Source organism: Shewanella schlegeliana, assembly GCF_016765635.1.
Lineage (GTDB): Bacteria > Pseudomonadota > Gammaproteobacteria > Enterobacterales > Shewanellaceae > Shewanella > Shewanella schlegeliana.
Genome location: NZ_JAESVD010000007.1, coordinates 168,134 through 225,804 on the forward strand (window position 1 = coordinate 168,134; position 57,671 = coordinate 225,804).

Below are 57,671 nucleotides of genomic sequence, written 5' to 3' on the forward strand. Positions count from 1 at the left end.
GGTCAATCCGTTCAACAACTACAGGTTCTTGGAGAGTCGATGCAATTACGCAAATCTAAACTCTGTTAGCGCAAAACCTAAAACTCAGAAATAAAAAAGCCAGTTAAAAACTGGCTTCTACTATTTTTAAATAAGTCTTAAGTGATCCATTCAGAGCAAAATCAGCGTCATCGAGTGGCTCAGATGTCTTGTCAGACTGAATGTGCGGTCAATCCGTTCAACAACTACAGGTTCTTGGAGAGTCGATGCAATTACGCAAATCTAAACTCTGTTAGCGCAAAACCTAAAACTCAGAAATAAAAAAGCCAGTTAAAAACTGGCTTCTACTATTTTAAAATAAGTCTTAAGTGATCCATTCAGAGCAAAATCAGCGTCATCGAGTGGCTCAGATGACTTGTCAGACTGAATGTGCGGTCAATCCGTTCAACAACTACAGGTTCTTGGAGAGTCGATGCAATTACGCAAATCTAAACTCTGTTAGCGCAAAACCTAAAACCCAGAAATAAAAAAGCCAGTTAAAAACTGGCTTCTACTATTTTTAAATAAGTCTTAAGTGATCCATTCAGAGCAAAATCAGCGTCATCGAGTGGTTCAGACGACTTGTCAGACTGAATGTGCGGTCAATCCGTTCAACAACTACAGATTCTTGGAGAGTCGATGCAATTACGCAAATCTAAACTCTGTTAACGCAAAACCTAAAACCCAGAAATAAAAAAGCCAGTTAAAAACTGGCTTCTACTATTTTAAAATAAGTCTTAAGTGATCCATTCAGAGCAAAATCAGCGTCATCGAGTGGCTCAGACGGCTTGTCAGACTGAATGTGCGGTTAATCCGTTCAACAACTACAGATTCTTGGAGAGTCGATGCAATTACGCAAATCTAAACTCTGTTAACGCAAAACCTAAAACCCAGAAATAAAAAAGCCAGTTAAAAACTGGCTTCTACTATTTTAAAATAAGTCTTAAGTGATCCATTCAGAGCAAAATCAGCGTCATCGAGTGGCTCAGACGACTTGTCAGACTGAATGTGCGGTTAATCCGTTCAACAACTACAGGTTCTTGGAAAGTCGATGCAATTACGCAAATCTAAACTCTGTTAGCGCAAAACCTAAAACTCAGAAATAAAAAAGCCAGTTAAAAACTGGCTTCTAGAATTCTTAAGTGATCCATTCAGATCAAAAGTTTCCGCCTTCAGACGGCGTACCTGATTTTTCAGACTGAATGCGCTGGTAAATCTCTTCACGATGTACAGAGACTTCTTTAGGTGCATTTACACCAATTCTTACTTGGTTACCTTTAACGCCTAATACAGTGACAGTTACTTCGTCACCAATCATCAGTGTTTCACCAACACGACGAGTCAATATCAGCATTACTTGCTCCTTTAGTTCCTAGTTCTGCTTTATACGGCATAATTCCGTTATATTTGTATTATAAGGTCAGCTTAGTACAAATTAACAGTATTCTATTAGAAAAGCGTCAAATAATTACGTCTTTTTTAGTAAAAATCACAGTTATGCGCCTGAAACCTTTTTAACCATATTAAGAATAATCTTTACTCGATAATTGCAGTATCAAGCATTGACATTAAACTAACATGAAAGCATATATTACCCAAACCCAAGGCCACATTGTCGATACTTTAATCAAACAAATAGTCATTTTCTTGGTTCGAGCTTTGCCCATTTGATTACATCTCTAACTAACCAATGAGGTTCGGCTGTGAAGGAAAACGGCTACGAATGACACTGGCCCCTCCTCTTCTTCAAACTTACCATTTTGTTTACTCCATAAAAAAACGCCCATTAAGGGCGTTTTTAAATCTCTTTATCGCTAACGATTAAGCAAGCTTAGCTGTGATCCATGGGATCACTTGTTCTAATGCGCCATCAAGGTTCTCTGGCTGACTGCCGCCAGCTTGAGCCATATCAGGACGTCCGCCACCTTTACCGCCAACTTGTGCAGCGATAGAAGCAACCAACTCACCCGCTTTAACCTTAGCAGTTAGATCCTTCGTCACACCTGCTATCAGGTTCACCTTATCGTCGCCTGCAATAGCGAGCACAACGATGCCTGACTGCAGCTTCTGCTTAAGCTCATCTTGCAAGCCACGTAGTGCGCCCGCATCCACGCCTTCAAGCTTCTTAACTAGAACTTTAACGCCATTGACGTCAACAGCTTCACCAGCAAGATCGGCACTGGTCGCCGCTGCTAGCTTATCTTTTAGTTGAGACAACTCTTTTTCAAGTAGCTTAGTCTTATCAAGCTGTGCTTTTAACTTAGCAACAACCGAAGCGCTATCACCTTTTAATAGTGCAGCCGCTTCTTCAAGTTCAGCTTGCTGCTTAGCGACATAGGCCATTGCTGCAGCACCTGTTACCGCTTCAATACGACGTACGCCTGCAGCAATACCGCCCTCAGAGGTGATCTTAAATAAACCGATATCACCAGTACGACCAACGTGAGTACCACCACAAAGCTCAATAGAGAAGTCGCCCATAGTGACTACACGCACTTCTGAATCATATTTCTCACCAAACAGTGCCATAGCACCTTTTTCTTTGGCAGTTTCAATATCCATCACTTCCGCAGTCAATTCGTGGTTACGACGAATTTGAGTATTCACGAGTTCTTCAACTTCTTTAAGCTCGTGTGCTTTAACCCCTTCAAAGTGAGAGAAGTCAAAACGTAGACGTTCAGGGTCAACCAAAGAACCTTTTTGAGTGACGTGTGTACCCAATACCTGACGAAGTGCCGCGTGCAAAAGATGAGTCACAGAGTGGTTAAGCTCTGTTCTATGACGAAGCTTCTTGTCAACATTCGCAGTCAGTGTTTGACCCGCTTTGATTTCACCAGACACAACACGGCCGATGTGACCAATCGCTTGACCATACTTCTGTGTATCAGTGACAGTAAACTCGATACCATCGGCAATCAGTACACCTTTATCACCACACTGACCGCCTGACTCACCATAAAATGGCGTGTTATCCAGTACGATAACCGCTTCTTCGCCAGCAGTGATAGACTCAGCAGTCTCGCCCGCTTTATAGATTGCAGTCACTACCGCTTGGTTGTTCAGCTCGGTATAACCAGTAAAGCTGCTTTGCTCTTCAATCTTAAGACCTTCGTTATAGTCGGTATCGAATTGACCAGCTGCTTGTGCACGCTTACGTTGCTCAGCCATAGCGGCTTCAAAACCAGCTTCATCAACTGTGATATCACGCTCACGACAAACGTCAGCAGTTAAGTCAACAGGGAAGCCATAAGTGTCATATAACTTAAATGCTGTCTCGCCGTCTAAGACCTTACTCGTTAGCTCATTTAGCGCCGCATCTAAAATGCCTAAGCCACGCTCCAATGTACGAGCAAACTGCTCCTCTTCAGCTTTTAGAGACTTCTCAACAATTGCTTGAGTCTCTTGTAAGCCTTTCGCTGCATCAGCACCCATCACTTCGATTAGAGTCGGTACTAATTTGTAGAAGAAGCTCTCTGTTGCGCCTAGCTTGTTACCGTGACGCACTGCGCGGCGGATAATACGGCGTAGCACATAGCCACGACCTTCATTTGAAGGCATAACGCCATCAGCTATTAGAAACGCACATGAACGAATGTGATCGGCGATAACGCGCAAAGATTTGTTTTCAAGGTCTGTCACACCAAGAATCTCAGCGGTCTTCTTGATCAAGGCTTGGAAAATATCGATTTCGTAGTTTGAATGCACGCCCTGCATAATCGCAGCGATACGCTCAATACCCATACCCGTATCAACCGATGGTTTTGGTAGTGGCTTCATCTCACCGTCAGCTTGACGGTTATACTGCATAAATACGATGTTCCAGATCTCAATAAAACGATCGCCATCTTCTTCAGGCGTGCCAGGACGGCCACCCCAGATATGATCGCCGTGATCGTAGAAAATCTCAGAACAAGGACCACATGGGCCAGTATCACCCATCTGCCAGAAGTTATCTGACGCGTATGCCGCACCTTTATTGTCGCCAATGCGAATAATATTTTCCGCCGCTACGCCAATTTTCTTATTCCAAATTTCAAACGCCTCATCATCTGTTTCATAGATGGTGACGCATAGGCGCTCTGTAGGAAGCTTTAATTCTTCAGTTAAGAAAGTCCATGCAAATTTAATTGCATCTTCTTTAAAGTAATCACCAAAGCTGAAGTTACCCAACATTTCAAAAAATGTATGGTGACGTGCCGTGTAGCCAACGTTATCTAAATCGTTATGCTTACCACCCGCGCGCACACAACGCTGTGAAGAAGTTGCACGAGTATAGCTACGCTTATCTGCACCCAAAAACACATCTTTAAACTGGTTCATACCCGCATTCGTAAATAGCAGTGTTGGGTCATTCGCTGGAACGAGGGAACTACTATCAACTACCTGGTGACCATTTGTGCGGAAATATTCCAAAAAAGCACTTCGCAGTGCTGCAGTGGTTTGATACATGAAACCGTCCTGAATTAGGTTGTGCAAATAGCCCTTAACGAGCTGAGATAAATTTTTATGGATAGCATTATAAGCAGAGTCATGCACAACAACCAGCCCTGTTGATGCAAAACTGTGTGAGGAACATAAATTAAGGAGTTAAAACGCAGTTGAAGCAGCTTAAGCTTTGATGAATCCTGTTTTTGGCTGAACTTTTAACTTAAAACGAGGCTTGTAATGATCTTTAACAATATAGCTAACACCGAAAGCACGTATTAAAAAGTTACTGCAGGAGTACCGCTCAAATAACAGTGTTATTACTGCTATTCAATGATTGTTTCATCTATTGTGATTGAAGCGTTGATGTTTGGAGTTTGGAGTTTGGAGTTTAAGCGGAGAAAATTTAACGCAGTCTCTTTATGAGAGTAGTCGCGAAGCTCAACTGGTTTTTAGTCAGCGCTTCGCGACATGTATAGCAGACGACTTCGTCTGCTATCTAACAGGCAAGCTTAAAATACTTCGCCAGTCTCTAAATCGATGTTATCGCCAGCGGTATCGGCTGAATCAGCGCTCACCTTCTCACCGTTGCCTAAAAGCATAGCGCGTAACGTCGTTTCAATTTCATCTGAAATTGCTGGGTTTTCGATTAGGTACTTACCTGCGTTTGCACGACCTTGACCAATCTTATCCCCCTTGTAGCTATACCAAGCGCCAGACTTCTCAATTAGCTTGTGCTGTACACCTAAGTCAACTAACTCACCCGTGCTATTGATACCTTGACCGTAAAGGATTTGGAACTCAGCTTGCTTAAATGGTGCTGCAATCTTGTTCTTAACCACTTTAACGCGGGTCTCGTTACCAATTACTTCTTCTCTATCTTTAATCGCACCAGTACGACGGATATCTAGTCGAACAGAGGCGTAAAACTTAAGTGCGTTACCACCTGTGGTGGTCTCAGGGTTACCGAACATCACACCAATCTTCATACGGATTTGGTTGATGAAGATAAGCAGTGTATTTGACTGCTTAAGGTTACCTGCAAGCTTACGCATTGCCTGGCTCATCATACGCGCCGCAAGACCCATATGAGAGTCACCAATCTCACCTTCGATTTCTGCTTTTGGTGTCAATGCAGCAACCGAGTCGACGATGATAACGTCAACAGCACCGCTTCGAGTTAGTGCATCACAGATCTCAAGCGCCTGCTCACCAGTATCAGGCTGTGAACATAATAGGTTATCGATATCTACACCTAGCTTTTTAGCATAGATAGGGTCAAGCGCGTGCTCGGCATCGATAAAGGCACAGGTCTTACCCTGTTTTTGCGCCGCAGCGATAACTTCTAGAGTTAATGTTGTTTTACCTGAAGATTCTGGACCATAGATCTCAACGATACGCCCCATAGGTAAACCGCCTGCACCTAAAGCCACGTCCAAAGCTAATGAGCCAGTAGAAATCGTTTCTACGTCCATTGAACGGTCTTCGCCTAGCTTCATGATTGAGCCTTTACCAAACTGCTTCTCAATCTGTCCTAAAACGGCGTTCAATGCTTTCTCTTTATTTGGATCTATCTTCATTCCTAATATCCTCTGGATCACAGTGCAAACACCTTTGCACCACTGATTTATCATTTGGGTGACGACTCAATTTGCCTTGGCTAGAGCCTCAATATGAAACTAGTATACTGTACAATCATACAGTATCAAGTGCTGTGTAAAAATATTTTATAAATACTTATAAATCATACACTTCTTTAATATAGTGTTCTATTCACAGTAATTTATTCAGTAAACACTGTAAGAATTCCGCCTCAACGCGACAAAATATTGTTAATATTAGCGTCAATATTGTTTAAGGCACTTTAAGCTGCCACAGTAAATGACAGGCAAAACAAATCGATGACCGCTATTGATCCCCAAAGCTTAGAAAAACACACACCTATGATGCGTCAATATCTGACGCTAAAAGCCCAGCATCCTGATATGTTGCTCTTTTATCGTATGGGCGATTTTTATGAGCTCTTTTATGAAGATGCTAAGAGGGCATCTGAACTACTTGGGATCTCGTTAACTGCCCGAGGCAAGAGCGGCGGCGACCCAATCCCTATGGCTGGCCTGCCTTACCATGCAGTAGAAGGCTACTTGGCGAAACTGGTTCAGTTACGGGTTTCTGTGGCTATTTGTGAACAGGTTGGCGACCCTGCAACCTCTAAAGGCCCGGTTGAGCGTAAGGTCGTACGTATTGTTACACCTGGTACATTAACCGATGAGGCTCTGCTACAAGAGCGACAAGACAATCTGCTTGCTGCGCTCTATCAAGGTAAAACCGGCTACGGCTATGCGACCTTGGATGTGGCATCTGGTCGTTTTGTTATTACTGAGCTTGCTAATACAGAAGCGCTAGAAGCCGAGCTACAGCGCACCAATCCTGCCGAGTTACTCTATAGTGAAGACTTCTCGCAGATGAGTCTTATTGCAGGCATGAACGGTACTCGCCGTCGTCCAGAGTGGGAGTTTGATTACGATACCTGTCATCGCCTCTTGCTTAATCAGTTTGGCACCAAAGATCTAAATGGCTTTGGCATTGAAGACGCAAGGCTATCCTTACAGGCAGCAGGCTGCTTGATGCAGTACGTGAAAGACACCCAACGTACGGCTCTGCCCCATATCAACTCTATTGTGCGCTTCAATCAGTCAGACAGCATAGTACTAGATGCCGCCACTCGTCGTAACTTAGAGCTAACGGTAAACCTGCAGGGCGGTCGTGAAAATACCCTCGCTTCAGTGCTCGACAATACTGTTACCCCTATGGGTAGCCGTATGCTACAGCGCTGGATCCACCAGCCTCTTCGCAATCATGACACTATTCGAGCCAGACAAACATCGATTGAAGAGCTGATGTCCACAGGCTACTTTGAGACACTCTCTGAAGATCTTAAAGCACTGGGTGATGTGGAGCGCATCACCGCGCGTATCGCACTGCGTAACGCCCGTCCAAGAGACTTTGCACGCCTTCGTCAAGCTTTGGCGCTATTGCCTCAGTTGCAACAAACGCTTACTCAGGCCAATGCGCCACATCTTAAATACCTGTCACAGGTAATCGGTGAGTTTCCAGCAGAACTTGAGCTACTGTCTCGCGCCGTTGTCGATAATCCGCCTATGCTTATTCGCGATGGTGGCGTGATCCGTGAGGGTTACTGTGAAGAGTTGGACCAATGGCGCAAACTGAGTGAAGGTGCCACCGATTACCTACAAGAACTCGAAGCCCGTGAGAAAGAGCAGACTGGGATCTCAACCCTTAAAGTCGGCTATAACCGCGTTCACGGTTATTATATCGAGGTGAGCCGCCGAGAGTCCGATCTAGTACCACTCAGTTACCAGCGTAGGCAGACACTGAAAAATACTGAGCGCTACATCATTCCAGAATTAAAAGAGCATGAAGAGAAGGTGCTCTCAAGCCAAGGCAAGGCATTAGCACTTGAAAAACAGCTATGGGAGCAGCTATTCGATCTTATCTTGCCAAAGTTATATGAACTGCAAGATTTCGCTAAAGCTTCGGCTGAACTCGATGTGCTATGTAATTTTGCCGAACGCGCCGAAAGCTTGAATTACCATTGCCCAGAACTCTCGAATATATCGGGGATCCAGATTGAAGCGGGTCGCCACCCGGTTGTGGAGCAAGTGAGTCAGAGCCCGTTTATCGCCAACCCGGTAACCTTAAACGCTCAGCGTAAGATGCTGATCGTCACAGGTCCAAATATGGGGGGTAAGTCGACCTATATGCGCCAAGTCGCCTTGATCACCCTCATGGCACATATCGGTTGCTATGTCCCTGCTGAGCACGCAGTCATCGGCCCAGTCGACAGAATATTTACCCGTATTGGTGCATCGGATGACTTAGCCTCTGGTCGCTCAACCTTTATGGTTGAGATGACAGAAACCGCTAACATCTTGCATAACGCTACGCCAAACAGCTTAGTATTGATGGATGAAATTGGCCGCGGCACTTCGACCTATGATGGTCTATCGCTTGCTTGGTCTGCAGCTGAGTACTTGGCAAAACAGTTGCAAGCGATGACGTTATTTGCGACCCACTATTTCGAGCTCACTCAACTACCTGAACAGTTATCTAATGTCGAGAATGTGCACTTAGATGCAGTAGAGCATGGTGACAGCATCGTATTTATGCATGCAGTGCAAGAGGGCGCAGCCAGTCGCAGCTATGGTTTGCAGGTCGCGGCACTTGCAGGTGTGCCAAATTGTGTCATCAGCGCTGCAAAACATAAGCTACATCAGCTTGAAAGCCGAGATCATGAGCTTCATCAAAGTGATACTCAACAGCCTCTGCAGCAAACCATCACCTTCTCATCGCCAGCTCCCTCTCCAGTGCTTGAAGCCTTAGAGAAGATGAATCCTGATGAATTGACACCTAGGCAGGCTCTTGATTATCTATATAACCTCAAGAAGTTAGCGTTATAAAGCCCGCCACGCTTAGTTAAACGCTAGATAGTAAGAGCTAGAAACAAAAAAGCGCAGTTGCTTATCAACTGCGCTTTTTATTTGCCCTACCTATGGGCAAGGTATTGTATCTTAGGCTTTAAATATTGCTTCAACCGATAGACCCTGTGCTCCCAGTAAGTCTTTCAAACGCTTAAGCGCTTCAACCTGGATCTGGCGTACTCTTTCTCGAGTCAGTCCTATCTCTTTACCTACATTTTCTAAAGTAGAAGGCTCGTAACCTAACAAACCAAATCTGCGCGCTAACACTTCTCTTTGCTTGGTATTGAGTTCATCTAACCATTTCACCACTGACTTAGACATATCTTCATCTTGTACTTTATAGTCAGGTCCAACTTTATCATCGTCAGCTAGCACATCTAACAGTGCCTTATCACTTTCGCCTCCTAAAGGCGTATCGACGGAAGTAATTCTTTCATTGAGTTTAAGCATTCGGCTTACATCTGCACTTGGCAGTTCCAGCTGTTCAGCAATCTCTTCAGCCGTAGGCTCATGGTCTAACTTATGCGCCAGTTCTCGAGCGGTACGCAGATACACGTTTAGCTCTTTGACGACATGGATAGGCAGTCGAATAGTTCGCGTCTGGTTCATGATCGCACGCTCAATTGTCTGTCTAATCCACCATGTAGCGTAAGTTGAGAATCTAAAACCACGCTCTGGGTCAAACTTCTCTACAGCTCGGATCAGACCTAAATTGCCCTCTTCAATAAGATCGAGCAGCGCTAAGCCACGATTATTGTATCGACGTGCAATTTTAACGACCAACCTGAGATTACTTTCAATCATGCGGTTACGAGATTTCTCACACCCCTTAAGGGATTTACGTGAAAAATACACTTCTTCCTCCGCACTGAGGAGAGGGGAAAATCCTATTTCACCTAGATACAGCTGCGTGGCATCTAAGTTTTTCTGTAAATCATCTTGTACCTGTTGTTCTAATTCCGCTTCTTTTACATCCTGTTTAGTAAGATTGTTTGATGAATCCTCTGCAGAGTGACTTTTAGCTTGCTCTGCGACAACAGCATTATTTAATCTGCCCATAATATATCTCCCGAATTTTTACATTTAACTACTGCACTTCACTATCCTCCGATTTGCCAAAATGGCGGCCCAACAACTATTGTTTAGGCAAAAATTTAAGTGGGTTTACTGACTTTCCGTGGTAGCGGATCTCAAAATGTAACATGATCCGATTTGTGCCAGTACTTCCCATTGTTGCTACTGTTTGTCCAACATTAACAGTTTGCTTTTCTTTAACTAAGATCTTATCAGCGTGGGCATAAGCACTTAAGTAATCATCACTATGTTTAATGATGACTAAGTTACCATACCCCCGAAGTGCACTACCTGCGTAAACGACCCTACCGCTTGCAGCCGCTTTAATTGCATCACCTCGGTTACCTGCAATCTTTATCCCTTTATTTCCCTGCTCTTTGGCTGAGAAAGTTCCAATCACCTTACCTTTCACAGGCCAAGACCATCGACTCACTTTAGTTGGAAGCTCGGCTGGCTTGTGGACAACTTGGTTAACATCTTGTTGACTGCTTGTTACAGAATACGCAGGCTTTGTAGCAGGATCAAGCTGTTTTTTTGACCCATCAGTTTGACTGTTTTTTACGGTAGGCTTACTGCTAACAGGTTGTTTATTAGTGGCTTTATTGGTTACCGAAGCCGTTTTAACCGTCGAATTCGTCGTTTTTTTGACGCTTTGGCTATTTGTAACAGATTTTTTAGAGCTAAGACTCAATACTTGTCCAGGGTAGATGGTATAAGGCTTTGGCAGACGATTTTGCTTGGCAAGGTCCACAAAATCTTTATTCGCTCCCCAAGCAATAGAATATAAAGTATCACCGGTTTTAACGATATAACGACTTCCCCTAATCGATCCTTTGCTGATCGATGGAGTCTGAGGACCGTTAATAGATTCTACGGGAGCGGGTCTATCAGACTGAAAACTACAGCCTGAAAGCAGCAACAATGCGCAGACACAATATAAGCAAACCAACCTCATTCTTAACTCTTCACCCCAAATCATCTTGTTGTCGATACTACTTCATTATTTATCTGTCGCTTGATAAGCCAATGTTAAAACCTAAGCAAGATCGCCGCTAACGAGTGGCACAAAGCGCACATCCTCAATGACCTCTGATGTAAACTGGTCACCAACACGCGTCACTTTCAACAAGCGCTGTTGCGTCTCACCAACAGGAATAACCAATATCCCACCGTCGGCTAATTGAGCCACTAACGCATCTGGGATTGAGCTTGCGGCTGCCGTAACCATAATTGCATCATAGGGGCCTTTACTCGGCCAGCCTTTCCAGCCATCACCGTATTTAAAGGCAATATTGTGTAAGTCGAGCTTTTTCAGCCTTTGCCGTGCTTGGATCTGCAGACTTTTAATTCGCTCAACGGTGCACAGCTGTGGCACCAGCTTCGCCAAAACTGCTGCTTGATAACCCGAGCCCGTGCCAATCTCCAGCACTTTGCTCGGTTTTGCTTGCAAGATGATCTCTGTCATTCTCGCCACGATGTAAGGCTGCGAAATCGTTTGCCCCTGACCTATCGGCAAGGCGGTATTTTCGTAGGCTTTATGCCCAAGAGCTGGATCGAGAAACTGCTCCCTTGGTGTATTAGCGACAGCTTGTAGTACCGCTTCATTACGGATCCCAGCCTCATACAGACTTCTTGCAAGATTCAATGCTGATGTTGAGGCGACAGGGGTCATAGATCTCTTTTCCAATATTTATACGGTTGTTAACACTGTGGTAGCCCTTCTCTATGGAGCTACCGATATAGGGCTTCACTGACTTTATACACAGCAAGCCAGTGATATAAACCCGAGTTAGTCGGTTACTTTAGTTAGTCGGTTACTTTAGTTAGTCGGCTATTTTAGCTAGCCAGTTATCTAATGTTTTAAGCTGTTCAAAAGCCGTCAAGTCCACCGTCAGCGGTGTGATAGAAACATAACCATTGGCTACCGCGTAAAAATCGGTACCGTCACTAGCGTCTTGCTCATCGCCTGGTGGCCCTAACCAGAAGATCTCTTTTCCGGCTGGGTCTTGCGTTCTCACCATGCCTTCCGCTCTATGCCTTGCACCGAGACGGGTGATCTTCATTCCCTTAACTTCTGCTAATGGCAAGTCAGGCACATTGATGTTCAAGATCTTATCTTGAGCAACAGGATTTTCCTGTAAGGCTTTGACGATTTTTAACGCATAGTGAGCCGCGGTTTCGTAATGTTCATGGCCAACTAGAGAGATAGCAATAGCAGGAAAACCTAGAAAGCGCCCTTCCATTGCTGCAGCTACCGTTCCCGAATACAAGGTATCGTCCCCCATATTAGCCCCCGCGTTAATACCAGAGACCACCATATCGGGTTCATCTTGGTATAACTCTCGGATCGCTAAATGGACGCAATCTGTCGGAGTACCACTTACAGAGATAAAACCATTGTCTAAGGTATTCAGTCTCAGAGGGTTGGTCAAGGTTAACGAGTTACTCGCACCAGAGCAGTTTCTATCAGGCCCGACCGTGAGTGTTTCAGCTATCTGACTCAATGACCGAGTTAAAGCAGCAATGCCTTCGGCATTCACTCCATCATCATTACTGATAAGGATTTTCATCATTGCGCTCCAGCTGCGTTTTGTGCGGCTAGCATCTGCTTACGAGCCACTTCCTGCACATCTTGGTACTGGAACAGTTCGCGTAGAACAGAAGTTGCGTAAGAACCTGATGGTAATGCAAATTTTAAAGTAATGGTACCTTCATCTACCTGATATTGCAGATGTTGTGGCTCAAGTAACAAAGCGCGCCTCTCTTGATTAAGCCCTGCTTGCTCAAGTCCTTCTCTATCTACCATTAATGACGCGAGTGCTTCAGCTTCACATGTTGCGGCATCACCTTGGGCTAAAGGAGTTCCTCGGCCCCATAGAGGTGCTGATAATTGAATGTCCTTTTTAGCAAGGCGCTCTAATAGCGTCTCATCCCAATTTTCGGCAACAAAGTAGCTCTTACTTCCTGCCAATAATACACAATCGCCCTCTAATGGCGCCACGCCGTGAGCCGATAGACGCGCAGAGCAGGCAAGGTTAAACAGGTTAGAGCGTACCGCAGACAGGTACATACTGCGCTTGTTCCTATCTTTTACTTTACGGCCTGTAAACATCTGACGACCAAACATGAGATTCTTACCATCATGACCAAAGCGCTGCTCACCAAAATAGTTAGGCACGCCCTGCTCACTCATCTTCTCTATCCGCTCAACGACATCACTCATATCGGAGACGTTACGCAAAGTTAACGTAAAACGGTTACCGGCCAACGCACCGATGCGTAGCTTCTTACTGTGTCTTGAAGCGCTTAACACGGTGATCTGCTCACTATCTAACTCTTGCCAGTCTGGCGTCTCTTTACCAGGAATACGCACACCAAACCATTGCTCAGTAATCGCATGCTTATCCTTTTGGCCTGCATACGTCACCTCTTTAGGGTGCACATGGGCAAAACTCGATAGCATCTTGGCAACTTCAACCGTATTCAGTCCCTCTTTGCGGATATGCAGTAGGTGGTGCTCACCTTCACCAGTAGGCGCAAAAGGTAAAATCTCCTGAACCTGAAAATCGCTATTATGGGTTCGAAGATCAGCCGTCGAGGTTGGCTGGCCGTATAAATAATGTAGTTCGCTCATAATCTGTTTATCTTCTATCTATGGCTTAATTTAATTATGACTGAGTCATCAACACCACAGCTTCCACTGCAATGCCTTCTTTTCTGCCGGTAAAGCCCAATTTTTCGGTGGTGGTTGCTTTGACGTTGATATCATCGATATCCGATGCTAAATCTTCGGCCAGCACTGCGCGGATAGCCTCAATATGCGGCGCCATTTTAGGTGCCTGAGCAATCACGGTAACATCTAGGTTTGATAGGCTGTAACCCATATCGATAGCCAGTTGATAGCAATGTCTTAATAACACTCGGCTATCGGCGCCTTTGAAATCAGGATCCGTATCGGGAAAGTGCTTACCAATATCTCCCAGAGCCATAGCACCTAAAATCGCATCACTAATTGCATGCAAAACGACATCACCATCTGAGTGAGCAATTAGACCGACCTCATAAGGTACAGAAATGCCACCAAGGATCAGTGGCGAGTCACCACCAAACTTATGTACATCAAAACCATGACCAATTCTAATTTTCATCGGTGTTCCCGTTTATCTATCTAATTGAGTTTCTAGCTAAGCCTTTTGAGCTGCGCTGTTAAGAAAGAGTGATGCTAATTGCAGATCGTCTGGGTGAGTCACTTTTATATTATCGGCACGCCCAGTAACAATCCCAGGGGCAATACCCGCCCACTCCATAGCCGAGGCCTCATCTGTAATTACTGCTCCAGCGGCTAAAGCATCGCTGAGATTTTGCCTTAAACTGTGAGCAGGGAAAAACTGAGGTGTCAGTGCATGCCAAAGATTTTCTCGGCAGACTGTTTCGGTAATTAAGCCTTGTGCGTTGCTACGCTTCATAGTGTCACGCACGGGAGCGGCAAGAATTGCGCCTTGTGAAAAGGTGTCTGCCGAGGCAATCAACTTGTCGATATCTAGATGAGCGAGGCACGGGCGAGCAGCGTCATGCACTAAAACCCAGCTATCTTCACCTGCAAGCATTAAGGCGGACAGTACCGAATCGGCTCGCTCTTTTCCACCAACCACTGCTTGTAACTTGGGGTGTTTCGCCTGCGGTAAACTCGTAAAAAACTCATCTTCCGGGTTAAGTGCGACAATCACTTTTTCGATACTAGGATGTGATAAAAGACAGTCTAGCGTGTGTCCTAAAATACTTTGTTCATTGAGCTGTAGATACTGCTTAGGAATTTCTGCGCCCATGCGGCTGCCAATTCCGGCAGCGGGAACAATTGCGATAATATGTTTAGGGATTTGGCTCATGATAGAGCTCCATGTAATAGCGGCATTTTTCTAAAATCGATTAGGCTGAAATCAGTGACTGGAGTTATCCCCACGATCGCCACCAACGACGCGAAAGAAGGTCTCGCCCTCTTTAACCATCCCCAACTCATTGCGGGCACGCTCTTCTAGCGCCTCGGTGCCACTTCGAAGATCACTGATCTCCTCTCTCAAGACTTGGTTTCTGGCCACCAATTGTGCATTACTTTGCTGCTGCAGCCTAATCTGCTCCTGTAGATGGAAAGAGTCAGCGAGGCTCTTATCACCCAACCAAAGGCGATATTGAAGCATGGCAAGTAGAGCGATTAATACAAAAAGAAGCCGTTTCATGATTCTACATAGAAGAAATTGAGAATATTACCCAGATAGTACAACAAAAAAGGCCACCGAGTGGTGGCCTTTTTAAAGTTTATAGCGTTTTATGCTTGACCTTTGATCTCTTTAAGACCGTTATAAGGTGCTTTTTCGCCTAACTGCTCTTCGATACGAAGTAGCTGGTTGTACTTAGCAACACGGTCACTACGACATAGTGAACCCGTCTTGATTTGACCAGCAGAAGTTGCAACAGCTAGATCAGCAATAGTTGCATCTTCAGTTTCACCACTACGGTGTGAAATCACAACAGTGTAACCCGCATCTTTCGCCATGCGAATTGCCGCTAGAGTTTCTGTTAGTGAACCGATCTGGTTAAACTTAATCAGGATTGAGTTAGCAATACCATTGTCGATACCGCGCTTTAGGATCTTAGTGTTAGTTACGAACAAATCGTCACCAACAAGTTGGATCTTATCACCCATGATTTGAGTCTGGTAAGCCCAACCGTCCCAATCTGACTCGTCTAAGCCATCTTCGATAGAAGCAATTGGGTACTGCTCAGTTAGCGACTTAAGGAAGTCAGAGAAACCGTTTGCAGAGAATACTTTGCCTTCACCAGATAGGTCGTATTGACCATCTTTGTAAAACTCAGATGCCGCGCAGTCTAGTGCTAGTGTTACATCAGTACCTAGCTTGTAACCCGCTTGCTCTACAGCAACCTTAATGATTGCAAGCGCATCAGCATTCGATGCTAAATCAGGAGCAAAACCACCTTCATCACCCACTGAAGTGCTTAAACCTTTAGCTTTAAGCACGCTCTTTAGGCTGTGGAAGATTTCAGCACCCATACGTAATGCTTCACGGAAGCTCTTAGCGCCAACAGGCTGAACCATGAACTCTTGGATATCGACGTTATTATCTGCGTGCTCGCCACCGTTCAAGATGTTCATCATAGGAACAGGCATAGAGTATTGGCCAGGCGTGCCGTTTAGGTCAGCGATATGCGCGTATAAAGGAATACCTTTAAATGCTGCAGCCGCTTTAGCAGCAGCTAAAGAAACAGCTAGAATCGCGTTAGCGCCTAACTTATCTTTGTTTTCAGTGCCGTCAACGTCGATCATGATCTGGTCAAGCTCAGCTTGAGCCGTCGCATCTTTACCCATTAACGCATCGCGGATAAGTCCGTTGATGTTCTCAACAGCTTTTAATACACCTTTACCCATGTAACGAGCTTTGTCGCCGTCACGTAGTTCTAGTGCTTCACGGCTACCTGTAGATGCGCCTGATGGTGCAGCAGCCATACCCATGAATCCGCCTTCTAAATGAACTTCAGCTTCAACAGTTGGGTTACCGCGAGAATCCATGATTTCGCGACCGATAATGTTAATAATCTTAGCCATAATGCCCTCGATTTAAGTTTTAAAGATAAATTTAAAGATAAAAGTAAAACGAAATTCTGTGCAGTTATTACATCGCTAGAAACAAAAAAACCGCCCCCATAGCATGGAAGCGGTTTTGGCGTAATTAGTCTTCTAAATCACGTTTTTGGTAGGCAGCTGCGGCAGCAACAAAACCTTCAAATAACGGCTGACCATCACGAGGAGTCGATGTAAACTCTGGGTGGAATTGACCCGCGACAAACCATGGGTGGTTTGGTAGCTCAATCATTTCAACCAATGAGCGATCTGATGATAGACCACTGAAGATAAGGCCTGCTTTCTCAAGACGCTCTTTGTAATTGTTGTTCACTTCGTAACGGTGACGGTGACGTTCAACACAAGTGGTCGACTTATAAGCCGCCGCAGCTTTAGTGCCTTCTTCAAGATGACATAGCTGTGCACCTAGACGCATAGTGCCGCCTAGATCTGATTCTTCATGACGCTCTTCAACTTGGCCATCTTCGTTGATCCACTCAGTGATCAAACCAACAACAGGGTGTGGAGTGTCTGGCATAAATTCTGTTGAATGTGCGCCTTCTAGACCTGCAACGTGACGAGCGAACTCAATCAACGCAACTTGCATACCTAAACAGATACCAAAGTATGGAAGATTGTTTTCACGAGCGAACTTAGCCGCCATGATCTTACCTTCAACACCACGCTCACCGAATCCGCCAGGAACTAGGATACCGTCTAAACCTTGTAAGACTTCATCGCCTTTAGCTTCAACGTTCTGAGAGTCGATATACTTGATGTTAACTGACACGCGGTTAAATAGACCGGCATGCTTCAGTGCTTCGTTAACAGACTTATATGCATCTGGTAGCTCAATGTACTTACCAACCATACCAATGGTAATTTCACCCGTTGGGTTAGCTTCTTGGTAAATAACCTTTTCCCACTCAGAAAGATCGGCTTCTTTGCAGTCGATACCAAAACGCTTAGTCACAAGTTGGTCTAGACCTTGTGCTTTTAGCAATGCAGGGATCTTATAGATACTGTCTACGTCTTTTAGTGAGATAACTGCACGTTCTTCCACGTTACAGAATAGCGAAATCTTTGCTTTTTCGTTTGCAGGGATAGCGCGATCACCGCGACAAACCAATACATCAGGAGCGATACCGATTGAACGTAGCTCTTTAACTGAGTGCTGTGTTGGTTTAGTTTTCACTTCGCCTGCAGCGCCTAAGAAAGGCACAAGCGTTAGGTGCATAAATAGGGTTCTATCACGGCCAAGCTCAACGCCTAGCTGACGGATAGACTCTAGGAATGGTAGAGATTCAATATCACCTACCGTGCCACCAATTTCAACGATAGCCACATCATGACCTTCACCACCAGCAAGCACTTTCTCTTTGATAGCGTTAGTAATGTGCGGGATAACCTGAATGGTTGCACCTAAGTAGTCACCACGACGTTCTTTACGCAGTACTTCTTCGTAAATACGACCCGTAGTAAAGTTGTTACGACGGTTCATCTTGGTACGGATGAAACGCTCATAGTGACCTAAATCTAGATCAGTTTCAGCGCCGTCTTCAGTCACAAACACTTCACCGTGCTGTGTTGGACTCATGGTACCTGGATCAACGTTAATGTATGGATCCAGCTTCATAATGGTTACGTTTAGGCCGCGAGCCTCTAATATTGCAGCCAAAGAAGCTGCTGCAATGCCTTTACCTAGTGATGAAACAACGCCACCAGTAACGAAGATATACCTTGTAGTCATGCTGAACCTGAGAAAATGAGTTGGAAATATGTGCTTGTAAGAAAGCACTAGGACGGGGCAATATTATACCAAAGCAAGCTGGATTCGACAAACTAGAATTAACTTAAAACTTAAGTTATTTATTCGACTCATCCAGTTTCACTCTGTTCCAGTACCCATCCAGCTCTTCAAAAGAGTGATCGTTTAGGGCTCTACCATCGGCCTGTGCATAGGCTTCAACCCCCCTAAAGCGTCGTTCAAACTTCTGATTCGCTTGCCTTAAGGCCTTTTCTGGCTCAACACCTAAATGCCTTGCAAGGTTCACAACGGCGAACAATAGATCGCCCATTTCATCTAGCACTTTTGTCTCATCGACAGTTTCTTGTTCAACTTCAAAAATAACTTCGTCGATCTCCTCATGAATTTTGGCGACCACAGGTTTAAGCTCTGCCCAATCAAAACCGACACGAGCCACTCGTTTTTGGATCTTCATCGAACGCGATAATGCAGGTAACGCCAGAGGAATATCATCCAGCACAGAGTCAAGTGAGCGCTGACTGCGCTCCTCTGCTTTTAACTGTTCCCAGTGATGCTTAATCTCAGCCGTACTGGTTGTGGCTAAATCTTCAAATACATGGGGGTGGCGACGAGTGAGCTTATCGCAGATCCGCGAAACCACAGTTTCAAAATCAAAAAGCCCCTGCTCTTTACCTAACTGACAGTAAAACACCACCTGAAATAGGAGATCACCTAGCTCATCGGGTAACTCATCGAGTGCCATCCGTTCAATGGTATCGGCGACCTCATAAGCTTCCTCTAGAGTAAAGGGCACTATGGTCTGAAAATCCTGAGCCCTGTCCCAGGGGCACCCCGTCTTTGGGTCACGCAGCTTTTGCATAATTGCCAACAAAGGTTGGGTATCACCCATTTGCTTAGTCATTTACAGGTTCCTAATTGGTATAAGGCTATTGTTTCTCGACTCGCCGTTATTGTAAATATGCTTATCAGAGCCGCAAATAAAAACGGCAACCTTAAGTTGCCGTTTTATCAATCTGTATCCAGTTATAGCCTGCGTGCTTGGATCACGCCATCTACCTGGTTTATTTTCGATAACACTTTCGATAGGCCATCTAGATTATATAGTTCAAGCTCCAGCTCGATGGTCGCCGTTTGTGTTTTAACATCTGAGGTCGAACTCATCGCCATCACATGGGTCTTCTCTGCGGCTAATACCGAGGTTAAATCCCGCAGTAAACCCGAACAGTCATTGGCTAAAATACTCAAACGGATCTTATAACCACCGGAATAGTTCTCGCCCCAGACCACATCGACCGAGCGCTCTGGCGCGGCGCGTATCAGCTCTTTGACTTGATCGCAGTCGGCTCTGTGAACCGAGATCCCGCGTCCCTTAGTAATAAAGCCGAAGATCTCATCACCGGGTACAGGCTGACAGCATTTGGCAATATGGCTCATTAGGTTACCAACACCGTTAACCTCGACTTGGCCCTTGCCTTTCTTAATCGACTTGCTCTGGCTCTTCTTAACTAAATCTTCAACCGCCTCTTCATCGGTGAGTTCTTTGGTACGCAGGCGACTTTGCACATGGTTCACGACCTGATTGAGGCGTACATCTCCGCCACCAATACCGGCAAGTAGATCGTCCATACTCACCAAGTTGAACCGCTCTACCGCAGATTGCGCGTCTTTTATATGAAGGTTGATTCGAGACAGTTCGGCTTCAAGCATCTCTCGACCAGCAACAATATTCTTATCTCTATCTTGCTGCTTAAACCAGTGTTGGATCTTCGAGCGAGCGCGTGATGTCTGAATATAACCCAAGTTTGGGTTTAGCCAATCACGCTTGGGGTTCGGATGCTTAGAGGTGATAATCTCTATGCGCTGGCCCGTCTCGACCTGATAGGTAAACTGCACGATGCGGCCATCGACCTTGGCACCGATACACTTATGCCCAACATGGGAGTGAATATAATAAGCAAAATCGAGTACGGTTGACCCCAATGGCAAATCAACCACTTCACCACTTGGGGTGAATACATAGACTCGGTCCTCAAAGACCTGACTACGCACCTCATCGACCAAGTTGCCACTTTCGGCCACATCTTCCTGCCACTGTAGAATTTTACGTAGCCAGTTGATCTTATCTTCGTAGCCGCTTTGTTTACCGCTGGCACTGCCCTCTTTATACTTCCAGTGAGCAGCCACACCAAGCTCGGCATCTTCATGCATCTGCTCAGTACGAATTTGGATCTCGACGGTTTTACCTTCCGGCCCAACCACCACGGTATGAATAGACTGGTAACCATTTGGTTTAGGGTTAGCCACATAGTCATCGAACTCACGTGGAATATGGTGCCAGAGGGTATGCACTACACCTAGGGCGCCATAACAGTCTTGTAGACGGTCAGTCACGATACGTACCGCACGGACGTCAAACAGCTCATCAAACTTAAGCTGCTTACCCTTCATCTTCTTCCAGATACTGTAGATATGCTTAGGTCGACCATAAACCTTCGCGCGGATCTGGTCTTGATCTAGACGCGCCTGCAGCTGGCTAACGAAATCATCAATAAAGGTCTCTCTATCGAGACGCTTACCATCGAGCTGCTTAGCGATATCTTTATAGGTTTGCGGATGCAGGTAGCGAAATGAGATATCCTCTAGCTCCCACTTAAGCTGACCAATACCAAGGCGGTTAGCTAAGGGCGCATAGATATCGGCAATCTCGCGGGCGATAAGGACTTTAACCTCCTCATCGGCATTCTTAATCTCTCGTAATAGACAGATGCGCTCAGCAAGTTTAATCACCACCGCACGCACATCTTCAACCATGGCCAATAACATCTTACGAATATTATCGATCTGTGGTTCACCGCTGCGAGTCTGATTATCGACCTTAAGCGCACCGATGGCATTCATGGTCTCAACACTCGACACCAAGACGGCCAGCTTGGCGCCAAACTCCTCTTCGATATCTTCTTGAGTGATAAGACCTGCGTCAAACACCACAAACAAGATTGCAGCCTGTAAGGTTTCAATATCCATATTCAGCGGCGCAAGGATCTCAATCATCTCGCGCGCACGTTTTAATACGGTAACGTTCGCTTCTTTCTTTTGCCCCACGAGCAGTTCGACCCGCTCGATTAAGGCCAACAGAATTTGAGCTTCCGAAGCATCACTTATATAACGTTGCACCCATTCATCGATTTGAAAGTCAGGGTCGCTAAAATGTGCTTCACGAACAGATACCATTGAATTTGATTCCTTTACATACCCCAGACAGAGATTAACAAAAGTTTAACTCTACCGTTTAAATTTATACGCTCTATATTCGCGATTCAGCCGTTATTGTCAATGCGCAAAAGCAGACAATTGCGACTAAAAACAGCTATAGCGCCAGACTTTGAATTGTATGAGTTATATTTAAGCAAAAGGTTTCACTAAATGTATCTATTTGTGTCTTTTTGTTTAATTTTTTAACTCAAACAGTGCCATCGACTCCAAGTGATGGGTTTGTGGAAACATATCCACTAATCCGATCTTTTTAAGCTGATAACCCTGCTTTAATATCACTTCACTATCACGGGCTAGGCTCGCTGGATTACAAGAAACATAGACTAAGGCTTTCGGCTTTAGTTTCTTCAGAGATTGCATGCTCTCATAGGCGCCCGCTCGAGCCGGATCGATTAGCATCTTATCGACTTTACCTAACCAAGGCTCTTTTGAGAGATCTGCGCTTAGATCTGCATGATAAAATGAGACTTTATCTAAGCCACTCTGCTTGGCATTAACTCTTGCCTGCTCAACCATAGCCTGCACACCTTCAACACCAATCACCTCGGCACCATCTTTTGCAAGCGGCAAACTAAAATTACCGATCCCACAGAAAAGATCTAACACTCGCTCGCCCGCCTTTGGTGATAGCCACTCAACCGCTTGACTCACCATGGCTTGGTTAACCTGACCGTTAACTTGAATAAAGTTACCCGGCGAGAAGTTAAGTTTGACTTGGTTATCATCAAAACCATAATAAGGCTGCTCACCCGCTCCATTTAGGTGCTCGCACTGAGCATCATCATCTTGCAACAGCAAGATAACCTGATGCTTATTCGCAAACTCAACTAACCTAGCCTTATCTTTATCCGATAACGCCTTAGTCACACGCAGCACCACAAAGTTACCGTTATCGGCCTGAGTCAACTCAACGTGACCTAGGGCTTTTTTACCGCTTAATTGATTAAGCATAAAGGCCAAGTCTGGAATTAATGCCGATAACGGCTCGGCTAATACGGCGCAAGACTGGATCTCTATCACGTCACTGCTACTGCTCGCCCTAAAGCCCAAGCTAATATGCTTAGTATTTTTATCAAACCATGTTGCTAAGCGAGCGCGGCGGCGATAATGCCAAGCGTTACCGCTTAGGGTGTCACACACTTCACCCGCCTGAGCCTGAGCAAACTTACCCACCAAATCGACCAAGGTATTGGCTTTATGTTTACGCTGAGCGTCAATATCTAGATGCTGCAGATCACAACCACCACATTTGTCAAAATGTGGGCAAAGAGGTGAAACCCGCTGCGCTGAGCGTTTCTCTATTTTCAGCAACTTTCCCCGGGCAAACTTCTTCTTCTGCTCCGTTAGCTGCACCGATACCGTTTCATCAGGCAGCGCGCCATTGATGAAAACAATCTTACCGTCGTGATGGGCGATGCCTGCACCTAGGTGATCCAGTTGCGTCACCTTCAGCGATAACTTTGACGATAATTGCTTAGATCTATTTGGTTTTGCTTTAAAAAATTGTGCCATTTTACTCTCAAAATAGATAAAAAACTGGCCAACACAGGTCAATATCTGGCAGTCTATCGATTACAAACACTATATTTAATGGTAACCCATACAAAGAATGAATGATGCCAACGATATGACCAAATACAGCCTTCGCTCGTGGGTTCTGGTATTGGCGTTAGCCCCAACAATCTTAGTGGGTTTTCTATTGGGTAGTTATTTTACCATAAATAGATTCTATGAACTTGAAGAAACTCTCGTAGACCAAGCGAGTAATATCATTGAGCCCCTCGCCATTGCCGCCGAAGTGGGCCTTGAGACCAAAGATTTCGAAACCAGCAAACGACTGATCACTTCTGCACAATTAAACAAAGCCTCACTGGTAGAATTTATTGCCATCTTCGATGCCAGTAATCGAGTTGTTGTCACCTCACATCATTATAAGAATCATGAGATGATGCGTTACGATAAGCCCCTCGATTCTATGCTGCGCACCGAGCTCGAACAGATCGGCGATAGCATGATTTTACGTAGTCCAATCTATAAGAGCAGTGATGCACCGGTAAAAGGTTTAGAAGACAACACGCCAGCCACCAGGTCTGATGCCAAAAAAATCGGCTATATCGCCATACTCATCAACAAAGAAAGTGCGCTACTACAGCAGCATAGGGCTGGGGTTATCGCCTTTATTATTGTGATGATTGGCGTACAGCTAAACCTCTTCTTTACCTTCCGTTTACTTAAAAACGTGACCCAACCTATTACCGAGATGGTGCGGGTTGTCGCCAAAATTCGTGAGGGTAAACTCGATACTCGCTTAAACGGTAACCTTATTGGCGAGCTGGACCTACTTAGACGAGGCATCAATGCGATGGCCGGTTCGCTGTCGGAATATCATGACGAGATGCAGCAGAACATCGATCAAGCCACCTCAGACCTACGTGAGACGTTGGAGCAGATTGAAATACAAAACGTTGAGCTAGATATGGCAAAGAAGCGTGCCCAAGAGGCCAGCCGTATTAAATCCGAGTTCCTCGCCAACATGTCACACGAGCTTAGAACGCCACTCAACGGCGTAATCGGGTTTGCAAAGCAGCTACTAAAGACCCCGCTGCACTCAAGTCAGCAAGACTATATTCGCACCATCGAGCGAAGCGCTACCAACCTACTGGGTATCATTAACGACATTCTCGACTTCTCCAAACTCGAAGCGGGTAAGATGGTACTCGAAAATATCCCCTTCTCACTACGTGAAACAGTGGAAGAGACGGTTACCATGTTATCGAGCAGTGCAAGAGAGAAAGAGCTGGAGCTGGTGATTGATGTTGACTCTGGGATCCCTGAGGAGCTTACCGGCGATGCGATGCGCTTTAATCAGATCATTACCAACTTAGTCGGCAATGCGATAAAGTTCACTGACAAAGGCAGCGTTCAATTAAAGTTTCAACTCGAGAAAATTATTGATGACAAGGTCCACCTGCGCTGTGAAATCATCGACACGGGGATAGGGATCGATGCCCAGCAGCAAGCTTCACTATTCCAAGCATTTGGCCAAGCGGACTCCTCTATTTCTCGCCGCTTTGGTGGCACAGGACTTGGGTTGGTCATCACCAAGCGCCTGGTCAATCGCATGGGCGGGCAAATAGGTTGTTACTCTGAACCCGATGTCGGTTCAACTTTTTGGTTCTCTCTGCCACTCAATATCAGTCAATACCCAATCAACAACACAGTGCCACTGATGTCGCTTGAGGGTAAGACTATTCTATTATTTGAGCCAAACACCCTGTCTCAACATGCCATCGAGCGCATGTTGCAGCGCTGGGGCTTGAAGGTCACCCTAGTTAAATCAACCAAGCAACTTGAGTTTATTACTACTCAATCTCAGCATATTTTTGACTTTGCGCTAATCAGCTGCCGCGCCATCACCGCATCTAATGATCCTGCAGCCGTACTCAGTTTGGCTAAGAAGAAAATAGATAACTTATTGCTAATCTCTGATTGCCCCGAACAAGAAGCGTTCTACTCCCAGTTGCGCCCCTATATCGATAAGCAGATCTCTATGCCTATCGGTGAAAAGAAGCTCGCCAGCTCATTACTTACTCCTCACTCAAATATCATGAGTGAAACCCTTGCAGCTCCAACATCGGTAGTTCCTCCTGCTAAACTGGAAAACCTCAGTGTTTTAGCCGTAGACGATAACCCGGCAAACCTTAAACTTATCGATACCTTACTAAAAGAGCTCATCACCCATGTGCAGCTGGCCGATAACGGCGAGCTTGCCGTCAAACTGGCAAAAGAGCGCAGCTACGACTTAATCTTTATGGACATTCAGATGCCGGGGACCGACGGCATCACAGCAACCAAACAGATCCGATCCAACTCAGCAAACCGTAACACGCCGATAATCGCCGTCACCGCACACGCTATCGCCGAAGAGAGAGAGCGGATCTCCTCCAGTGGCATGGACGGATACCTGCCAAAGCCTATCGATGAAGCCGCTCTTAAAGGTGTGATCACTCGCTGGAAGACTAAACCTAAGTTTACCCATTTTGATCTGCGCACACTTAATTGGGAACTTTGTTTGACCCAGGCCAATAACAAGCCAGACTTAGCACTAGACATGCTAAAGATGCTATTGAAGTCTCTGCCTGAGACTGTTGAGCATATTGAGGCAGCGCTTGCCAGCGCAGATAATGACAAGATGCTTGCCTGCATCCATAAGCTTCACGGCGCCTGCTGCTACTGCGGGGTGCCGACCACTCTCGCACTTTGCCAAGAAATAGAGTCAGGGTTAAAGCGTGGCGTGCCAGTAGAAGATGTCGAACCGGAAATACTTGAGTTACTTGATGAACTAACTAAGGTAGAATCTGCCGCTAATCAAGTGATCTCCCAGCTATCAGTGGATATATAAGATGACAAACAAACAGGGATTTTTTAAACGCCTAAAAGCATTAGAGTTACCCCAGAAAAAGCTTTTTGCGGTTGCCCTATGCCAACGCATGCTGCCTAACTATCAGCTTTTTTCTGAAGTGTGCGAATTTGGCGATCCAAAAGTACTCGATACCTTGCTAAATCTGCTTTGGCAATCGATGTACGACAACAAGCTCAAGTTGAACATAGATATCTACCTCGAGCGCCTAGAAGACAATACGCCAGATCCTAGCGATTTTGATGTTTACGGCGTGTATCCTGCGATGGATGCAGCAGTAGCATTAACCTCACTGATCAGTGCGCTACAGAGCAAAGTAGAAGAAGATATCACCAACATCAGTAAGCTATCTTCATCAACTGTTGCCAATTATATCGAAGCAACTTGTGAACAAGAGTTCAAAAACGAAGACGCGCTCGATGACTATATCTTTGGCCACGAAGTGATGCTAGAAGAGAAAGAGATGCAAGAGTCTCTTTTACAGATTATCGAAGAAAACCCTTCGATGAAGGCCGACTTTATCAAAGGTTTACGTAAAGAAATCGTTGAGATTGGTGTGTCTAATATCGGTATCGAAGCCACAAGCTAGTACTGAGCACCTCGCAGCTATGAGCGCGTAACGGAGCAATACTTCGTTAGGCGCCCATCAAGCTCAAATCAAGCACTGCGATAAGTAATAACAACCCGCATAATACTCAGTCTTTACTCAACTCTGTATCAGCTCAACTCTGTATCAGCTCAACTCTGCATCGAAAACAGGCTCTGCGCCTTTGACTGCATAAACTCAATAAACAGCTTTACCTTCAGCGGCTGATGACTACGCTGATGATAAAGAATTGAAATTCGCCGCTTCTCACCAATCCACTCGGGCAATAATACCTGCAAGGCCCCCGACTTAAGCTGCTGCTTAACAAATAGCTCTGGGCCGTAGAGAATCCCCCCATCATCCACAGTCGCCTCAACCGCACCATGCAAGTCACTTAAGGTCAGCTTGGCCTTACCATCGTAGTAAAATGACTCACCAGAAGGGTGTTTAAGCGACCAGTTATACAGAGGCCAAACCTTGATCAATGAGTGACTAGGCAGCTCACTAGGATGAGTCAACTCAGGGGCATTGTCGATATAACGAGGTGAGGCGAACAGACCATAATTGAGTACGCCCAAAGAGCTTGAGATCCAGGAGGAATCGGGTTGAGTGCCACCAACAATAGCCACATCAACTCCTTCATCGATCAAGTCGATAACGTTATTGTTTTGCGCAATATGCAGCTGAATATCCGGATACTGTTCGCAGAACTCATTGAGGGTCTTGATAAAAATCATCGAGATAATCGACACTGGCGCGGCGATGCGCAGCGTGCCTTCAGGCTTATCCACGCTGACGCCGCTAATGCTATCAAACTGAGAGATAATCGACTGATATTGCTGAAATAACGCTATCCCCTCTTCAGTCAGCCTCAGTTTACGGGTATTACGCATCAACAGCTGTTTATCTAATACCGTCTCCAACTTAGTCAACTTACGGCTCACAGTGGCAATCGGCATATCCAGCTCTTTCGCTGCCTGAGAAAAACTGCCCGCATTCACCAGATGCACAAATTGATAGATCAGCTGTAATTCCAAACCAAAGTTGGTACTCATGAAGATAAACCCTGCAACTTAAGATAAAACTTATCTGAACTAGGGCTCAGATTCGGCCTAGCTCTCATACTCGCCACAATATTATACCAAAACATAAATGACATCGTGTTCTAGCGCAATGTTATCGGGATTTACCCTATAGCTATTCAGCAAGGCTTTAAGCTGAGCGAGTATAGGAGAAAATAATATCTCGCTCCAGCCAGTCGCTTTGCTACGTCTGGGCCCAAGGTGCCACTCAAGTCAGAGAGATAATTAGCCGCTGCGATAACGTCACCAGACAACATTACGCAGAAACGGTTTAGGGATAAACGCCGATAACCCATTAAACATAGAGTTAGACTTTGTCTAACAATTAGGACTTAACTCTGGCTCATGAGTTTTAGATTAGGAAAAATATGGCGCCTAGATGTGTGGTAACGCCTAGCTAATAAGCGACCAAAGTAGGTGAGCGAATTGCTCTTCAATCAGCATGACGGCTTTGATGTATCTAAAATTAGTCACTTGTTAGCTGTGATTTGTCAATTGCATTAATTAAATTATCAGGATCATTAGTGCCTAAACTCAAAGTTGTTCCATCTTTAAGCTTTAGTTCGATGGCTGTTAAACCAGAAACGTTGTACAACCAACCAGTTGAAATTAAACGAATACCAAATCCGTAATACCATTTAGTCTTTATTTTTCTTACCGATGCTATCTCTGATAGCTCTAACGACTTTTGCCAAAACTTCGGACCAAAAAACCAATAGATTTTTGACCCATCAATTTTTATCGTCAAAGATGAGAAAAGAAGACCTATGACCCCAACAATTATAAATGCAAACCAAATGGATTCCTCAGGTTTACTATATGAGGCAAATATCAATAGTCCAGATACTAAGCCCATAATTGTTAGCATTGTAGACCCTAGTTGTGTATTTTTATAAAGCACACTGAACCCCTTTCGCAATTAACGCCCATTTAAGGGGCTGATAATAGTTTGCTAAGCAGCTTTAAATTCTTGCTAGCTGTACTTTACACCCAAACATCATTTTTGGCTGTTAGCTCACTCTCTGAATCACCTGTATTAACAACACCTTTAGGTTCAACAATCATGATTTTACATTCACTGTTAGCAACAGGTTTATGTTCTACACCTTTAGGGATTACAAACATTTCTCCCGAATTTAGAGTAACGAGACCATCACGAAATTCTATATTAAGGATACCTTCCAAAACGATGAAGACTTCATCGGTATCAGGATGATCATGCCAAACAAATTCGCCTTCAACTTTTACTAATTTAAATTGATAGTCATTCATTTCTGCAACAACACGCGGAGACCAGTGTTCAGTAAATTTCGAAAACTTATCTTTAAAATTTATAGCATCAAACTTCATTTTGACTCCATATATTCATGTACTGCTAACGCCCCTTTAATAAGTGAACCATGTGCTGGCGGGCGATTTGCACAGCAAATGGCATGACAGCCTTGGTGAATCTGAATTTAGAGGCTTATTATCCCCCCGGTTGATAAAGGCAAAGCGTCCCGTTACACGCAGCCCTCTCTTTTTGTCACACCAAAACTTGTATAAGGGGTATATGCCAGCTGAGCCCAAAAGCGAAAAAAGGAATCCTAAAAAGCCATACACTGCAGAGGAGAACAAAAACATTGATGACTCAACCTCTGTTGAGGTTGCTGCAGTAGTGACAACTAATTGCATTGCTACAGCTGAAGTAATAGCAACCCCAAAGCCCCCCCATATTGCAACAGCCATAAAGGAATAGAAGTCCAATTGCATTCTTGCTTCTTGGCTGTATTGCTCACTAACTTCCATTGTTAATCGCACTCCATTTATGGGGTATAACAGCTTATTTTATAGCAGCTCAATAATGTTCCGATTCAAATTAAACTTAGCAGCAACCATACCAAGCCAACCGACTGTTTAATATTGACAAGACTAAAAGGTTCAGACTAATTTCTTTAATATCGAATCGACAAACTTGAGCACCTTGATGTAGAGGTCTCTACAACCTTTTACTAGGCTCATAAATTAAATAAGTTATCAAAAAAGTAGACGTTTATCGAGCATAAAACACCCAATTCAGTCCTCTATATTCACGGGTTATTGGCTATCCGCTAGTGAGCTAACCTCTCTAGCTAACAAGTATCGAAGTATTTTTAGTTAGACATCAAACCACTATTCCCTGAATGCAGGCACCCGTTATCCAGTGTAGATACGGCTGAAACCGTCTAAAACATGGCTGCTCTATGACGTCTGTCCATGGGAAATGTCATTATGATGTAGGGAACATCATTGACCATGTGAACACGACATTCGGACATCCTGTCCAGCACCCGCAGGAAGCGATTAATAACAATGAAACGACAAGTTCAAACTGGCTAATTGATAACACGCATTAAAAAATAAATGTAACCAGCCTTCATTCGAAAGCTAGGCTAACCTCTCCTTTTTTAAGATTTTGAAAAGGGATGCTTTTATTCCTACACTCATAAAAAGGTAACAAAGATCTGTTTTGAATAACCCATAGAATCCATCTGAAAACTAATACAAGACTAATATAAAACAGACTTAAACCAGAGCGAAAACCAGAATGAAAACGTGATTCACCTCAACGGATTTATCAACCAGGTATTTACTGTATAGATAAACAGTATATACTGTTCATCAATACAGTGTTTTGATAAAGGACATCACTATGCTTTGCCAACTCAGCATCAACAACTTTGCTATTGTGCGTTTCTTAGAGCTCGACTTTAAAGCCGGCATGACCAGTATTACTGGTGAAACCGGAGCGGGTAAATCGATCGCTATCGATGCCCTCGGCCTATGTTTAGGTAACCGAGCCGACGCCAATACCATTAGACCTGGTGCCACTAAGGCCGAAGTAAGTGCCCGCTTTTTATTAGATGATACCCCAGCGGCAAAACGCTGGCTTGAAGATAACGACCTTGAGCTCGAGGATGAGTGTATCCTGCGCCGCACAATAAGCAGCGACGGCCGCTCACGTGCTTACATCAATGGCAACCCTGTGCCGTTGGCGCAGATAAAGTCCCTTGGGCAGCTGCTTATTGGTATTCATGGTCAACATGCTCACCACGCTATGCTAAAAAGTGAGCATCAACTTACCCTATTAGATAGCTATGCTAACCATAAGATGTTACTCGACAGCGTTGCAGCCAGCTATCACAGGTGTAAAACCACAGAAAAAAAACTGCACCTGCTTGAGATGTCGCAGCAGGAACGCTTAGCCCGTAAACAACTGCTGCAATATCAAGTGGAAGAACTCAATGAATTCGCTATCAATGAAGGTGAATTTGAGTCAATTGAGACCGAGCATAAGAAGTTAGCTAACAGTACTGCATTAATTGAATTGTGCCGTAATCAGCTACATATTTTACAAGACAATGATGAGGGTAGCGTCGAGTCACTGCTTAACACCTCTATCAGTCAGGGGCAGGATCTCGAAAGTTACGATCCTGAGCTTGGTAGTGTACTTGCCATGCTCAATGATGCCCTGATCCAAGTGCAAGAGAGCAGCAGCGAAATTGAGCGTTATTTAGATGGTTTAGAGCTAGATCCTGAATATTTTGCACACCTAGAGCAGCGCCTGTCTAAGACAATGCAGCTTGCTCGTAAGCATCAAGTGATGCCAAATGAGCTCTATACTCATCACCAGAGTTTGCTGGAGGAACTTGAAGACCTAGGCTCAGATGATGACAAGTTAGATGATATTCGTGAGCAGTTAAACGCTAATCGAGAGGCTTACCTGCAGCATGCTAAAAAGCTCAGCCAAAGCCGCGGTCGTTATGCTAAAGAGCTCGATAAGCAAGTCACTCAATCTATCCATGAGCTGAATATGCCTAAGGGTAAATTCACTATTGCGGTTAACTTCAACGAGTCGGTTATCACCCCTACTGGCTGTGACAATATAGAGTTCTTAGTCTCAACTAACCCAGGCCAACCTCTGCAACCAATAGCTAAGGTTGCATCAGGTGGTGAATTATCCCGTATTGGCTTAGGCATTCAAGTGATCACCGCCAAGAAGGTCTCGACACCGACGCTGATCTTCGATGAGGTGGACGTGGGGATCTCAGGCCCGACGGCGGCGGTTGTTGGCCGCATGCTGCGTAGCCTTGGTGAGTCGACTCAAGTGTTTTGTGTGACGCACCTGCCGCAAGTAGCGGGTAACGGCCATCAACATATGTTCGTTAATAAGAGCAGTAAAGCGGGTCAGACCGAAACCTCAATGGTGGCGCTGGATAAAGAGCAACGTGTCGAGGAGTTAGCACGTCTTTTGGGCGGAGATACCATCACCAGCAATACCTTGGCAAATGCTAAGGAACTGCTGCTCAGCTAACGGTTCAGCTGCTACTAAAAACAAAAATGCAGAGCCTAGCTCTGCATTTTTTATGATGCTAACTGATGCAGTTAAGCAAAGTAATAGGCTAAACCCTGTAAGCAGAGCATGGCAAAAATACCAGCTAAGACATCGTCAATCATGATGCCGAAACCACCGTGGACCTTGGCATCGAGCCAGCGAATAGGCCAAGGTTTTAAGATATCGAAAATACGAAACAGTAGAAAACCAATAGCTAACCATTGCCAACCCGCTGGGGCTGCTATCATGGTGATCAATAACCCGGCAATTTCATCCCAGACTATCGCGCCATGGTCATGCACGCCCATGTCTTTCGAGGCCTTGTCACAGATATAAAAACCTGCAAGCACACTAATAAAAGTCAGTGCCAGATACCAAGGCAGACTCAGAGGCGCCATCAGCAAAAAAACAGGGATTGCGGCTAATGTACCAAAGGTGCCCGGCGCTTTCGCCACTAGCCCTGAGCCAAAGCCCAAGGCAAGAAAGTGAATAGGATTCTTCAGTGATAGCTTTGCAAGCACTGGATCCTTAGAGAGTAAATTCATCAATTAAAGTGCTCAAAACCTAAATTTATCGGCTCAAATGGCTGATTGTCACTAAGCAGTTTTAGCTGCCCGCCAGTACATACCTGACCTATCTGAGTAAACTTAACGCCCGATTCGGCCAAGGCAATTTCTAACATACCTTTTTGCGCTTCGGGCACAGTAAATAGTAGCTCATAATCTTCACCACCAGTCAGTGCATAACTGAGTGCCATCTCTGGCGAGACCGTGGCTTTAAGTGGCTCTGACAACGGCAGATTATCGACATTGATCACCGCACCGACATTTGAGGCTTTAAGCACATGCTGAATATCAGACATGATGCCATCTGAAATATCGATGGCGCTTGAGGCAATATTTCGAAGCGATTGACCAGCCAGCACTCTTGGGGTCGGTCGATAATGACGATTAATGAGATAGACGCTATCTTCAATACTCGCCTGCTGTTTATCGCGCAGTAGATCTAAACCTAACGCCGAGTCGCCTAAGGTGCCAGTGACATAGATCCAGTCACCATTTTTAGCGCCGCTACGAGTTAAGCCTTTATCGCTAGGTAGCTGACCATTAATGGTGATAGTAATTGAGCGCGGGCCGCGGGTAGTGTCGCCGCCCACAAGTGCCACGCCATAATACTCGGCAATATCAAACAGGCCGCTACTGAATTCGGCCAACCAAGTTTCATCGACCTCGGGCAGAGTTAGTGCCAAAGTCATCCATGCAGGCTCAGCGCCCATAGAAGCGAGATCGGATAGGTTAACCGCTAAAGATTTATAGCCAAGTTCTGCTGCGGGCATATCGGGGAAGAAGTGGACATTTTCCACTAAGGTGTCGCAAGAGATGGCAATCGATTTATTTTCGGCGGGTTGTACTATCGCACAATCATCGCCAATACCAACAGTCACATCTTTGCGGGACTGGGCGCGCCCAGTAAAGAAGCTTTCGATTAATTGAAATTCTTTCACAATACCAATCACAAATAAGAGTAAGTATTCAGGGAGAGATGAGATAAGTGTCGTTCAGGCCGTCACTCGAGCGAAAAAGGAAACCACAAGGTTTGCTCAAAGTAAGAATACGCGGACTGATCTTAGCTCCCTGTCGGATATAACAAAAACGGCATCCGAAGATGCCGTTTCTACTACTTATTGCGTGCTACCAGCTTATCTAGAATGCCGTTAACAAACTTATGTCCATCTTCTGCGCCGAACGCTTTTGCAAGCTCGATAGCTTCGTTGATCGCTACCTTGTAAGGCACATCCTTACGGAATGTCAGTTCATAAGCTGCGATACGTACAATCGCTTTTTCAACTGGATCCACTTCATCGAGTGGACGAGTCACGAATGGAGCAATAAGCTCATCCAATTGACTCTTCTTTGTTGCAACGCCGCCTAATAGCTCACGAAAGTAAGCGATATCAACGCCAGCAACATCTTGTTCAGTTAGAAACTCATGCTCAACATCAGCAATATTGTTACCACTTAGCTGCCATGAGTAGATGGCCTGAACGGCTAAACGGCGGGCCTTACGGCGCTCTGAAGGCTTCATTAAATTGTCCTAAATTACAGCTGTTCTTCAAGTGCTTGCAGAACGTTAACCATCTCTAGCAGACCAAGTGCAGCTTCACCGCCCTTGTTACCCGCTTTAGTACCCGAACGCTCAATAGCTTGTTCAATGGTATCTGTGGTTAATACGCCGAATGAAACTGGGATATCGAACTCAAGTGCAACCTGAGCCAAACCTTTATTACATTCACCTGCTACAAAATCGAAATGAGGTGTACCACCACGGATTACCGCACCTAGTGCGATGATTCCGTCAAATTTTCCGCTCGCCGCAACACGACGCGCAGCAAGTGGCAGTTCAACAGCGCCCGGGACTCTGACTACAGTGATGTTTTCATCTGCAACTTGGCCGAAACGCTTAAGAGTGTCTACCGCGCCATCGAGTAAACTATCAACAACAAAGCTGTTAAAACGTGAAACTACGATCGCAACTTTGGCGTTTTTCGATTCGATATTACCTTGAACTACGTTCATTTATCTTACCTAAATTAGCTTAATTACCCAGCATAGGGACGGAAGAGGCGGTATGATACCACAGCACTCCGCGCTGATCTCTATGCAATTAATAAGAAAAGTGTGAATTTAAGCCTCTGACTGACTATTAGCCAGAGGCCAGTATTTATTCTGCTATATATTCAGTTACTTCAAGGCCAAAGCCTGAAAGCGAGTGATAACGCTTTGGTGAGCTAAGTAGTCGCATTGAAGTCACGCCTACGTCAGCCAAAATTTGTGAGCCTACGCCGACTTGACGTGACGTCCCCTGACGCTGCGCGGCAACCGGTGCACTGCCGTTATCTTCGGCTTCAAATGCCTTCACTTTAGCAAGAATGTCGCTGCTGTGTTCTTGATGACCCAGTAACACCAACACTCCGCCCTCTTCACCGATACGCTTCATCGCCTTCTCTAGCGGCCAGCTACGCTGCTGATCACGCTCTGAGTGTAATAAATCGTTGAAGGTATTTTGTAGGTGAACGCGTACTAAGCTGTTTTCAGTCACATCGCCTTTAACCAATACGTGATGCAGTTGGTTGTCGATAGTGTCGCGGTAAGTCAGCATTTCGAACTCACCAAAACGAGTTGGCAGTTTACATTTTGCTTCGCGAACGACGGTTGTCTCTTTAGTGTTACGGTATTCGATAAGGTCAGCAATCGTGCCCATCTTCAAACCGTGCTTCTCAGCGAAGATTTCAAGATCGGGACGACGCGCCATAGTGCCATCGTCATTAAGGATTTCAACGATAACTGATGAAGGCTCGAAACCTGCAAGACGGGCTAAATCACAACCCGCTTCTGTGTGACCTGCGCGGATCAAAACGCCACCTTCCTGTGCCATCAAGGGGAAGATATGTCCTGGTTGAACGATATCCGATGGCTTAGCGTCTTTTGCTACCGCAGCCTTAACCGTTACGGCGCGATCTTGCGCCGAAATACCGGTTGTCACGCCTTCAGCCGCTTCAATTGAAACAGTAAAGTTAGTCGAGAACTGCGCGTTGTTGTTGGTTACCATTAACGGCAAGTTAAGCTGCTGACAACGGGCCTTAGTCAAGGTTTGACAAATCAGGCCACGGCCAAATGTCGCCATGAAATTTACCGCTTCAGGCGTCACCATGTCGGCAGCCATGATTAGATCGCCTTCATTTTCTCTGTCTTCGTCATCCATCAAGATCACCATCTTACCTTGACGAATATCTTCGATGATCTCTTCTATACTATGTAACGCCATTTCCAGACCTTTATTTTTTGTCACTGTATCGAGACTGAAGCCAGTTTATAGCCACACCTCTACTACAGAGAGTAAATGTAATGATTATTCTATTTTATTAAAGCAAATCTTACCGTTAAACCAGTCTCTATCGTAAGAAACCTGAGCGAGCTAACAGTTCCATAGTCACTTCAGACTTAGGAGCGCTCTCTTGCTCTTGACTGGCATAACTCATTAATCTTTCTAAGTGGCGCGCTATCAGGTCGACTTCAATATTGACACTATCGCCCGCTTTCAGATCCACTAAGGTGGTTTCACCTGCAGTATGGGGCACGATAGTCAGTCTAAAGCGATGACCTTGCACCTCATTGACGGTCAAACTCACGCCATCGATCGTAATCGAGCCTTTATGGGCAATATAACGGCCAAGCTCGGCAGGTGGACTCAGCCAAAACTCAATGGCTTGACCACGAAACTGTCTGTCATCCACGTGGGCGATACCATCGACGTGTCCACTGACCATGTGGCCGCCTAAACGGGTTGTCGGTGTGACCGCTTTCTCTAGGTTAACGGCTTTTCCCACCTGATAATGAGAGAAACCCGTCAAACTGACGGTCTCGGCAGAAATATCTGCCACATAACCGTCACTCATCAATTCAACTACGGTTAAACACACACCGTTAGTCGCGATACTATCGCCAAGCTTAACGTCTGACAGATCCAGTTTACCACTGGCAACCGTTAAGCGAATGTCATCGCCGCGACGCTCAACTTTACGTAGGTGTCCGACTGACTCAATAATTCCAGTAAACATAAACTAATTACTCACTCTTAACGTTAAGCGGGTATCTTTACCCACCTTGCGCTCATCGGTTAGATTGATCTTTGGCACTTCTGACATCAATTGATAGTCATTGAGTGCAAGTAGGTTGCGCCCTTGCGAGCCTAAGATCTTCATCGCCTGATAAAGTACTATCTCATCGGCCAGCCCTTGGTTAACGAATGCGCCAGCAAGGGTTGCCCCTGCTTCAACCAATACGGAGTTACAACTCTGACCCAGTAGCTTCAATAGTGCGTTTAAGTCGATACGTGAATCAACCGCGGGTAGCACCTGACTCTGAACATGGTCTGGCCAAGCTGCCTGCACGCTTTCAGGATAAGCCTGAGTCGATACCAACAAAATCGGGCTATCAATTTTAAACAAGTTTAGCTCATTACCAAGACGCGCCTGACTGTCTAACACGACTCGCAGCGGTTGATGAATTTCTGCAGGGGCTAACTGATTTGCTAGCGAGCCTAACTCACCGTGACGCACATTTAAACTCGGATCGTCAGCAAGTATGGTTTCAACGCCTGTGACTAAGGCGCAGTGGCGCGCACGTAGTCGTTGCACATCACTGCGCGCTTCAGGGCCGGTAATCCACTTAGACACACCATTAGACAGAGCCGTTTTGCCATCGAGGCTGGCAGCAAGTTTTACCGTCACCCAAGGCAGGCCCTTTTCCATACGCTTTAAAAAGCCTAAGTTGACCTGTTTCGCCTCTTCGGTCATCAAGCCCACATCGACTCGAATCCCCGCATCTTGCAGCATAGCAATACCACGGCCAGAGACTTCAGGATTCGGATCGGTCACGGCGATAACCACGCGGCTAACACCGTGCTCGATAAGCGCTTTAGCGCAAGGTGGGGTACGGCCGTAATGACTACAGGGCTCGAGTGTGACGTAAGCGGTAGCGCCTTTGGCATCACTGCCCGCCATATTCAGGGCGTAAACTTCGGCATGGGGACCGCCAGCTCGAATATGGTAGCCCTCACCCACGATCTCGCCATCTTTAACGATAACGCTACCCACACTTGGATTTGGACGGGTGGTGTACATGCCCTTTTGTGCCAGTTCAATGGCAAGGCTCATCATTTGACTGTCTTCGATAGACCACATAATGGCGGCAATTCCGATTGTTCGATTGATGAAGGGCTAGGCGCTAAGCTTAGCCCCAATTGTGTAGGTTACTTTTGCAGTTTGGCGATCGCTTCACCAAACTCTGAAACGTCTTCGAAGGCACGATAAACAGACGCGAAGCGAATGTAGGCAACCTTATCTAGGTTAACTAATTGGTCCATCATCAAGTTACCAATCATCTCAGATTTAACTTCACGCTCGCCAGTGGCGCGCAAAGTCGACTTAATCTTAGTTAATGCCTGCTCGATTTGATCCATAGAAACAGGTCTTTTCTCTACGGCTCTTAACATACCACCGCGCAGCTTCTCTTCATCGAACGGCTGGCGACTGCCATCTTGTTTCACCACGCGAGGCATTACAAGCTCGGCCCCTTCGAAGGTGGTAAAACGTTCATGACACTGAACACACTCTCTACGTCGACGTACCTGATGGCCGTCAGCGACTAATCGCGAATCAATCACTTTTGTGTCAGTTGCGCTGCAAAATGGACAATGCATTTAGCCTCCGTTTAGAAAAAATGTTATGGCTCACTGGATTTATACCTAACCTATTAATTATGTCACCTTTGACAATTATTAAAATGTGATTGGTACGACTTAAAACCTCAGAAAGTATGCTCTATTACATACAAAAATGGCCGCAAAAATGCGGCCATTGGAGTCTAACTGATTTAACGCTTAAGGTTAACCGTAAACAGGGAACTTAGCGCACAATTCCAGAACCTGAGCCTTAACGCGCTCGCTAACGGCAAGATCTGAAATATCATCTAAGATGTCACACATCCAGTTAGTTAGCAGCACACACTCTTGCTCACCAAAACCACGACGTGTGATTGCTGGAGAACCGATACGCAGACCTGAAGTCACAAATGGTGAGCGTGGGTCGTTTGGTACTGAGTTCTTGTTAACTGTAATATTCGCGTTGCCAAGGGCAGCGTCAGCGTCTTTACCCGTAATATCTTTGCTGATCAGATCAAGCAAGAATAGGTGGTTATCAGTACCACCAGAAACCACATCATAGCCACGCTCGATGAAAGTACGTGCCATTACCTTAGCGTTAACTACAACTTGCTCTTGGTAAGTGGTGAACTCTGGGTCTAGCGCTTCTTTAAATGCAACCGCTTTTGCAGCGATAACGTGCATCAAAGGACCACCTTGACCGCCTGGGAATACAGCTGAGTTTAACTTCTTGTAGATCTCTTCATCGTTAATTGATGAAAGGATCAAACCGCCGCGTGGGCCAGCTAGTGTCTTATGTGTCGTCGTTGTCACAACGTGCGCGTGTGGCATTGGGTTTGGATAGATGCCTGCAGCAACAAGACCTGCAACGTGTGCCATATCAACGAATAAGTATGCACCAACTTTATCGGCGATTTCGCGGAACTTGCCCCAGTCGATGATACCAGAGTAGGCACTGAAACCTGCGATGATCATCTTTGGCTTGTGCTCAAGCGCTAGACGCTCAACTTCAGCGTAATCGATCTGGCCAGTAGCCTCATCGATACCGTACTGAACCGCGTTGTATAGCTTACCAGAGAAGCTTACGTGAGAGCCGTGAGTGAGGTGACCACCGTGTGCTAAGCTCATACCAAGAACGGTGTCGCCGCCTTGAAGTAACGCCATAAATACCGCGGCGTTAGCTTGAGAACCTGAGTGTGGCTGAACGTTGGCATAAGTTGCACCAAACAGCTCTTTAGCACGAGAAATTGCGAGTTCTTCGACAATATCAACATGCTCACAACCACCGTAGTAACGCTTACCAGGGTAACCTTCAGCATACTTGTTGGTTAGCTGAGTACCTTGTGCTTCGATTACGCGAGGACTTGTATAGTTTTCTGAAGCAATGAGTTCGATGTGCTCTTCTTGACGGCGCGTTTCATCTTCAATTGCTGCAAATAGTTGTGGATCGTAATCCGCGATATTCATATCTTTTTTCAGCATTACTCACTCCAGCTGTAAAGTCTTGTAATAGGGTTGCGCGGTATTCTACAGCGCATTCGATCACAATCCCAGCATTTACAACATGAAATTACTTGCATTTCTAGATGAGTGAGTTTTGTAAAACGGGTTAATCGATATAAAAAATGACTTAATTAAACGTGATGGTATTTGCCCTGAATGTTCATTGTCAAAGAGTCTAATTCAGATTTAAGTTCTGCAGCGAATCTTGTAGAATTGCCGCCATTCCCGATTCAAAAAACAGTCAAAGAGAAATAAAATGGCTCAGTTTGTATATAGCATGCTTAGAGTGGGCAAGATTGTCCCGCCTAAGAAGCAGATCCTTAAGGATATCTCATTAAGCTTTTTCCCAGGCGCTAAGATTGGTGTATTAGGTCTAAACGGTTCTGGTAAGTCTACCCTACTGCGCATCATGGCCGGTATCGATACCGAGATTGAGGGTGAAGCGCGCCCAATGCAAGATCTTAAAATTGGTTACCTACCACAGGAACCAAAACTAGATCCAAACCAAACAGTACGTGAAGCGGTAGAAGAGGCGGTATCTGAGGCGAAGAATGCTTTAGTACGTTTAGATGAAGTCTATGCACTCTATGCTGAGCCAGATGCCGATTTTGATGCCCTTGCTAAAGAGCAAGGTGAGCTAGAAGCCATTATTCAATCTCAAGATGCTCATAACCTAGATGTAGCATTAGACAGAGCGGCTAACGCACTACGTCTTCCTGATTGGGATGAGAAAATTGAAGTGCTATCGGGTGGTGAACGTCGCCGTGTGGCAATCTGTCGTCTGTTACTTGAAAAGCCAGACATGCTATTACTAGACGAACCGACCAACCACTTAGATGCTGAATCTGTAGCTTGGTTAGAGCGCTTCTTACAAGATTACACGGGTACTGTTGTGGCGATTACCCACGATAGATACTTCCTTGATAATGCTGCTGGCTGGATCTTAGAACTTGACCGTGGTGAAGGTATTCCATGGGAGGGTAACTACTCTTCATGGCTTGAGCAGAAAGATGCTCGTCTTCAACAAGAGTCGGCAACTGAAAGTGCCCGTCAAAAGACCATTGCCAAAGAATTGGAGTGGGTACGTCAAGGCTCTAAAGGGCGCCAGTCTAAGGGTAAGGCGCGTATGGCTCGCTTCGAAGAGCTTAATACCAACGACTACCAAAAACGTAACGAGACCAACGAGCTGTTCATTCCACCTGGGCCACGCCTAGGTGATAAGGTTATTGAAATCACTAACCTGACTAAGTCTTATGGTGATCGCGTACTGATTGATGACTTAAGCTTCTCTGTACCTAAGGGCGCTATTGTCGGAATTATCGGTGCTAACGGTGCGGGTAAGTCGACCCTGTTTAAGATGATCTCTGGCGCTGAGCAGCCAGATAGCGGCAGCGTGGAGCTGGGTGAGTCGGTACAGATCGCCTCTGTCGAGCAGTTCCGTGATTCGATGAACGATAAGAACACCGTTTGGGAAGAGATCTCTGGCGGCCAAGATATCATGCGTATCAACAACACAGAAATTCCAAGTCGTGCCTATGTTGGCCGCTTTAACTTCCGTGGTGGCGATCAGCAAAAGATTATCGGCACTCTATCTGGTGGTGAGCGTAACCGTGTACATTTGGCAAAGCTACTGCAAGCGGGCGGCAACGTACTGTTACTCGATGAACCAACCAACGACCTAGACGTTGAAACTTTACGTGCACTAGAAGAAGCACTGCTTGAGTTCCCAGGTTGTGCCATGGTTATTTCGCACGACCGTTGGTTCCTAGATAGAATCGCAACCCATATCCTAGATTACCGCGATGAAGGTAAAGTTAACTTCTACGAAGGTAACTACACCGAATACTCAACTTGGTTGAAAGACACCATGGGTACCGATGTAGTTGAGCCACATCGCTTAAAGTACAAGCGTATGGTTAAGTAAGTTAATTACACATTTAGAAAGGAGGCCTCAGCCTCCTTTTTTTGTTGCTATAAAGCCATAATTTAACCATCGCCACTGAGCCCATTTAAATCCACAGCATAACCATTTGCTTCAATCGCCTAAGCAAAGGGTATAAATATTTCGCAATTTGGTAACAAAACGCTTAATAATTATGCCAAAATGGCATTTGGTATAATTTAGCCAATTGGCCAGCGACCCTATCGCTAACAATAATAAAAAAACGCCAAAAATGGACAAGTGAATAATGGACGATAAAGCTCCCTCCTCTCAGTTGAACAATGATTCCGTAAGTGATGCCTCAACAAGTTCAGCTCAAACTACAGCAGCGACCGATACAAAAAAGTCGACCGGATTTTTAAACAGTATTAATCACTTTCGTGGCATCGCGATTATCTTTATTGTCATGGCTCATTGCTACCGTCCTGCAGGCTGGCAGATAGAAACCTTTGCCGACAAGGCCTGGTTTAACTTAATGATGAATGGCACGGTGTTTTTCGTGTTTATCTCAGGTTTTCTGTTCCACCATGTGTTTTATCACCGCTGGGACTATAAGAAGTATATGAAAAGCAAAACCAAGTTTGTTTTTCTGCCCTACCTATTACTGTCACTGCCTTGGATTGTCTGGCATATCACGGTCGGCACCGATCCTATGATGCATAAAGAGCTAGCCGATATAACAGCCCCAGCACAGGCTGCTAGTTGGTATGTGATCACAGGTCGCACGCTTACCGCATACTGGTATATCCCCATGGGCATGATGCTATTCGCATTGTCGCCTTGGGTCATGTATCTCATTAAGAGGCAACAACTGCTCTACTACGCTATTCCATTATTGCTGATTGCCATCATGGTGCACCGCCCTATCTCCAACCTGAATGCGATTCAGTCTTTAGTCTACTTCTTACCGGTTTATCTGCTGGGAGTATGGGGCTCTGCCCATCGCGATAAACTGTTCCCCTTCATCGACAGGTATTGGCTCCCCATGTTGCTAGCAGGCATCGCCCTAGCACTCATTCAAGCACACTACTTTGGCGCGGGCGTACTCAATAAGGCGCCGTTTGAGATGACGGTACCTGATCTGATGTTGCCGCAAAAAATCTTACTCACTTTAGTCATTCTGGCGATCCTAAATAAGTTTGAGCATATCTCGATTAAGCCACTACAAAAGCTGGCCGATGTGAGTTTTGCGATCTACTTTATTCATCCTTGGATCACCACACCTTGGTGGATGATCTATGACAGTCCCGATCTGTTGGGCTTAGCGGGTCAAGGTAATATCTTGACCACCTTAATCGTCACGCTTGTGGTGGTGGCTATCTCATACATGATTGCGATACTGATAAAGAAGTTGCTCAGTAAGCGTAGCCGCTACTTGATTGGTTGGTAATGACAGACATTAACCCAAGCTAGAACTAAAAATTTAAACAACAACCAAACACAATAACGAGTAATAAGAAACCAAAGATGATGCTCAAAACCCTACTTTACACTACCGCGCTAGTGGGTCTATCAAACCCGCTTAGCGCCAATGAAACTAACGACTATCAGTTTGATGGCCCCTATGTAACTCATGACCAGAGTGCCACACTGCCCCAGCGAACAGCCTACTGGATCTGCAATAGCAAACTAATGAGCTCTCAAATTAGCGAGCACACACTAAAGAGACCAGAAAACTGTGGCCAGCTGCCCGAGCCTAGCTTGAGTGAAGAGATAAAACAGGTGATGCCTGACAGCTATAGTGGTGTAAAAAAAGTTGTAGCCCTCAGCGATGTCCATGGCCAGTACGATATATTGATCGAGCTACTCAAAAACCAAAAGATCATCGATGCCGATAATAACTGGGCCTTTGGCGATGGCCATATGGTGATGACCGGGGACATGTTCGACCGCGGCGATCAGGTAAATGAAGTGCTGTGGTTTATGTATAAACTAGACCGTCAAGCCAAAGCCGCAGGCGGCATGCTGCACTTACTTATGGGTAACCATGAGCAGATGGTGCTCGGTGGCGACTTAAGGTATGTCCATGAACGCTATGAGCTAGCCAGTAAGCTACTCGATAGAAGCAATGATGCCCTCTATGGCGAAGACACCGAAATTGGCCAGTGGCTAAGAAGTAAGAACACCTTAGTTAAGATTAATGATGTGCTGTATATGCATGGCGGTATAAGTAGTGAATGGCTTGAACGTCAGTTGACAATAGCTCAGGCCAATGAATTGTTTCGTGCCAACATAGGCAGGCCGAAAGCGGAACTAAAACAAGACGAGCTATTAAGCTTCCTATTTTACGGCAATGGTCCCACATGGTATCGCGGCTACTTTAAAGATAGCTTTAGTGAAGCTGAGCTCGATAAAATACTCGGCTATTTCGATGTCAAACATATCACCGTAGGCCACACCTCACAGAAACAGGTATTAGGGTTATTTGATAATAAAATTATTGCCATCGACAGCAGCATCAAGCTCGGGGAACAGGGAGAACTGTTACTCATCCATGACGGTAAGCTAACTCGTGGCCTTTATGATGGATCTCGTCAAGCGTTATAGCTCAAAGTATAAGTGCAGGGCATCAATAGGAGTCAACCGCTATGGTTGGCTCTTTAACACCCGCCATTAACATCTTGCTCGAATTCATCTCTGCTTCAACACCCATTTAACCAGCATAAACTCACGCTTTACAGGTTCAAACTGTAACCAATAAAGACGAGATGATAACAAACAGATGAAAATGTAAAATTTGATAAGATAACGATCAAAACTTGTAAAGCGCTAACTTCTAATTTTCTTTACTTTACATTGCTTTACTCTACATCAGCGGATTTTTCTCTAAAATAATCCCAACTTTGGCTGTGTAAGTAATCACTCATGAAACCATCTTATTACCTTGTCCCCATATTGCTCGTTGTAGTAGGTGCAATATCCTATAGTAGCTTTTCTGAAGCTAAACGCTCCGACAACAAGGAGCGTCCTGTTCGTACCGTTCCAGTGGTCACTGGCGTTGTTGAGCAGCATGAGCTTTCTCAATCACTGTCCTTGATAGGCAAGCTCGATGCCGAGCAATCGGTTTTTATCGCGCCGCAAATTGCCGGCAAGATTAAGTCTATTATGGTCAACACAGATCAACAGATAGACCAAGGGCAAATATTAGTGCAGCTTGATGACGCCAAAGCACAAGCCGCTCTAGCCGAAGCTGCGACCTATTTAGCCGATGAGAAGCGTAAACTAAAAGAGTTTCAGAAGCTTATCGATCAAAACGCGATCACCAAAACAGAAATTGACGCCCAAAAAGCCAGTGTCGATATGGCCAGCGCTCGCTTAGCCGCGGCTCAAGCAGATCTCGATTACCATTACCTCAGTGCGCCCTTTTCAGGCACAGCCGGCCTTATCGACTTTAGCCAAGGCAAGATGGTCAGCGCAGGCACTGAGCTATTAACCCTTGATGATCTTTCCAGTATGCGACTGGATCTACAAGTGCCAGAGAACTATCTCTCGCAGCTCAGCGTCGGCATGTCTGTAACAGCCAGCAGCCGCGCTTGGCCGCAAAAAGAGTTTATCGGCAAGATAACGGCCATCGATTCTCGAGTGAATCAAGACACTTTGAACCTAAGGGTACGTGTGCAATTTAACAACTCAGGCCACCAGCTAAAGCCCGGCATGATGATGTCGGCGACCTTGATGTTCCCAAGTGTGGCAGAGCCAGTGATCCCTGTGCAAGCGCTTGAGTACTCAGGCACTAACCGTTTCGTTTATGTGATCGGTAAAGACGGCATCGCTAAGCGTACCAAGGTCACCTTAGGCGCCCGCATCGATGACCAAGTGTTAATCAGCGGCGGCCTAACTATCGGCGACAAAGTAGTGGTACAGGGACTGGTCAATATGCGCGATGGGCTAAGAGTCAATGATCTAGGTGAAGCAGCACTGGCTCAAAAAGAGGCTGTAAACCAAAAATATGAAGAGCAGCAAGCAAGAGGTAGCATCTAAATGTGGTTGTCTGATGTTTCAGTAAAACGCCCTGTTGTTGCCATTGTACTGAGTCTACTGCTGTGTGTTTTTGGCGCAGTGTCATTTACCAAACTCGCCGTGCGCGAGATGCCAGATGTAGAAAGCCCTGTTGTCACAGTGATGACCACCTATGAGGGGGCTTCTGCCACCATCATGGAGAGCCAAATAACCACCGCGCTTGAAAGCGAGTTAACAGGTATTAGTGGTGTCGATCAGATTGAATCTATCACCCGCAACGGCATGTCACGTATTACGGTGACCTTCCTGCTAGGGTGGGATTTAACCGAAGGGGTCAGCGATGTGCGAGATGCAGTGGCTCGTGCTCAAAGGCGTTTGCCTGACGAAGCCAACGACCCTATTGTCTCTAAAGACAATGGCTCAGGTGAACCTGCGGTTTATGTTAATCTTAGTTCATCGGTTATGGATAGAACTCAGCTGACAGATTACGCTCAGCGGGTACTAGAAGACAGGTTTAGCCTTATCTCAGGCGTGAGCAGTGTCAATATTTCAGGTGGCCTGTATAAGGTCATGTATGTGCAGCTGAGCCCAGAGCTGATGGCGGGCCGCAATATCACCGCTGGCGATATCGTCAGTGTTTTAAAGAAAGAAAACGTCGAGACTCCGGGCGGAGAAGTACGAAATGACACCACTGTGATGGCGGTGCGTACGGCGCGTTTGTATCAGACTCCCGATGATTTCAACTACTTGGTACTGCGCACCGCAGCCGATGGTTCGCAGGTGTACCTAAAAGATGTCGCCAATGTATTTATTGGCGCAGAGAACGAAAACTCTACTTTTAAGAGTGATGGCGTAGTTAATATCAGCTTGGGCATAGTGCCCCAGTCTGATGCTAACCCGCTTGAAGTCGCCCAAGATGTACATAAAGAGGTGGAGCAGATCCAAAAGTTCCTCCCCGAAGGCACCAAACTTATCGTCGATTATGACTCCACCGTGTTTATCGACCGCTCGATTGATGAAGTCTTCAGTACCCTAGCAGTTACAGCCCTACTGGTCGTCTTGGTGTTATATATCTTTATCGGCCAAGCAAGGGCGACACTGATCCCTGCCGTCACCGTACCTGTATCATTAATCTCAGCCTTTATCGCCGCCAATATATTTGGCTACTCAATTAACCTACTGACCCTAATGGCGCTAATCCTATCTATCGGCCTAGTGGTAGATGATGCCATCGTGGTGGTTGAGAATATCTTCCACCATATCGAAAAGGGTGAACCGCCAATCTTGGCCGCCTATAACGGTACCCGAGAAGTGGGCTTTGCCGTTATGGCCACTACAGCGGTGTTAGTGATGGTATTCCTACCGATCTCATTCATGGAGGGGATGGTCGGTCTGCTCTTTACCGAGTTCTCGGTTATGCTGGCGGTATCTGTGCTGTTTTCATCATTGATCGCTCTGACCTTAACGCCGGTACTCGGTAGTAAAATCCTCAAGGCCAACGTTAAACCAAACCGCTTTAACCTCTGGGTTGAGTCGATATTTGGCAGCCTTGAAAGCTTCTATCGCAAGATGGTTACTAAGGCTGTTTCCCATCGAATCGCAGCGCCGCTGGTGATTATTGCCTGTATTCTAGGCAGTGGCTGGTTGATGCAGCAGGTGCCAGCCCAACTTGCACCACAAGAAGACCGCGGAGTGATCTTTGCCTTTATTAAGGGCGCCGAGGGCACCAGTTATAACCGTATGGCGGCCAATATGGAGATCGCCGAAGACAAGCTGATGCCGCTACTTGGCCAAGGCGTGGTGAAATCATTCAGCATTCAAGCCCCAGCCTTTGGTGGCCGCGCAGGCGACCAAACTGGTTTTGTGATCATCCAGCTTGAAGATTGGAATGAGCGTACCGTTAATGCCCAGCAAGCCCTTGGGGTTGTGGCAAACGCCCTAAAAGGCATTCCCGATGTGATGGTGCGCCCACTACTACCAGGCTTTAGGGGCGGCTCAAGCGAGCCGGTGCAATTTGTACTCGGTGGCTCTGACTATGCGGAGCTGTTCAAATGGGCGCAACTGTTAGAGGAAGAAGCGCTGTATAGCCCGATTCTCGACAGCCCTGAGATCGACTATAAAGAAACTTCACCCGAGCTGGTGGTTACTGTCGATAAAGAGCGCGCGGCACAACTTGGAATAAGCGTGGCCGAGGTATCTGAAACACTCGAGATCATGCTAGGTGGCCGCAGTGAAACCACCTTTGTCGAGCGCGGTGAAGAGTACGATGTTTATCTTCGTGGTGATGAAAACAGCTTTAATAACGTGGCAGACTTAAGCCAGATCTATATGCGCTCAAGCAAAGGGGAGCTGATCACACTCGATACCATCACCCATATTGAAGAGGTGGCATCGGCGCTGAAACTGAGTCATAACAATAAGCAGAAATCGATCACCCTAAAGGCTAACTTAGGTGAAGGTTATACCTTGGGCGAGGCGCTAGACTTCTTAGATCAAAAAGCGATTGAGATGCTGCCAAGCGATATCTCAGTAGCCTACACGGGAGAGTCTAAAGACTTTAAGGAAAACCAGAGCAGTATCTTTATCGTATTTGGCTTGGCACTCTTGGTGGCCTACCTAGTATTAGCGGCGCAGTTTGAAAGCTTTATCAATCCGCTAGTGGTGATGTTTACTGTGCCAATGGGCGTGTTTGGTGGCTTCTTAGGTCTGTACTTAACTGGCCAAGGTCTGAATATCTATAGTCAGATTGGTATGATCATGCTTATCGGTATGGTTACCAAGAACGGCATCTTGATTGTTGAGTTTGCTAACCAGCTTAGAGACAAAGGGCTTGAGATTGAGCAAGCAATTATCGATGCCTCGGTAAGACGCCTACGCCCAATTCTAATGACCGCCTTTACCACCCTGATTGGTGCAATTCCGTTGATCCTTTCAACAGGAGCGGGGGCTGAGAGCCGCATCTCTGTAGGTACAGTGGTATTCTTTGGAATGGCGTTTGCCACCTTAGTGACCTTGCTGGTGATCCCAGCTATGTACCGTTTAATCTCTGGCGCGACCAAATCGCCAGGTTTTGTCGAGTCACAGCTTAATCTGGCAATTGCAGAACAGCAGAAGACGCTAAGCAGTAAATAAGATAAGCAGTAAATAGCATTAACAAAATAAGGAGCTAAGTCCAAGGACTTGGCTCCTTAAGCCTTGCTTCACGCTTTACTTAAGCCATCCACAAGTGGCTTTCTACATCCCTCCCCCTTTTTTCAAAACAGAGTCTGAGGACTTGTCTAAAAACGAGTCTGAGAACGAGCTCTGCGATTATTATCTATACTTATAGCCATTACACGTGAGTCAGGTCATGCCTATGCAAAAGCCATTGCCAAAAGATCAACAACCTATGCTATATGAAACCTTTAATATCAACGGTCAATTTGTCACTGAGCGCCGTACCAGCATAGATAGGCGAGTCAGCGAACAAACTAATAGGCTAGATCTGTATGACCGCCGCCAAGCCCCTCAAAGACGCACGGCTCATATCGATCTCTATATTTAGCACCACAGACTAGAGCCGTTAATATCTCAGCTAAAGCAGCCATGATCCTATTGTGATATCGATAACCTCATACTAAAAGCATCGCTATTTTCCCCTCGATGCAATAGTATTCTTTATACTCTTGTGCCCTTTGCAATGGCGCGCACACCTTAACTTCCAAGCTACCCAAACGAGCATACAGTGAAAAGAATCGCCCTATTTGTCGATGTGCAAAATATCTATTACACCTGCCGCCAAGCCTATGGAAGCCAATTTAATTACCGCAAACTTTGGCAGCATCTCGGTTATGAAGGTGAAATTACAGCGGCTACCGCTTATGCCATTCATCGTGGCGATGATGGTCAGCTAAAATTTCAAGACGCACTCAAACATATCGGCTTTGAGGTAAAACTTAAGCCTTTTATCCAACGAAGCGATGGCTCAGCTAAGGGGGATTGGGATGTGGGGATCACTATAGATATTATGGAAGCCGCCAGTGAAGTCGACTCTGTGATCTTACTTTCAGGTGATGGTGACTTCGATCTCTTGATGCAAAGAATCCAGCAAAAATATGGCGTCGAAACGCAAGTGTATGGCGTACCAAGCTTAACGGCCAAATCACTTATCGACTCTGTAACCCAGTTTCATGAGATAGATAGCAGCCTACTGCTTTAACTTTAGCTAAATAACTCCTAGCGTTAGAGCAATTAACGAGCCATAACTCACTTTAAGCCCCCTTTTGTGTCATAAAATTACAAGAACGGGAAGATAGATCCAACTTTCGAGCTAATTCTCAACAAACCCTAGCGAGAGTTAGAGCAAGATCACACCTTTATGCCATTAGTGTTGGTACTTTAATTACCAGAAAAGATAACAACTTTTAACATTAAGCGTATAGGTGATTCTTATGGCTGCTAAATTTTTCATCCCATCTGTCAATATCTTAGGGCAAGACGCCGTCACTGAAGCTATTGGTGACATCAAGTCGCTGGGCTTCAAAAATGCATTAATTGTTACAGATAAACCTCTGGTTGATATTGGCCTTGTAGCCCAAGTCACCGATAAACTTGCCAGCAACGATATCAACTCAGTGATCTTCGATGGCGTTCAACCAAACCCAACTGTTGGTAACGTTGAGGCAGGTCTTGAGATCTTAACCGCGAATCACTGTGATTTTGTCATCTCTTTAGGTGGTGGCTCACCTCATGATTGTGCAAAAGGCATCGCACTTGTGGCCACAAATGGCGGCAGCATTAAAGATTATGAAGGCTTAGATGTCTCTACTAAGCCACAGCTTCCTCTCGTTGCGATTAATACCACAGCGGGCACCGCGAGTGAAATGACCCGTTTCTGCATCATTACCGATGAAGAGCGTCATATCAAGATGGCTATCGTCGACAAAAACACCACGCCAATTTTGTCTGTAAACGACCCCGAATTGATGCTACTTAAGCCTGCAGGTCTAACGGCTGCAACGGGGATGGATGCGCTGACTCACGCTATCGAAGCTTACGTGTCTATCGCTGCTAACCCAATTACCGATGCCTGCGCTATTAAAGCGATTGAGCTTATCCAGGGTAACTTGATTGAAGCGGTTGAAAACGGTCAAAGCATCGAAGCGCGGGATCAGATGGCTTATGCCCAGTTCCTTGCGGGTATGGCATTTAATAACGCGAGTCTTGGCTATGTTCATGCGATGGCGCATCAACTTGGTGGCTTCTACGATCTTCCTCATGGTGTATGTAACGCACTGTTACTACCTCATGTTCAAGCCTACAACGCAAAAGTGGTACCGGGTCGTCTAAAAGATGTGGCTAAGGCGATGGGCGTCGATGTGTCAGCCATGACTGACGAACAAGGTGCAGAGGCTGCAATTACCGCGATTAAGGCACTATCTGTCGCAGTAAATATTCCAGAAAACCTCACCAAGCTAGGCGTGAAGGCTGAAGACATTCCAACTCTTGCCGACAACGCGCTAAAAGATGCTTGTGGCTTCACAAATCCTAAGCAGGCAACTCACGATGAGATCTGCAAGATCTTTACTAATGCCCTTTAACCTGCGCATTAATTGACTGAGTTATAGGTGAAAGGTAGCAGGCAAATTACGCTCCCAACAGTTAGCTTGCTATCGTTCACTTTTCATTTTAACGGTCAACAGCAATACATATACCGAGGCACATCTTTAATAACCGAGGCACATCTTTAATAAGCTTTACTTTTTTAGAAGTAAAAAGAACTGAATTGACGCAAAATTCAGCACAACATCACTATTTAAGACTATTTTAATCTTAAATACTGATACAAAGGGTTACACATTTGGTATAATCGACTGGTTCGCTTTTTCCCTGCAAAAGTTAAAGCAAGCTTAGAAGCCCACTCCTCGGAGTGGGCTTTTTCCTTTCTGGGGTAGTTTCAGGGCATGTCTCCACTATTCAATCTCTCTATAGCTCTCGTCACTCAATAACATTTCAAATGAGCCTTTAGTCTAAATAACTCCCTCAAGCTTAGTGACGCTATTAACGACAATAGCAGCTGATGATCGGCGGTAACCGCTCCTGTTTTAAGTTTTCTTTTAATAGCCATTGCCTTTTAAGCTAGGCGTAATTTCGGAAAAACTCCAAAGAACCACAGTCAAAAATAGTGGTTTGGGACTGGAAATAAAAAGGCCTGCTATCAAAGCAGGCCTTAGTTCTATCACTACCACTCTACAGGCATAAGTTAATTAGCAGCCTCCTTGTCTTGAGGCTGACCTTTCACCTTTTCACGCATCTTCTGCATCATGACGTAAAATACTGGCACCAGCAGGGTGCCTACAACTGTTGCCGCTAACATACCGCCAAATACCGAGTAACCAAGGGCACGGCGACTTCCCGCTCCAGCACCAGTAGCAATAACCAGTGGCAGTACGCCTAAAAGGAAGGAGAATGCCGTCATCAAAACCGCACGAAAACGCAGTCTTGCCGCCGTCTCGCCAGCTTCTAAAATGCTCTTGCCTTCTTCACGCAACTGCTTAGCAAATTCAACAATTAGAATGGCGTTCTTACAGGCGAGGCCGATAAGCAGTACCAGACCAATCTGGGCATAGAGGTTTAAATCAGACCCGACCAGCAATATATTGAGGAATGCACCTAATACGGCAATAGGTACCGCGAGAATAACCGCAAATGGAATGGTCCAACTCTCATATTGAGCGACCAAGAACAGGTAGGTAAAGATTAGCGCCAGTCCGAAAATGAGCGGTGCTAAGTTACCCGCCTTAATCTCCTGATAGGTTTGCCCCGTCCACTCAAAGGTGTAACCCGATGGCAGCGATTCGTTAGCTGCACGCTCCATTGCACTAATGGCATCACCAGAGCTAAAACCAGGAGCCGGGAAACCATTGATGGTTGTGGAGCTAAACATATTGTAATTGTTCATCACATCCGGGCCTAAAATCGGCGTTACAGTGACTAGAGTGCTAAGTGGCACCATCTCCCCCGTGTTAGAGCGCACATAGAAGCGAGAGATATCCCGGTCAGAATTACGGTACTCTGATTCGGCCTGCAAGATAACCCTAAACACCTTACCAAAACGGTTAAAGTCGTTAACGTACATAGAGCCGAGCATGGTTTGCATGGTAGAGAAGATCTCGTTGAGTGAAACCCCCATCGCCTTGGCCTTATCTCTATCGACATCGACAAACATCTGCGGCACATCGGCGCGGAAGTTACTAAAGGCCATGGCGATTTCAGGCTGTTCATTGGCCTTCATAATCAAGGCGCGCATCACAGATGCCAGCTCTTGTGGACTCCGACCTTGAGTGTCTTGCAGCACAAACTCGAAGCCACCAACGCTACCAACACCTGGGATAGGCGGAAGCGAGAATGCCATCGCCTTCACTGCAGGATTCGCAGCATATTTCGCTTGTAACTTGGCCACAATCGCTGACTCAACCATATCGGGTGATTCACGTTCACTCCAGGTCGATAGGGTCACAATCATCAAACCACCGTTTGAAGATACCGAACCAGTCAAGATACTAAAACCACTGGCGTGAATAACATTTTCCACTCCCGGCTCAGCTAATGTCAGCTCAACTAAGTCACGCATCACATCTTCGGTACGGTTAAGCGACGCGCCATCGGGCAGCTGAATATCCACCATGAAGGCTTTCTTATCTTCCATAGGTACAAAACCCGAGGGTAAGATTTTCGCGACGCCCCCTGTTAGCAAGATTAAGCAAACATAGACAATACCAACCAACACAAGCTTACGTGTCAACAACGACACTAACTTCATGTATTTTCCGGTGAAACGCTCAAATAACCTATTAAAGGCTGCATGAAAACCTTTCTCATGGGCCTTAGGTGGACGCAATAAAGAGGCACACAGCGCGGGACTCAGAGTCAGTGCGTTAATCGATGAGATCAATACCGCAATACAGATGGTCACAGAAAACTGCGCGTACATCTGGCCGGTGATCCCCGGCATCACGGCCGTTGGGGCAAATACAGCGAGCAGTACCAAGGTGGTAGCAACAATAGGGCCGGTTACCTCTTTCATCGCCTTCGAGGTTGCCTCTTTCGGCGATAAGCCCTCATCTTGCATCAGACGGGTAACGTTCTCCACCACAACGATGGCATCATCCACCACGATACCGATGGCTAAGATCAGGGCGAATAGTGAAACCGTGTTGATGCTCATACCAAACAGCAACAGGAAGGCAAACGTACCGATAAGCGATACTGGAATGGCAATCGCTGGCACTAGCGTTGAGCGTACATCTTGCAGGAAAATAAACACCACAAAGACTACCAGCGCAATAGAGATAAACAGGGTCTGCACCACCTCTTTGATTGAGGTTTCGACAAACTCGGTGGTGTCGTACAAGACTTCATATTCTAGGTCATTAGGAAAGCGCTCTGAGAGTTTCTCCATCTCGGCTTTAATCGCTTTACCTACCTCCAACGCATTTGCATCGGGAGACTGGTAGATAGAGATAATCGCCGAAGGTTTGTTATTTAGCTTACCTTGCGCGTCATAGGTTTGAGAACCCAGCTCCACTCGTGCCACATCGCCAACGACCACTTTTGAGCCGTCGTTATTGGCACGGATCATCACATCATAAAACTCTTGCGGATCTTTAAGACGCCCCTTGGTCTGAAGGGTGTACTGGAACTGCTGGTCAGGATCCACTGGCGCGGCGCCGATGCGCCCAGCCGCAACCTGAATATTTTGCTCCTGCAGTGCACCAATAACATCGGTTGCGGTCACCCCAAGACTCGCCATCTGATCAGGATCGAGCCAAATACGCATCGCATAATCGAGCGCACCAATGACCTGCACCTTTGACACACCATACTGACGCGCCAGCGCATCTTTTACATTAAGCCCAGCATAGTTAGTGATAAACAGTGAGTCGAAGGTTTCATTAGGGGAAACAAGGTTCACCACCATCAACATGTTCGGACTTTGCTTCTCTACCTTCACACCTTGACGCTTAACTTCTTCAGGCAGACGTGGCATCGCCTGTTGCACACGGTTTTGCACCTTCACCTGCGCCATATCGGCATCGGTACCCACATCGAAGGTTACATTCAACGAATAACTACCGTCGTTAGCGCTTTTAGACTCCATATAGAGCATGCCTTCGACACCGTTAACTTCGGCCTCAATGGGCTGGGCAATGGTGTCTTTAACAATGTCGGCACTGGCACCTGAATAACTGGTTGAAACGCTCACCTGAGGTGGCGCTATCTCGGGAAATTCAGATACGGATAGGACAGGAATGGCGATCAAACCAACCAAAGTCAAAACAGTTGAGATCACAAAGGCAAATTTAGGCCTGTTAATAAAAAATTCACTAATCATGACATTCCCCCGTCAAAAGCAGCAAACTTAGGGCTTCTGTTCTAATAAAAAACTGACTAATCATGACATTCCCCTGTCAGCCTTAATATTAAGGCTTGGGCAGCTCATAATGCTGCTAATTACGAAGTAAGCAATTAAACAAATAGGTCTCATCACCACCTCCAACTATGATTTTTCATCTTCTTTGAAAGGCACCACTTCTTGCTCTACTGGGTTGACCTTGATACCGGGACGAATTTTCTGTAATCCCTCAACAACGATACGATCACCATCTTCTAAACCGCTAAGCACCCGCCACTCCACACCAAAACGCTCACCGAGCTCAACAACGCGCTTTTGCACTTCATCTTGCTCATTAACTACCATCACAAAACGACCCTGCTGATCTTCCTGCACTGCGGCTTGAGGGATCAGTAGCGCATTCTCTGTGATTGGCGATTCAACCACTAAAGTGACAAACAGCCCTGGCAGCATTAAGCTATTGGCATTTTTAAAGGTGGCACGCACAGGTAAGGTACCGGTTGCTGCATCGACTCGGTTGCCAATAAAGTCGATATGGCCAACTTCATCAAACATGGTGCCATTCGGTAGACGTAGTCGCATAACCAGATCTTCAATTTTGATCTCTTTTTCTTTCGCTTTTGAGAATTGTTGTTGAGCTGTGATTAGAGCCTTTTCGGCTATTTGAAAATTAACCCACATAGGCTGAAGCTGCACGATATTCGCCATCTCTGTCTGAGGAGTGATGATGTCACCGAGACTTACTTCAGACTGACTGACACGACCGGAAATCGGCGCAAAAACTTTGGTATAGCTTAATTGAAGCTTGGCAGCTTCTACCGCCGCCTCCGCTTGCACAACACCTGCAGCGGTAGTGAGTTTGCGGCTAGTCAGCTCGTCCATATCCTGAGCACTGATCATACCATCAGGTAGCAAACGACGACCACGTTCCCAATTCATCACCGCCACATCTCTAGAGGCTTTAGCCTGCTTTAAAACCGCTTGATGCTGGGCAAGCTCCGCTTCATAAGTCGATGGGTCGATTTCAAACAACAGATCGCCAGCACTAATATCATCGCCTTCAACATAACTGCGCTTCAGTAACTGCCCCTGGATCTGCGGTTTAATCACCACGTCTTCAGACGCTCGAGTTCGGCCAACAAACTCAGACTTAGGCGTGATCATCTCTTTATGAGCAGTATTAACGATAACGCTCGGAAGTACAGCTTGCTGCGGCGCTGGTGCGTCACCACAGCCTGAGATAACTGCAGCGCTGAGAATGAGCACCCACAACTTAATATTTGAAACTGAACCGGCCATTTAAGCCTCCTGATAGGTAGGATATGCGCTTTATTTTCATCCTGAAATTATAGACTTATGCAACACACAAAAGAAACCTATTGGCATCAAATTAGCAATTTATTTAACAAGAGCGTGATATAAAACTCTAGCTATTTGGCTACAATGAATCTCAATGACCCTAGTACGAGCAATTCAACTGTTGCTTTATTAGCCAAAGCCGCTACTAATTCGGCATCATCCGGCAAAAGTGCGATCTGGAACAAAGTTATCGACTTAAGTGTCATGGTAAACAGGAGGTACAGCGACTAAGGTTTTAACTAGCATATAAAAATAGATAATGAGATAACTTGATTGTATTCGCCGATATGTGGATGAATGTATAGAGAAATTAAGTTAACCAAACTTGAATATGCACAGAAAAGTGATACACATCAGTTAATTCATCGTTGTTCAAATAAAAAACCATAAAATACGCCCAAACCACTAACGTGGTTGACCAAGATAAAAAACAGTGCCTAAGATGGCACTCGTCACAGCGAACAGGTAGGTAATTTATGACAGCAATCTCTCATGTATACAACTACACCGTCCGATGCCCTCACGTTAAGGATCCTGCGCACCCAACAAGCTGGCGCAATCATATTGAGTTAAACCGCTCATGTGAAATCGCACTAGACCGAATTACTAAGTGGCACAGCCATTCTGGCAACCGACTATTTGAACATGATGGATATGTTGTAAGAGAATGCGAACAGGAGCAGGCCTACTTTGCCATGCAAAATAGTCGCCTCAAAGATGACAAACATGTATTGGTCACCTTCAAAGTCTTTATGGATAACAAAACTAAAGACGCTTCAGTGCAAGAGATCATGGAGCATGTTATCGAAGATTATAAGTCTCGCTTAAGCAAGCTTTAATAATTGCTGGCATGTTTTAGTTATAAACACCTAAAACATGCCGCTTTTGATTTTCCCCTTACAAAAGAGCAAGATCACACTTCTGACGTCCCTCTCCTATTCAGCTCACAAAACACTAGCGTTCATTTGCCAGACAAGGCCAGGAAAACCTTGCAAAAGAAAACAATAAAACCTTAAAATACAATACTATAAAATCAAACAACCTCACTTTCCCCGCCTTTTCAGCTAACAAAGCGCCTAATTGCCGTTTTTCATATCTACTGCTACACTTTTTAAGCGTATTTTTGGTGACTATTCTCAATGTAGAACAATCGTT

General features: G+C 45.6%; 44 protein-coding genes. 13 read left to right on the forward strand and 31 right to left on the reverse strand.

Features of this window, described 5'->3' with window-relative positions; all coding sequences use genetic code 11:
- Window positions 1–1,174: 1,174 nt before the first annotated feature.
- The 3 genes from csrA to recA form a co-directional block, all read right to left on the reverse strand.
- Window positions 1,175–1,372: a carbon storage regulator CsrA gene (gene csrA / locus JMA39_RS13695; protein WP_006082602.1), complete on the reverse strand. Its 198-nt coding sequence runs from the start codon at window positions 1,370–1,372 to the stop codon at window positions 1,175–1,177.
- Window positions 1,373–1,839: 467 nt separating this feature from the next.
- Window positions 1,840–4,467, reverse strand: coding sequence for an alanine--tRNA ligase (gene alaS, locus JMA39_RS13700; RefSeq protein ID WP_202722419.1), 2,628 nt, complete (start codon window positions 4,465–4,467; stop codon window positions 1,840–1,842).
- 488 nt (window positions 4,468–4,955) lie between these two features.
- Window positions 4,956–6,023 (reverse strand): recombinase RecA, encoded by a 1,068-nt coding sequence (gene recA / locus JMA39_RS13705; protein WP_202722420.1) that lies wholly within the window; start codon window positions 6,021–6,023, stop codon window positions 4,956–4,958.
- A 321-nt stretch (window positions 6,024–6,344) separates the two neighbouring features.
- Here recA and mutS point away from each other — a divergent pair, with 321 nt between their 5' ends.
- Entirely contained in the window at window positions 6,345–8,924 is a 2,580-nt protein-coding gene (mutS, locus tag JMA39_RS13710) for a DNA mismatch repair protein MutS (protein ID WP_202722421.1), read from the forward strand.
- A gap of 111 nt (window positions 8,925–9,035) precedes the next feature.
- Here the strand turns inward: mutS and rpoS are convergent, their stop codons facing one another.
- From rpoS to rlmD, 13 genes are all read right to left on the reverse strand, one after another.
- Window positions 9,036–10,004, reverse strand: a complete 969-nt coding sequence (gene rpoS / locus JMA39_RS13715) for an RNA polymerase sigma factor RpoS (protein WP_202722422.1) — start codon at window positions 10,002–10,004, stop codon at window positions 9,036–9,038.
- 76 nt (window positions 10,005–10,080) lie between these two features.
- Window positions 10,081–10,974, reverse strand: a complete 894-nt coding sequence (locus JMA39_RS13720; protein WP_202722423.1) for a peptidoglycan DD-metalloendopeptidase family protein — start codon at window positions 10,972–10,974, stop codon at window positions 10,081–10,083.
- An 81-nt stretch (window positions 10,975–11,055) separates the two neighbouring features.
- On the reverse strand, window positions 11,056–11,691 hold the full coding sequence (locus JMA39_RS13725; RefSeq protein WP_202722424.1) for a protein-L-isoaspartate(D-aspartate) O-methyltransferase: 636 nt from the start codon (window positions 11,689–11,691) through the stop codon (window positions 11,056–11,058).
- 151 nt (window positions 11,692–11,842) lie between these two features.
- Window positions 11,843–12,592 carry a 5'/3'-nucleotidase SurE gene (gene surE / locus JMA39_RS13730; RefSeq protein WP_202722425.1) on the reverse strand — a complete coding sequence of 250 codons (750 nt, stop codon included), beginning with the start codon at window positions 12,590–12,592 and terminating at the stop codon, window positions 11,843–11,845.
- Complete coding sequence (truD, locus tag JMA39_RS13735) at window positions 12,589–13,653, reverse strand: tRNA pseudouridine(13) synthase TruD (RefSeq protein ID WP_202722426.1); 1,065 nt, start codon at window positions 13,651–13,653, stop codon at window positions 12,589–12,591. Before truD ends, surE begins: the two co-directional genes overlap by 4 nt.
- 34 nt (window positions 13,654–13,687) lie before the next feature.
- Window positions 13,688–14,167, reverse strand: coding sequence for a 2-C-methyl-D-erythritol 2,4-cyclodiphosphate synthase (gene ispF, locus JMA39_RS13740; RefSeq protein WP_202722427.1), 480 nt, complete (start codon window positions 14,165–14,167; stop codon window positions 13,688–13,690).
- A gap of 36 nt (window positions 14,168–14,203) precedes the next feature.
- The gene (gene ispD / locus JMA39_RS13745) at window positions 14,204–14,905 is read right to left on the reverse strand and encodes a 2-C-methyl-D-erythritol 4-phosphate cytidylyltransferase (RefSeq protein WP_202722428.1); all 702 of its coding nucleotides are present in this window, start codon (window positions 14,903–14,905) and stop codon (window positions 14,204–14,206) included.
- 51 nt (window positions 14,906–14,956) lie between these two features.
- Window positions 14,957–15,253: a cell division protein FtsB gene (gene ftsB, locus JMA39_RS13750; RefSeq protein WP_202722429.1), complete on the reverse strand. Its 297-nt coding sequence runs from the start codon at window positions 15,251–15,253 to the stop codon at window positions 14,957–14,959.
- 89 nt (window positions 15,254–15,342) lie between these two features.
- Window positions 15,343–16,638, reverse strand: coding sequence for a phosphopyruvate hydratase (eno, locus tag JMA39_RS13755; protein ID WP_202722430.1), 1,296 nt, complete (start codon window positions 16,636–16,638; stop codon window positions 15,343–15,345).
- 124 nt (window positions 16,639–16,762) lie between these two features.
- Window positions 16,763–18,403: a CTP synthase gene (locus JMA39_RS13760; protein WP_202722431.1), complete on the reverse strand. Its 1,641-nt coding sequence runs from the start codon at window positions 18,401–18,403 to the stop codon at window positions 16,763–16,765.
- 115 nt (window positions 18,404–18,518) lie between these two features.
- Window positions 18,519–19,322, reverse strand: coding sequence for a nucleoside triphosphate pyrophosphohydrolase (mazG, locus tag JMA39_RS13765; protein ID WP_202722432.1), 804 nt, complete (start codon window positions 19,320–19,322; stop codon window positions 18,519–18,521).
- 122 nt (window positions 19,323–19,444) lie between these two features.
- Window positions 19,445–21,652: a GTP diphosphokinase gene (gene relA / locus JMA39_RS13770; protein ID WP_202722433.1), complete on the reverse strand. Its 2,208-nt coding sequence runs from the start codon at window positions 21,650–21,652 to the stop codon at window positions 19,445–19,447.
- Window positions 21,653–21,868: 216 nt separating this feature from the next.
- The gene (gene rlmD, locus JMA39_RS13775) at window positions 21,869–23,206 is read right to left on the reverse strand and encodes a 23S rRNA (uracil(1939)-C(5))-methyltransferase RlmD (protein ID WP_202722434.1); all 1,338 of its coding nucleotides are present in this window, start codon (window positions 23,204–23,206) and stop codon (window positions 21,869–21,871) included.
- Window positions 23,207–23,321: 115 nt separating this feature from the next.
- Here rlmD and barA point away from each other — a divergent pair, with 115 nt between their 5' ends.
- Both barA and JMA39_RS13785 read left to right on the forward strand, forming a co-directional pair.
- Window positions 23,322–26,096, forward strand: a complete 2,775-nt coding sequence (barA, locus tag JMA39_RS13780) for a two-component sensor histidine kinase BarA (RefSeq protein ID WP_428848600.1) — start codon at window positions 23,322–23,324, stop codon at window positions 26,094–26,096.
- A gap of 1 nt (window position 26,097) precedes the next feature.
- A complete protein-coding gene (locus tag JMA39_RS13785) occupies window positions 26,098–26,703 on the forward strand; it encodes a YjaG family protein (protein WP_202722436.1) in 606 nt (201 codons plus the stop codon).
- 149 nt (window positions 26,704–26,852) lie between these two features.
- Here JMA39_RS13785 and JMA39_RS13790 read toward each other — a convergent pair whose 3' ends face one another.
- The 4 genes from JMA39_RS13790 to JMA39_RS13805 form a co-directional block, all read right to left on the reverse strand.
- Complete coding sequence (locus tag JMA39_RS13790) at window positions 26,853–27,755, reverse strand: LysR family transcriptional regulator (protein WP_202722437.1); 903 nt, start codon at window positions 27,753–27,755, stop codon at window positions 26,853–26,855.
- A 493-nt stretch (window positions 27,756–28,248) separates the two neighbouring features.
- Window positions 28,249–28,650 (reverse strand): hypothetical protein, encoded by a 402-nt coding sequence (locus tag JMA39_RS13795; protein ID WP_237732831.1) that lies wholly within the window; start codon window positions 28,648–28,650, stop codon window positions 28,249–28,251.
- 116 nt (window positions 28,651–28,766) lie between these two features.
- The gene (locus tag JMA39_RS13800) at window positions 28,767–29,132 is read right to left on the reverse strand and encodes a cupin domain-containing protein (RefSeq protein ID WP_202722439.1); all 366 of its coding nucleotides are present in this window, start codon (window positions 29,130–29,132) and stop codon (window positions 28,767–28,769) included.
- Between the two features lie 36 nt (window positions 29,133–29,168).
- Window positions 29,169–29,570 carry a hypothetical protein gene (locus tag JMA39_RS13805; protein ID WP_202722440.1) on the reverse strand — a complete coding sequence of 134 codons (402 nt, stop codon included), beginning with the start codon at window positions 29,568–29,570 and terminating at the stop codon, window positions 29,169–29,171.
- Window positions 29,571–30,453: 883 nt separating this feature from the next.
- Here JMA39_RS13805 and recN point away from each other — a divergent pair.
- Window positions 30,454–32,115 (forward strand): DNA repair protein RecN, encoded by a 1,662-nt coding sequence (recN, locus tag JMA39_RS13810; protein ID WP_202722441.1) that lies wholly within the window; start codon window positions 30,454–30,456, stop codon window positions 32,113–32,115.
- Window positions 32,116–32,186: 71 nt separating this feature from the next.
- Here recN and JMA39_RS13815 read toward each other — a convergent pair whose 3' ends face one another.
- From JMA39_RS13815 to glyA, 9 genes are all read right to left on the reverse strand, one after another.
- On the reverse strand, window positions 32,187–32,681 hold the full coding sequence (locus JMA39_RS13815; RefSeq protein ID WP_202722442.1) for a phosphatidylglycerophosphatase A family protein: 495 nt from the start codon (window positions 32,679–32,681) through the stop codon (window positions 32,187–32,189).
- Complete coding sequence (gene thiL / locus JMA39_RS13820) at window positions 32,681–33,640, reverse strand: thiamine-phosphate kinase (RefSeq protein WP_202722443.1); 960 nt, start codon at window positions 33,638–33,640, stop codon at window positions 32,681–32,683. Before thiL ends, JMA39_RS13815 begins: the two co-directional genes overlap by 1 nt.
- A 173-nt stretch (window positions 33,641–33,813) precedes the next feature.
- The gene (gene nusB / locus JMA39_RS13825) at window positions 33,814–34,221 is read right to left on the reverse strand and encodes a transcription antitermination factor NusB (RefSeq protein WP_202722444.1); all 408 of its coding nucleotides are present in this window, start codon (window positions 34,219–34,221) and stop codon (window positions 33,814–33,816) included.
- A gap of 14 nt (window positions 34,222–34,235) precedes the next feature.
- Window positions 34,236–34,712 (reverse strand): 6,7-dimethyl-8-ribityllumazine synthase, encoded by a 477-nt coding sequence (gene ribH, locus JMA39_RS13830; protein ID WP_202722445.1) that lies wholly within the window; start codon window positions 34,710–34,712, stop codon window positions 34,236–34,238.
- Window positions 34,713–34,857: 145 nt separating this feature from the next.
- The gene (gene ribBA, locus JMA39_RS13835) at window positions 34,858–35,961 is read right to left on the reverse strand and encodes a bifunctional 3,4-dihydroxy-2-butanone-4-phosphate synthase/GTP cyclohydrolase II (protein ID WP_202722446.1); all 1,104 of its coding nucleotides are present in this window, start codon (window positions 35,959–35,961) and stop codon (window positions 34,858–34,860) included.
- Window positions 35,962–36,088: 127 nt separating this feature from the next.
- Window positions 36,089–36,754 carry a riboflavin synthase gene (locus JMA39_RS13840; protein ID WP_202722447.1) on the reverse strand — a complete coding sequence of 222 codons (666 nt, stop codon included), beginning with the start codon at window positions 36,752–36,754 and terminating at the stop codon, window positions 36,089–36,091.
- A 3-nt stretch (window positions 36,755–36,757) separates the two neighbouring features.
- Window positions 36,758–37,879, reverse strand: a complete 1,122-nt coding sequence (gene ribD / locus JMA39_RS13845) for a bifunctional diaminohydroxyphosphoribosylaminopyrimidine deaminase/5-amino-6-(5-phosphoribosylamino)uracil reductase RibD (RefSeq protein WP_202722448.1) — start codon at window positions 37,877–37,879, stop codon at window positions 36,758–36,760.
- A gap of 68 nt (window positions 37,880–37,947) precedes the next feature.
- Window positions 37,948–38,397 carry a transcriptional regulator NrdR gene (gene nrdR, locus JMA39_RS13850; protein ID WP_012154416.1) on the reverse strand — a complete coding sequence of 150 codons (450 nt, stop codon included), beginning with the start codon at window positions 38,395–38,397 and terminating at the stop codon, window positions 37,948–37,950.
- Between the two features lie 186 nt (window positions 38,398–38,583).
- Window positions 38,584–39,840: a serine hydroxymethyltransferase gene (glyA, locus tag JMA39_RS13855; protein WP_202722449.1), complete on the reverse strand. Its 1,257-nt coding sequence runs from the start codon at window positions 39,838–39,840 to the stop codon at window positions 38,584–38,586.
- 277 nt (window positions 39,841–40,117) lie between these two features.
- Between glyA and ettA the strand changes: the two genes are divergently transcribed.
- The 8 genes from ettA to yiaY all read left to right on the forward strand — a co-directional run bounded on the left by ettA (window position 40,118) and on the right by yiaY (window position 51,342).
- The gene (gene ettA, locus JMA39_RS13860; protein WP_202722450.1) at window positions 40,118–41,785 is read left to right on the forward strand and encodes an energy-dependent translational throttle protein EttA; all 1,668 of its coding nucleotides are present in this window, start codon (window positions 40,118–40,120) and stop codon (window positions 41,783–41,785) included.
- A 265-nt stretch (window positions 41,786–42,050) separates the two neighbouring features.
- Window positions 42,051–43,193 carry an acyltransferase family protein gene (locus tag JMA39_RS13865; RefSeq protein WP_202722451.1) on the forward strand — a complete coding sequence of 381 codons (1,143 nt, stop codon included), beginning with the start codon at window positions 42,051–42,053 and terminating at the stop codon, window positions 43,191–43,193.
- An 80-nt stretch (window positions 43,194–43,273) separates the two neighbouring features.
- Complete coding sequence (locus JMA39_RS13870) at window positions 43,274–44,350, forward strand: metallophosphoesterase (RefSeq protein ID WP_202722501.1); 1,077 nt, start codon at window positions 43,274–43,276, stop codon at window positions 44,348–44,350.
- 318 nt (window positions 44,351–44,668) lie between these two features.
- Window positions 44,669–45,784, forward strand: a complete 1,116-nt coding sequence (locus JMA39_RS13875) for an efflux RND transporter periplasmic adaptor subunit (RefSeq protein ID WP_202722452.1) — start codon at window positions 44,669–44,671, stop codon at window positions 45,782–45,784.
- Window positions 45,785–48,895: a multidrug efflux RND transporter permease subunit gene (locus JMA39_RS13880; protein ID WP_202722453.1), complete on the forward strand. Its 3,111-nt coding sequence runs from the start codon at window positions 45,785–45,787 to the stop codon at window positions 48,893–48,895.
- A 223-nt stretch (window positions 48,896–49,118) separates the two neighbouring features.
- On the forward strand, window positions 49,119–49,307 hold the full coding sequence (locus JMA39_RS13885; RefSeq protein WP_202722454.1) for a hypothetical protein: 189 nt from the start codon (window positions 49,119–49,121) through the stop codon (window positions 49,305–49,307).
- 180 nt (window positions 49,308–49,487) lie between these two features.
- Entirely contained in the window at window positions 49,488–49,961 is a 474-nt protein-coding gene (locus tag JMA39_RS13890) for a LabA-like NYN domain-containing protein (RefSeq protein ID WP_202722455.1), read from the forward strand.
- Between the two features lie 232 nt (window positions 49,962–50,193).
- Entirely contained in the window at window positions 50,194–51,342 is a 1,149-nt protein-coding gene (yiaY, locus tag JMA39_RS13895; protein ID WP_202722456.1) for an L-threonine dehydrogenase, read from the forward strand.
- A gap of 662 nt (window positions 51,343–52,004) precedes the next feature.
- Here yiaY and JMA39_RS13900 read toward each other — a convergent pair.
- Window positions 52,005–55,136, reverse strand: a complete 3,132-nt coding sequence (locus JMA39_RS13900; protein ID WP_202722457.1) for an efflux RND transporter permease subunit — start codon at window positions 55,134–55,136, stop codon at window positions 52,005–52,007.
- Window positions 55,137–55,301: 165 nt separating this feature from the next.
- Complete coding sequence (locus tag JMA39_RS13905) at window positions 55,302–56,456, reverse strand: efflux RND transporter periplasmic adaptor subunit (protein ID WP_202722458.1); 1,155 nt, start codon at window positions 56,454–56,456, stop codon at window positions 55,302–55,304.
- A gap of 536 nt (window positions 56,457–56,992) precedes the next feature.
- Between JMA39_RS13905 and JMA39_RS13910 the strand changes: the two genes are divergently transcribed.
- Window positions 56,993–57,355, forward strand: coding sequence for a cytoplasmic protein (locus tag JMA39_RS13910; RefSeq protein WP_202722459.1), 363 nt, complete (start codon window positions 56,993–56,995; stop codon window positions 57,353–57,355).
- Window positions 57,356–57,671 lie beyond the last annotated feature (316 nt).

What these genes read in the sequence shown, in the direction of transcription:
- nusB (WP_202722444.1), bottom strand. Translation starts at nt 34,221, where the DNA reads ATGAAGCCTTCAGAGCGCCGTAAGGCCCGCCGTTTAGCCGTTCAGGCC.
- recN (WP_202722441.1), top strand. Translation starts at nt 30,454, where the DNA reads ATGCTTTGCCAACTCAGCATCAACAACTTTGCTATTGTGCGTTTCTTA.
- csrA (WP_006082602.1), bottom strand. Translation starts at nt 1,372, where the DNA reads ATGCTGATATTGACTCGTCGTGTTGGTGAAACACTGATGATTGGTGAC.
- JMA39_RS13785 (WP_202722436.1), top strand. Translation starts at nt 26,098, where the DNA reads ATGACAAACAAACAGGGATTTTTTAAACGCCTAAAAGCATTAGAGTTA.
- eno (WP_202722430.1), bottom strand. Translation starts at nt 16,638, where the DNA reads ATGGCTAAGATTATTAACATTATCGGTCGCGAAATCATGGATTCTCGC.
- ispF (WP_202722427.1), bottom strand. Translation starts at nt 14,167, where the DNA reads ATGAAAATTAGAATTGGTCATGGTTTTGATGTACATAAGTTTGGTGGT.
- JMA39_RS13790 (WP_202722437.1), bottom strand. Translation starts at nt 27,755, where the DNA reads ATGAGTACCAACTTTGGTTTGGAATTACAGCTGATCTATCAATTTGTG.
- JMA39_RS13880 (WP_202722453.1), top strand. Translation starts at nt 45,785, where the DNA reads ATGTGGTTGTCTGATGTTTCAGTAAAACGCCCTGTTGTTGCCATTGTA.
- JMA39_RS13725 (WP_202722424.1), bottom strand. Translation starts at nt 11,691, where the DNA reads ATGACCCCTGTCGCCTCAACATCAGCATTGAATCTTGCAAGAAGTCTG.
- rlmD (WP_202722434.1), bottom strand. Translation starts at nt 23,206, where the DNA reads ATGGCACAATTTTTTAAAGCAAAACCAAATAGATCTAAGCAATTATCG.
- surE (WP_202722425.1), bottom strand. Translation starts at nt 12,592, where the DNA reads ATGATGAAAATCCTTATCAGTAATGATGATGGAGTGAATGCCGAAGGC.
- barA (WP_428848600.1), top strand. Translation starts at nt 23,322, where the DNA reads ATGACCAAATACAGCCTTCGCTCGTGGGTTCTGGTATTGGCGTTAGCC.
- JMA39_RS13800 (WP_202722439.1), bottom strand. Translation starts at nt 29,132, where the DNA reads ATGAAGTTTGATGCTATAAATTTTAAAGATAAGTTTTCGAAATTTACT.
- JMA39_RS13760 (WP_202722431.1), bottom strand. Translation starts at nt 18,403, where the DNA reads ATGACTACAAGGTATATCTTCGTTACTGGTGGCGTTGTTTCATCACTA.
- JMA39_RS13795 (WP_237732831.1), bottom strand. Translation starts at nt 28,650, where the DNA reads ATGCTAACAATTATGGGCTTAGTATCTGGACTATTGATATTTGCCTCA.
- JMA39_RS13720 (WP_202722423.1), bottom strand. Translation starts at nt 10,974, where the DNA reads ATGAGGTTGGTTTGCTTATATTGTGTCTGCGCATTGTTGCTGCTTTCA.
- ftsB (WP_202722429.1), bottom strand. Translation starts at nt 15,253, where the DNA reads ATGAAACGGCTTCTTTTTGTATTAATCGCTCTACTTGCCATGCTTCAA.
- rpoS (WP_202722422.1), bottom strand. Translation starts at nt 10,004, where the DNA reads ATGGGCAGATTAAATAATGCTGTTGTCGCAGAGCAAGCTAAAAGTCAC.
- recA (WP_202722420.1), bottom strand. Translation starts at nt 6,023, where the DNA reads ATGAAGATAGATCCAAATAAAGAGAAAGCATTGAACGCCGTTTTAGGA.
- truD (WP_202722426.1), bottom strand. Translation starts at nt 13,653, where the DNA reads ATGAGCGAACTACATTATTTATACGGCCAGCCAACCTCGACGGCTGAT.
- ribBA (WP_202722446.1), bottom strand. Translation starts at nt 35,961, where the DNA reads ATGGCGTTACATAGTATAGAAGAGATCATCGAAGATATTCGTCAAGGT.
- JMA39_RS13910 (WP_202722459.1), top strand. Translation starts at nt 56,993, where the DNA reads ATGACAGCAATCTCTCATGTATACAACTACACCGTCCGATGCCCTCAC.
- mutS (WP_202722421.1), top strand. Translation starts at nt 6,345, where the DNA reads ATGACCGCTATTGATCCCCAAAGCTTAGAAAAACACACACCTATGATG.
- JMA39_RS13840 (WP_202722447.1), bottom strand. Translation starts at nt 36,754, where the DNA reads ATGTTTACTGGAATTATTGAGTCAGTCGGACACCTACGTAAAGTTGAG.
- JMA39_RS13815 (WP_202722442.1), bottom strand. Translation starts at nt 32,681, where the DNA reads ATGAATTTACTCTCTAAGGATCCAGTGCTTGCAAAGCTATCACTGAAG.
- ettA (WP_202722450.1), top strand. Translation starts at nt 40,118, where the DNA reads ATGGCTCAGTTTGTATATAGCATGCTTAGAGTGGGCAAGATTGTCCCG.
- ispD (WP_202722428.1), bottom strand. Translation starts at nt 14,905, where the DNA reads ATGAGCCAAATCCCTAAACATATTATCGCAATTGTTCCCGCTGCCGGA.
- glyA (WP_202722449.1), bottom strand. Translation starts at nt 39,840, where the DNA reads ATGCTGAAAAAAGATATGAATATCGCGGATTACGATCCACAACTATTT.
- relA (WP_202722433.1), bottom strand. Translation starts at nt 21,652, where the DNA reads ATGGTATCTGTTCGTGAAGCACATTTTAGCGACCCTGACTTTCAAATC.
- JMA39_RS13905 (WP_202722458.1), bottom strand. Translation starts at nt 56,456, where the DNA reads ATGGCCGGTTCAGTTTCAAATATTAAGTTGTGGGTGCTCATTCTCAGC.
- alaS (WP_202722419.1), bottom strand. Translation starts at nt 4,467, where the DNA reads ATGTATCAAACCACTGCAGCACTGCGAAGTGCTTTTTTGGAATATTTC.
- yiaY (WP_202722456.1), top strand. Translation starts at nt 50,194, where the DNA reads ATGGCTGCTAAATTTTTCATCCCATCTGTCAATATCTTAGGGCAAGAC.
- JMA39_RS13885 (WP_202722454.1), top strand. Translation starts at nt 49,119, where the DNA reads ATGCAAAAGCCATTGCCAAAAGATCAACAACCTATGCTATATGAAACC.
- JMA39_RS13900 (WP_202722457.1), bottom strand. Translation starts at nt 55,136, where the DNA reads ATGATTAGTGAATTTTTTATTAACAGGCCTAAATTTGCCTTTGTGATC.
- ribH (WP_202722445.1), bottom strand. Translation starts at nt 34,712, where the DNA reads ATGAACGTAGTTCAAGGTAATATCGAATCGAAAAACGCCAAAGTTGCG.
- JMA39_RS13805 (WP_202722440.1), bottom strand. Translation starts at nt 29,570, where the DNA reads ATGGAAGTTAGTGAGCAATACAGCCAAGAAGCAAGAATGCAATTGGAC.
- ribD (WP_202722448.1), bottom strand. Translation starts at nt 37,879, where the DNA reads ATGTGGTCTATCGAAGACAGTCAAATGATGAGCCTTGCCATTGAACTG.
- nrdR (WP_012154416.1), bottom strand. Translation starts at nt 38,397, where the DNA reads ATGCATTGTCCATTTTGCAGCGCAACTGACACAAAAGTGATTGATTCG.
- JMA39_RS13875 (WP_202722452.1), top strand. Translation starts at nt 44,669, where the DNA reads ATGAAACCATCTTATTACCTTGTCCCCATATTGCTCGTTGTAGTAGGT.
- JMA39_RS13870 (WP_202722501.1), top strand. Translation starts at nt 43,274, where the DNA reads ATGCTCAAAACCCTACTTTACACTACCGCGCTAGTGGGTCTATCAAAC.
- JMA39_RS13865 (WP_202722451.1), top strand. Translation starts at nt 42,051, where the DNA reads ATGGACGATAAAGCTCCCTCCTCTCAGTTGAACAATGATTCCGTAAGT.
- mazG (WP_202722432.1), bottom strand. Translation starts at nt 19,322, where the DNA reads ATGACTAAGCAAATGGGTGATACCCAACCTTTGTTGGCAATTATGCAA.